Consider the following 56,351-nt stretch of genomic DNA (forward strand, 5'->3'; position numbering starts at 1 on the left):
AACTGGTACGGGTCGAGATATGGCACGGCGGCATAGCCGCGACCATCCACAAACACGCCGGGATAAGAAGACACCGCCGCGCCGCGCGCGCCTTTCGCCTCAACCAGCGCGAAGGTATCTGAGGTATAAGGCGTAAATGTCAGGCCACCGGAATGACCAATGATGGTGCCGGTCGCGCCAAGCGACACGCTGCTGTAGTCATCGCCCACGCTGTAGCCGCCACTGACTGACGCCACCTGACTGCGGTAGTCGGCGTTGAAGGAGCCGCTGGTGCCTTGCCCCTGATCGCCGTTCATCGCGGTAACGCTGTAGTTCATCTGGTTATAGTCGCCAAGCGAACCGGAAACGCCGACCTGCTGACCGTCATGGCCGTTACTGTCGCGCGTTAAATCGATATGCGCGTGGGGCGTGTGCTGCTCAAAGTTCCCGCCCAGCGGGAAGCTCATCGTCAGCAAATAGTTCGTCTGCCCTTCGTTCTGTTCGCTATAGGTACGGCTCACCGTCAGGCCGTATGTCAGGCTTTTATAGCTGTTGTTGTAGCCAACCTGGAACTGCTTGTCAGAGCCTGATTTGTTCCAGTAATCCTGCAACGAGCCGCTGAGGTAAAACTGCCCCCAGCCGTCATCCAGCCCCTGGCTCACCGTCGCCACGAACTGGTTTTTCATTCGCAGGATGCTGTCCGGCGACTCGCCGCGATCGACCGCGTCGCGCGTCAGCATGGCAGTCTGAAAATCCATGTACTGGCTGGTGGCGAAGCGATACGCCGCCAGCGAAATGTTGCTGCGGGTCTCCGTGATATCTTTGCTGAAGCTGAGTTTATAGCTCTGCCCGCTCAGGCTGTCGGCGCGTTGCTGGCCCAGAAATGACTTATCATTTGCCAGATGCGTACGCGCCTGGGTGACGTCCAGCGCCAGCGAGCCGATGGGCGTGCCAAAGGCCATCCCGACCAGCAGCGCGTAATAGCCCTGGCTCACCTGGACGCCGCCATAGCTCGTCAGACGGTTGGAGATCCCGTACTGGTAAGTGGCCTGATACAGCGCCGGTTTGCTACGCAGCGAATCGTTGCGATACTCACCCGCCACCATGGAATAGCGCAGCGCGCCGGGACGCAACTGCTGCGCCACCGAGGCATAAGGTACCTGGAAATGTTGCTCGCTGCCGTCGGCTTCATAGACGGTCACGTCCAGGTTGCCGCCGTAGCCGGTCGGGTAGAGATCGTTAATCGCAAATTCGCCGGGCGCGACGGTGGTTTCATAGATAGTCTGCCCGCTCTGGCGCACCGTAACGCGCGCGTTGGTGCGTGCCACGCCGCGGATATCCGGCGCGTAGCCGCGCTGCGATTCCGGCAGCATGCGCTCGTCGCTCGCGACCTGAACGCCTTTAAAAGGCAACGTATCGAATACCTGGCCCTGGGTACTGGTCTCCCCGACCAGCGCGCGCCCTTTGATAACGGGGATATCACGTTGCAGATAGGTGCTGATACTGCTGTATTGCCGCTCGCCCTCTTCCATATAGCTGTAATAGCCGTTATGACGAAGATACCAGGCACCAACGTTCAGCCCGCCCTCCAGGCTTGAATAAAAGGAATCGAGCGTTTTGCCGTTAGCGTGGCTGGAGTAGCCATTCATGTTATAGCCGAGCATCAGCGCCGGGATACCGCTGTCCCACAGCTCCGGGTTTACGCTACCGCGGGCGTTATGCAGCAGGTAAATTTGCGGGACGGAAATGTCGAGTCGCTGCTCGCTGGTATCAAACGCGATTTCTGAATGCGGTAGCTTCTTTTCCAGATCGAGGCACTGCTCCCCCTGCTGAAAAGGGGTCAGAAAATCCTTCGGCAATTTTTCATAATTAAACGGGATAGTCTTAATCAGGTCGGGCGTCAGGCAGACGCGGCTGGTTTTATCCGGCTGTGACACAACATCGATTTCACTGGTGAGCGTCGCCTGCCCATTAATATAAATTACCGCGCGATAACGACCCGGTAGCGCCGCCGCACCATTAGCGAAACGGCTTAAATCCACCGCATTTTTATTTTCCAGATTCAGGAAAATATTATCGAATTCGACATGCTCTGCGATATCGACCGGTGCTTGTTCAGACTTTCCCGGCAACTCCTGTGCCTTCCCCGGCGTCGCCAGCAGACAAATAATTACAGCCATAATGCCTGGAGAGAACGTCGCAGCCTCTCCCTGGCGAAACCTGTTTTTCATCGCGCTTCTCTTTTACGGTGATAATTGAATAAACAGAGCGACGGCTTATTTCAGCGTCGCCTCGAATTCATTCAGCGCGCCATAATCATTAACAAAGACGCCTGCGAGTTTATTTCCCGGACTGCCAGGCAGTTTTATTGTCATGGTCGATTTCGGCGCAATCATGTCGGCATCGAGGGTTTTTCCGTTCACTGTCAGATTGACCAGGGAAATAAAATAGGGCGTGGGGTTTGCCGCTTCGATAGTCTGTCCATTGGCGCGCCAGGTGACATGCTGTACAGCTTCATTGGCATTGCCTTCAAGCCCTGTAGGGCGAAGGAATAATTTAATGCGCGAGCGAAACGCGACCTGTAAATAGTTATCGCTGACCGTCGCTTTTTTAGCAGGAATTTCAAGAACGTTAAGCCAGTAAACGGATTCCCGATCCGCCGGTAATAATTTTCCGGTAAAAGTAATACGCAGCGTCTGACCTTTCTCCGGCTCCACCCGGTTAATCGGCGGAGTTAAAATAAACGGCACCTGTATCGTTTCCGGCGCGGCATCAGCATTGCCGTTATCGATCCAGCTTTGAATCAATACGGGCGAGGTGCCCTTATTATCAAGCTTTACGCTGACCTCTGGCGCATCGCTCGGATAAATCACGCGGGTACCGGTAATAACGATACTGGCGATGGCCGTCGGGCAGGCAAACCCTATCACCAGTATGAAGAATGCGCTTTTCCAGGAAAGGGTATTCGCCATATGATTCACTCCCTTGAAGAAATACAGGAGGGATTACCCCTCCTGTCGCATTTTTACTTATACATCAGTGAATAAACGACGCTGCTGTTAACCTTACCGGCCGTAGTTGCATCTTCTGCGTAATATTCCACCGCGTAAGGCAGCGTGGCAGTGCCTTCTGTGGCGTCATACGTGACAAAAGTGGTTTTCGTGGACTGGCTGGCGTCGCCCGCTTTAATCACGTCGTAGGAAGTGCTGGAACCATCACGCAGCTGGAGGCTGACGTTTGTGGCATTGTCTGAACCCGTGGCGTTTTTCAGACGGCCCGTGACCGGATCGACAGACGCGCCCGCTTCAAAGTAGGCCGCCACAGTTTTCAGCGTGCCCGCACAGTTAGTCAGATCCATCACAAAATTGGTGCGACCCGCCGTTTTACCGACTCCGTCGAGCTGATTGATCCCCATGGTTGGCAGCGTAATGGTCGCATCAGAACCCTGACCATCAACGTTGACATCGCACGATGTCGCCGTCAGTTCTCCCTCAAAGGTAATAGTGCCGGTAGAAGCAGCCTGCGCGGTCGCAGCAAATCCCATTGCCGCAGCTAAAGAAAGGCCAAGTGCTAACTTTTTCATATATCATCCTGGTTACATTAAAAGTTAAGCTATTCATCAAAATAGCCGGACTATATTCACAGCCTGTGAATATAATTTTCGTCCCGTACGCGTCTCACACATCAGGACAAAACAGTACTCATCCACCGTTAAATTTGCACAAAGTTGCATTATTACGTGTGCGTTTAATGCCAGTACCGTTTGCTACGCAGTTATTTAACAATTTCACCAGCAACAGAGCCTGTCTTAACGGAAAGCGTTATTAACAACGCCGTGATGATGTGCTCATTATAAAAATCGTAATTTCTGTAACAATACACGAACCTGTAACCGCCACCATGAATAACTCTGGAATATCATAAAAAAGCCCTTCAAAAATAAAGGCATGGACAATATATGGACGATTTCCTAAATATCAGAAATGAGTGATTTTTTGTAAACCATAAAATAGTAAAAAATATTGGCACAGAGATAAAAATATTCCCCACAATAAAAAATACAGGGTGAGATGATTGTTATTTATTATTAATTTGAATGAAAACAGATAAGCGGAACCCGGCATGACGGGGATACCAGAAGAGTGATTTACGCGTTCATCTTACAGTGACCATTACCATCAGCGGCGGACTGTTAGCCAGAAAGACTGACTAAAGGGATATGCATATTGCAAAGGAAGGGCGCATTTAGTTTTTCTGACAATGCTATCGATACCGTGAAGTTAGCATCAGAACCCAGTAAGGCAGAACCTGTTGTAGCGCTTCTGTCAGGGTGTGGTATTCCTGTGGGTATAAAAAAACGGCTCGTAAGAGCCGTTTTTTTTCACTGCATCGCGTTGGTCGCGGCCGTGTAAGCCTGGGTGAAGGCCTGATGTTGCGCGGCGAGCGGGCCTATCAGCGCGTTATACTGGCTCGCCTGCTGCGAGGTCGGGAATTGAATGCCGTTGGCCGCAAAGCCCACCTGCGTGCCCTGCTGCGCGATGAAATCGCCGACCTGCACAAGCTGTTGAGTGAACGTCTGCGCGGCCGGGATCAGCGGTTGCAGCGCGTTAGCCGGGCCGGTCACCACTTTTTCATAAGCTTTATCAAACACTGGCTTCAGATCGTCTGCCTGCTTAAGCGACGCATGAGAGCTATCCGCCTGCATTTTCGCGTTCTGCAATTGCTGGCTCATTACGCCCAGCGAACCGTTGGCCTGGCGCAGCGCCTCACGCTGAGTCATGTAATCCTGCGGCACGCGAATGCTATTTACGCTATCCACTACCGGGCGGATGCCGGCGTCCATCGCCTGGTTCACCTGCTGAGAGTAGCTGTAAAGGATGGCATAGTCGGAAACGAACGGACCGAACTGTTTTTTCTGATCGGCGGTCAGCGTCGGCAAACGTTCGCCGCTACGCATCACCGTGTTTTGCAGGAAATCGACGAACGCTTTGCGCTGGTCGCCCTCTTTATCAAAACACCCGCTCAGGCTGACTACCATTAACAACGCCGCCAGCGGCGCGAACCAGCGAGAGCAGGACTTACCTGTCGCCATTTTTTTGCTCCTTTCACTCATCAACGCGCACACCACTGCCAGTGTGCTTCAACGCCCACAAGGATAGTTCAGACGCGTCGCGCAGGATACCCTTTATTGCGCTTCAAAAGCGATTATGCGAAAGGCAGCGCGCCGTGCGTAAAAAAGGGCCGCCAGCCTGCGCTGACGACCCTTAATAAAGACGCTCACAGCCATACCGCTCCGCGGCCTCGCCAGGCCTGAAAAGGCGGGGTTTCCCCCGCCCTCCAGACGCTACTTACCGGATTCGTAAGCCAGAAACGCAGCGGCCTCCCGATATCTGTCCTTATAACGGATTTCGCACAGCGATTTCCGGACAAGGAGCGTGAATATTAATAGTGTGGTACAGACGATTAATACGCACCAGATAAGCGCATTTCGCGGTAGTTTCATCAGCTTCTTTTCCTTGTCTTGCGACGGTTAAGAGGCTAATCTGCATATGTTCAGTATGGAGACAGCCTCGTTGGTTAATGAAAATTGACCTTCGGGGCTTTCTTCTTTCTGCCATCCGCCATTGCGGTAACACTGCCGGTTGCCGGAGGCAAAAAGCCTCAAGCGCCGGGAGTATTCTACGCTGCCTTTTTAAGCTGCCAGAACGCGATTCGGTGCTTTTCAGAAACCACCATGAGCGCTTTCCCATCGCATGCTGGAACCCTGTATATGCGCACCAGAAGAGCGGTTGCACGCGTCCTAAAATGCCGGGCTTTTGGCGGGATCGCTGAGGGGATAAAGGATCGCGCCGTGATCTTTTACAAAACTATACTTTCTTAAGATTAATCCTAATATCAATCAATTAGGACGAGATATTCCACCCCCGAACGGCCGCAGCCGGCGCTCGCCAGTCAACAAGCGCAAAATCTTATACTACCCTGCCCGCAGTTTGGTTTTTTCCGAACTATGATTAAGAAGCTTCTTAGACGTTCACGATCCCGCTGTGTGATTAGGAGTCCAAAATGGAATCTAAAGACCCTATGTTTGAGTTGCTCAGCAGCCTCGAACAAATTGTATTAAAGAAAGATGCCTCTGATACGGTTACCCTGGCGCAGAAACCTAACGTGTTTACAGAATTTGAACTGTTACGCAAAAGAACGGGCCTGAAAACAGATGATTTGGCTCGTGTGATGGGTGTCAGTGTGGCCATGGTTCAGGAGTGGGAATCCCGCCGTGTGAAACCCTCCAGCACCGAACTGAAGCTGATGCGCCTGATTCAGGCGAATCCCATGCTCAGTAAACAACTCATGGAATGAAAGGCAAGCCAGTACACTTTTTTTCGCAAACAAAACGCCCCCGCAGATGCGGGGGCGTTGCTTTTCAGAATACATTTGGGTGCGTGCAGGCTAACCCGCCCTCCTGACCAGTGGGTGGGGGAGCGCTCCCCCATCCAAAGGCTACTTCCCTGGTTCGTAAGCAAGGATTGCCCGTATTTCCCGGCTTCCCTCTTTAATGGTGAATTCACATAAGCGATCACGCATTATTAAGGCGAAACACAGCACTGTAATACAGAGCGCTAATATGCTTAAAAAAGCATATCGGGATTTTATTGGCATAATTGCCTCCTTATAGGGAAGAGGCTACAATCAGGCTGTTGGGTACTGATTGCAGCCTCCCCCGAGGTTAAATGGAATTAACTTAGGGGGGCATTCATCTGACCAGCCTTTGCATCATGCCCAAGCCAGCCAGCCTGAGCACCCGCGCGCTATATTATCCGCAACCGGTTTATTAATAATTACGCGACCACGTAATAACACCGCGCTTTTTGTATTGTGATAAGAAAATAAGAATTCAACGTAGCGAAAACCGCTATAAAAAAACCCGCCAGCGGCGGGTTTTTTTATTATTAACGGAACACGTTACTGGAGCAGGGAAATATCCGCCACTTGCAGGAACAGCGCACGTAATTTTGACAACAGCGTCAGACGATTAATACGCACCTGCGCATCGTCCGCGTTAACCATCACTTTTTCGAAGAACTCATCCACCGGCTCGCGCAGTTGCGCCAGCTCGACCAGCGCTTCCTGGTAGCGGCCTTCAGCGAACAGCGGCTGCAGTTTGTCGCGCATTACAGCGACCTGCAGCGCCAGACGGATTTCCGGATCTTCTTTCAGCACCGAGGCATGAACTTCATCGTTCAGCGGCTCGGTGGCTTTCGCGAGGATATTGGAAACGCGTTTGTTCGCCGCAGCCAGCGCTACTGCTTCATCCAGCGTACGGAAGTGCGATACCGCCTTCATGCGGGCATCGAAATCCGCAGGGCGGGTCGGACGATTCGCCAGCACCGCCTGAATGGTGTCAACGCTGTAGCCTTCATCCTGATACCAGGCACGGAAACGGCCCAGCATAAAGTCCACGACATCATCCACCACTTTCGCGTTGGTTAGCTTGCTGCCATACAGGCGCACCGCTTCTTCCGTCAGGGTTTGCAGATCGAGCGGCAGGTTTTTCTCAACGATGATACGCAGCACGCCAAGGGCAGCGCGGCGCAGCGCGAACGGGTCTTTATCGCCTTTCGGATGCTGACCGATGCCGAAAATCCCGGCCAGGGTATCCATTTTATCGGCAATCGCTACGGCGCAGGCCACCAGGCTTGACGGCAGCGCATCGCCCGCAAAGCGCGGCATGTACTGCTCGTTCAGCGCTACCGCAACGTCTTCAGATTCGCCATCATGACGCGCGTAGTGCATGCCCATGACGCCCTGGGTGTCGGTAAACTCAAACACCATGTTGGTCATCAGATCGCATTTGGAGAGCAAGCCCGCGCGCGTCGCGTGATTCACATCCGCGCCGATCTGGCTCGCAATCCAGCCGGAAAGCGCCTGAATGCGATCGGTTTTGTCGCGCAGCGTGCCGAGCTGCTGCTGGAACAGTACGGTTTCGAGACGCGGCAGATGATCTTCCAGACGTTTTTTGCGGTCGGTGTTAAAGAAGAACTCCGCATCCGCCAGACGCGGGCGCACCACTTTTTCGTTACCAGAGATAATCTGGCGCGGATCTTTGGACTCAATATTCGCTACAAAGATAAAGTTCGGCAGCAGCTTGCCGTCGGTGCCGTAAACCGGGAAATATTTCTGGTCGCCTTTCATGGTGTAGACCAGCGCTTCCGCCGGCACCGCCAGGAATTTCTCTTCGAATTTCGCGGTCAGCACTACCGGCCATTCCACCAGCGAGGTGACTTCTTCGAGCAGGCTGTCGCTCAGATCGGCATTGCCGCCAATTTTCGCAGCTGCTGCTTCGGCGTCCTGCTGAATTTTGGCTTTACGCGCGTTGTAGTCGGCGATGACCTTGCCGCGCTCCAGCAGGATCTGCGGGTACTGATCGGCGTGGTCGATCGTGAATTCCGGCTCGCCCATAAAGCGATGACCACGGATCACGCGGTCGGACTGAATACCAAGAATAGTCGCTGGCAGCACTTCATCGTCCAGCAGCAGCGTTACAGTATGAACCGGGCGTACGAACTGGACGTCAGACGCGCCCCAGCGCATCAGTTTTGGAATCGGCAATTTAGACAGCGCGGTGCTCACCATGTTCGGCAGCAGCGCCTGCGCGCTTTCGCCTTTCACATGGGCGCGATACATCAGCCACTCACCTTTGTCGGTGACCAGACGCTCCGCCTGATCGACAGTGATGCCGCAGCCGCGCGCCCAGCCTTCCGCCGCTTTGCTCGGATTGCCCTCAGCGTCAAACGCCGCGGAGACCGCCGGGCCACGTTTTTCAACTTCGCGATCCGGCTGAGATGCCGCAAGATTCGCCACTTTCAGCGCCAGACGACGCGGCGCCGCAAACCAGCTCACAACGCCGTGGGTCAGGCCCGCGGCGTCCAGTTCAGCAGTAAAGTTCGCAGCGAAGGATTCCGCCAGGCTGCGCAGGGCTTTTGGTGGCAGCTCTTCAGTGCCAATCTCCACCAGAAAAGTTTTCTCAGACATGGCAGCCTCTTATTTATTTCTGTTGCACATCGGGAAGCCCAGCGCCTCGCGGGAGGCGTAGTAGGCTTCGGCCACGGCTTTGGTCAGCGTGCGGATACGCAAAATATAGCGCTGGCGCTCGGTCACCGAGATAGCCTTGCGCGCGTCCAGCAGGTTGAAGCTGTGGGCGGCTTTCAGAATACGTTCATAAGCAGGCAGCGGCAGCGGGTTTTCCAGCGCCAGCAGCTGTTGAGCTTCTTTTTCGTACTGCTCAAAGCAGGTGAACAGGAAATCCACGTCGGCGTATTCGAAGTTATAGGTAGATTGCTCCACTTCGTTCTGATGGAACACGTCGCCGTAGGTGGTTTTGCCAAGCGGGCCGTCGCTCCACACCAGGTCGTAAACGCTGTCCACGCCCTGGATGTACATGGCGAGACGCTCGAGGCCGTAAGTGATTTCACCGGTCACCGGTTTGCACTCCAGGCCACCGACCTGCTGGAAGTAAGTGAACTGCGTCACTTCCATGCCGTTCAGCCACACTTCCCAGCCAAGACCCCAGGCGCCGAGCGTCGGGTTTTCCCAGTTGTCTTCGACGAAGCGAATATCATGAATGGTCGGGTCCATACCCAGCTCTTTAAGCGACCCCAGGTACAGCTCCTGAATATTGTCCGGCGACGGCTTAATGATCACCTGGAACTGGTAGTAGTGCTGTAAACGGTTGGGGTTTTCGCCGTAGCGGCCATCGGTCGGGCGGCGGGAAGGCTGAACATAAGCGGCCGCGATCGGCTCCGGGCCCAGCGCCCGCAGGCAGGTCATCGGGTGGGAGGTGCCGGCGCCGACTTCCATGTCCAGAGGTTGAACGATGGTGCAGCCCTGACGAGCCCAGTAATCCTGTAAGGTCAGGATCAGGCCCTGAAAGGTCCTGGTATCAAACTTTTGCATATGATTTCGCACGCGATACGAGTGGGTTTATTTGGAAGCGGTCAGTATACCCGTTGACCGCCAGATATACAGCCCAATCCACGACCAAAAGCGGGCGGTTGACGCGCGGTTGCGCCATTAGCGCATAGAAAGGTGTAAAAATTGACCGCTCGCGTCGAAAGAGCAGGTAAAGCCCTCTTCACGCGCCGTATAGCCACGCATTTCATAGCTTCCCTGAAACGCCTCGAAACCGTTGACGGTGATTTTCTGCGCGGCGGTATTGTAGCGATGGGCGGCTTTCGCTTTACAAAGCTGTTCCATTTCCAGCGAATGCGGCGCGCTGACGCGACCTTTTTGCGCATGCTGCGGATGCGCGTCCTCGTTACTGCAACCGGCAAGCGCGCCTGCAAACAGCACCAGCCAAAGCGTGCGGGGCAACTGCCTCGTCATAGTCTGTTATCTCCATGTTAAAATGACGACCAAAGCGCGGGTGACCGCAGCGGACAAAGGGCGTGCATTCTGCAAAACCGCCGCCAGGCTGACAACGGGCCGCCCTGAAACTCAGATTGTTCCGTGGAGCAGGATCCAGAATCAGGAAGTCACACTGCTGATAATTAAAGATGGTACAGAGGAACTGATGCAGCAAAAAATTCACTGGATAGACAATCTGCGCGCGATAGCCTGTCTGATGGTCATCATGATCCACACAACGACCTGGTATATTACCAATCCTTCCCTGGTCAGCCCGTTTAACTGGGATTTCGCCAACCTGCTGAACTCTGCGTCGCGCGTCAGCGTACCGCTGTTTTTTATGATTTCAGGGTACCTGTTTTTTGGCGAACGCAGCGCCGGACAGCGGCATTTTCTGCGTATCACGCTCTGCCTGGTTTTTTACAGCGCCGTGGCGCTCGCCTATATCGCGCTACTGACGCCAATTAATGGCGAAATGTCGCTTAAATTGTTGTTACAAAAGCCCGTTTTCTACCATTTATGGTTTTTCTTCGCCATTATCGTTATTTATCTCCTGTCGCCGCTGATTAGCGTGAAGCGCATTGATGGCCGAACGGCGCTGGCGCTTATTGTCCTGCTGGGCGTAGTCGCGAACCCCAATACCGTGGCGCAAAAGTTCGACGGCGTGCAGTGGCTGCCGGTGAATCTCTATATCAATGGCGATACGTTTTATTATGTGTTGTACGGACTAATGGGCCGCGCGATTGGGATGATGGAAACGGAGCAGCGCCCGGTGAGCCTGCTGGCGGGTATCGTGCTGGCGGTCAGTACCGTGTCGATTGCGAGCGGCACCCATCAGGCGCTGGAGAGCCACGGCAACTTCGCCGACACCTTTTATCTTTACTGCGGCCCGCTGGTGCTGATCGCGGCGTTAAGCCTGCTGGTACTGGCGAAAAATACGCTCAACCGCGAGATGGCGCCGCTCGCGTTTATCGCGCGTTATTCGCTGGGGATTTACGGCTTCCATGCGCTCATCATTCACTTTCTGCGCACGCGGCATATTGAATTTACGGCATGGCCGGTGCTGGATATCGCCTGGATTTTTAGTATGACGCTGGCGGGTAGCCTGGCGCTGGCCGCGCTGTTACAGCGCCTCGACCGCCGTCGTCTCGTCAGTTAGCGGCACGCGAGCGGGCGCGCTGAAACTGCCGGGCGGATGAAAACCCGGTAGCCACCGCGGCCTGCTCCGCGCCCTGCCCCTGCAATAAACACTGGCTGGCAAGCGCCACGCGTAACTGTTCCAGATAATCACGAACGCTGATCCCCAGATGCTCCTTAAACAGTCGCGTGAGATGGCGCGGACTGACGTGTACACGTCCGGCAATCTCCGTCAGGCTCCATGCCGCCTGCGGATTCGCTGCCAGTAAATCCTGCGCGCGATGCACGGCGGGATGTAAGTGATTACGGTAACGCAGCCATGGCGAGAGCTGCGGATCGTCGCCGGAGCGGCGAAACCAGACCACCATTTCGCGCGCCACGTCGAGCGCCGCGCGCGGCCCGCACAGGCGATGGATCAGGTGCAGGCTTAAATCGATGCCGGACGTAATACCCGCGCTGGTCCAGATGCCGCGATCTTCCACAAAAATACGGTTATCGCGCACCTGCGCGCCGGGGGTGGCCGCTTTCAGGCGCGCCAGCACGTCATGGTGCGTGGTGCACTCAACGCCATGCAGCAGACCGGCTTTCGCCGCCAGCAGAGAGCCTGAGCAGACACAGATAAGCGTAAGCTGCTGACTGTGGATCAGCGGCTGAAGCCGCATCAGCCAGTTGCGGGCGGCCAGCGCTTCTGGCGTAGAAAACCAGCGGCTGGAATCCGCGACACCCGGCAGAACGAGCAGGCTGCCTGGCGGCAGTGTTTCCGGCAGCGGCGCGATACCCGCTACCTGTAAGCCGGTCGACATCACGACTCGCTCTTCAGGCCCGATGTAATTAAGGCTAAAAGCATCGCCCGCGAGCGCGAATGTCTCCGCCGGGCCTGTTAAATCGAGCGCCATGACGCCAGGCAACACCACAAACCAGACAGGAATGGTCATCCCAAAGACTCCAGACATTGCGCCACGCTGCTAATCGTCGCAAAACGCCCCGCCAGCACCGTTTCGGTACGGTGGCGTAATGCGTCCACGTCCAGCGTCACACCTTTCCAGGTCATCGGAAACGTCAGCGTCGCTTCGCTGACAAACGTCACCCGATAACCCAGATCAGAGGCGACCCGCGTTGTGGTTTCGCAGCACTGTTCGGTACGGATACCGCAGATAATCAGGTGGTTAATATCTCTTTGGCGCAGCCATAAATCCAGCCCGGTGTCGGTAAATGCGTTATGGACATGCTTATGGAATGTCACGGCGGCGTTATGGCGCAGGAAAGGCATCGGCGTTACAAAGCCCGATTCAAGCGTAAACAGTTCGTCCTCATCGACATGAAAGATATCGACAACCGGGATATTGCGCGCTTCACAGCCCGCAATAAGCGTGTTGATAGCCTCGCAAAACGCTGGAAAATCGTCTTCACGCCAGTAGCTGCGGTGAAAGAAGGACTGTTGAGTATCGATATTGATCAGTGCGGTACGCGTCATTTCAGGACACCTGTTCGAGTGGGGTTGACCCAATTCTTACAGGCATGAGTGACGCCGGGCAGACCAGAAAAGGACAAAAAACGGGTGTTTCAGGACGGCTTTCTGAACACCCGTTTTTGGTTATGACATCAACGGCAGTAGCTGCTGGTAGAGCTTACGGAAGGTTTCACGCTGCTCGCCATAACGCTGATGGCGCACCGCATCCGGCTGATGCTGCTGTTCCAGCGCAAGCGGTGGAAGTAGATCGGTTAGCGCACGCTGCGGTGAGAGCGCAATCTGCGCAAGCCTTGCCGCGCCAAGCGCCGGGCCGACGTCGCCGCCGGTGCGGTAATCCAGTGGCACGCCGCTGATATCCGCCAGCATTTGCCGCCAGTACGCGCTGCGCGCGCCGCCACCAATCAGCGTAACGCTTTGTGGTGTCACCCCGCACGCATGCACAACATCCATGCCGTCTGCCAGCGCATAACCCACCCCTTCCAGCACCCCGCGCGCCAGTTCGGCAGGCCCATGCTCGTGCGTCAGCCCAAAAAACACCCCCTTCGCCAGCGGATTGTTGTGGGGCGTGCGCTCACCGGAGAGATACGGCAGGAACCAGACAGCGCCTGCGTCTTCACGCGCGCTTTGCGCCGCGGTAAGCAGCGCCGGTACGCTTCCCGCACCGGTAAGCTGTGCCGCCCAGTCGAGACACGACGCGGCGCTCAGCATCACTGACATCAAATGCCAGCGCGCCGGTAAGGCATGGCAGAAACTGTGCACCGCGCTTTCAGGGTTTGCCCGAAAGCCGTCGCTGACCGCAAAGTAAACGCCGGATGTGCCAAGCGACAGCATCGCCTGGCCCGGTTCGGCAAGACCAACGCCCACCGCACCCGCGGCGTTATCGCCGCCGCCTGCCACCACCGGCACCGCATTCATGCCCCACGCCCGGGCAACGTCATCTTTCAGCTCGCCCGTAATTTCACTGCCTTCAAACAGCGCTGGCATATGCTCGCGTTGCAGATGGCACGCCGCCAGCATGGCATCGCTCCAGTCGCGCTGCGCCACGTTCAGCCACATCGTGCCGGCCGCATCGGACATGTCGCTCGCGAATATACCGGTCATACGCAGCCGCAGGTAATCTTTAGGGAGCAGCACTTTGTCGGTTTGCCTGAAAATGTCCGGCTCGTGACGCGCCACCCACAGCAGTTTTGGCGCGGTGAAGCCGGGCATCATGAGATTGCCGGTAATTTCACGCGAATCGGGGACGTTTTCTTCAAGGATGGCGCACTCCTGCGCGCTTCGCCCGTCATTCCAGAGGATTGCCGGGCGCAAAATCCGCTGATGTTTATCAAGCAGCGTCGCGCCATGCATCTGTCCGCTCAAGCCAATCGCTTTCACGTCTCGCAGGCTGTGCTGCGCGCCCAGCGCTTGCATAGCCCGGTCAGTCGCCTGCCACCAGCTTTCGGGATCTTGCTCCGACCACAACGGATGCGGACGAGCGACCTGCAACGCTTCGCTGTGCGAAGCGACAAGTGCTCCCTGCTCATCCAGCAGAATAACTTTTACCCCTGAAGTCCCAAGGTCGATCCCAATATACATCGCCGCCGCTCCTGTGAAGAACGCCGCCCGAAGGCGGCGCAATGCGTTTACTTATCAAACAGATAATAATTGACCAAGTTTTCCAGCTGTTCCTGATGTCCGCTCTGATGCTGCGGTGCCAGATTATGCTGCTCCGCGTACTGCGCCAGTTCAGCCAGTGTCATCTGGCCTTTGAGGATCTGCTGGCCAAGCTCGCCGTTCCAGCCGGCATAACGGCGGGCGACGCGTTTATCCAGCTCGCCCTCTTCGAGCATTTTCGCTGCGACTTTCAGCGACAGCGCCATCGTGTCCATCGCGCCGATATGACCATAGAACAGGTCATATTTATCGGTGCTCTGACGGCGCACTTTGGCGTCAAAGTTCAGCCCGCCGGTCGTGAAACCACCTGCTTTGAGGATTTCATACATCACCAGGGCGTTCTCTTCGACGCTGTTCGGGAACTGATCGGTATCCCAGCCGAGCTGCGGGTCGCCGCGGTTTGCATCCACCGAACCGAACAGACCGAGCGCAATGGCGCTGGCAATTTCATGGTGGAAAGAGTGGCCTGCAAGGGTAGCGTGGTTCGCCTCAATGTTAAGCTTAATCTCTTTCTCAAGGCCGAACTGTTTCAGGAAGCCATACACGGTCGCCGCGTCGTAGTCATACTGATGTTTGGTCGGTTCCTGCGGTTTCGGCTCAATGAGCAGCGTACCGCGAAAACCGGTTTTATGTTTATGCTCGACCACCATCTGCATAAAGCGGCCAAGCTGTTCACGCTCCTGGCGCAGATCGGTATTGAGCAGCGTTTCGTAGCCTTCACGCCCGCCCCACAGCACATAGTTTTCACCGCCCAGCTGATGCGTCGCGTTCATGGCGGTGACCACCTGCGTGGCTGCCCAGGAGAAGACTTCCGGGTCTGGGTTGGTGGCGGCGCCTGCGCCGTAGCGCGGATGGGTAAAGCAGTTGGCGGTGCCCCACAGCAGCTTCACGCCGCTCTCCTGTTGCTTCTGCGCCAGCACTTCGACCATCTGGGCAAAGTTATTCAGGTACTCCTTCAGCGACGCGCCTTCCGGCGATACGTCAACATCATGGAAGCAGTAGTAAGGCACGTTGAGCTTATGGAAAAACTCAAAGGCCACGTCGGCTTTGCGTTTCGCGAGGCTCAGCGCGTCGCCTGCTTGCTGCCACGGGCGTTCAAACGCGCCAACACCAAACATATCCGAGCCGTTCCAGCAGAACGTGTGCCAGTAGCAGGCAGCGAAACGCAGATGGTCTTCCATACGCTTGCCGGCAACCAACTCATCGGGATTGTAATGGCGAAATGCCAGGGGATTCGTGGTTTTCGGGCCTTCATAACGCACACGTTCAAGTTGGTCGAAATAAGTCGGCATAATTAACTCCGTAATCAGGGCTGTTCCAGCGAGAATAAATTAATCCTGGAATTTCCTTTCCCTTTGCTCAATTACGTTATTTCACACTGCGATTAAGAGAATGCGCAAATGTGCGCTGGCTCGCAAAAAACAGGTTAGCTCTGCTCAATATTACATTGCGCGATAAATTCCATTTTATTTGTGAAAGCTTTGGATTTAGCATTAGAAATCCGATCGGCGTCATAAAATCAGAAATAAACAAAAAAACATAACCCGAAGATTAAAATCTGTAATTGATCGCCAGCCTTTCCGCGCTAAAAATTCCTGCGTCCGTAAGTATGAATGTCCGTTTCGTCCCCGATGAATTAAGCCCATTCGTAACACTGGAACAGGTATAAAAATCATGAAAATAAAGCAGCTTATTCTTACCCTGTGCGCGTCGCTGGTGTTGACCAGCTTCAGCGGCATCGCAAAAGACGTCAAAATTGGCATGGCGATTGACGACCTGCGCCTTGAGCGCTGGCAGAAAGACCGCGACATTTTCGTCAGTAAAGCAGAATCACTGGGCGCTAAAGTGTTTGTGCAGTCGGCGAACGGCAATGAAGAAACCCAAATGTCGCAGATTGAAAACATGATCAACCGCGGCGTGGATGTCCTGGTCATTATTCCCTACAACGGGCAGGTATTAAGTAATGTTGTCGCCGAGGCAAAACGCGAAGGAATTAAAGTGCTGGCGTATGATCGTATGATCAATAACGCCGATATTGACTTCTATATTTCTTTCGACAATGAAAAAGTAGGCGAACTCCAGGCGCAAAGCCTGGTCGACAAAGTGCCGCAAGGGAATTATTTTCTGATGGGCGGGTCGCCGGTCGATAATAATGCGCGCCTGTTCCGTGATGGCCAGATGAAAGTTCTTAAGCCGTTTATTGATAGTGGGAAAATAAAAGTCGTCGGCGATCAGTGGGTGGATGGCTGGTTACCAGAAAATGCGCTGAAAATAATGGAAAACGCGCTGACCGCGAACAATAACAAAATCGATGCTGTGGTGGCCTCTAATGACGCGACCGCAGGCGGTGCTATTCAGGCGCTGAGCGCGCAAGGGCTTGCCGGGAAAGTCGCTATCTCTGGTCAGGATGCCGACCTTGCCGGGATCAAACGCATCATCGCTGGCACACAAACCATGACGGTCTATAAACCGATCACGCAGCTTGCCAATACGGCCGCAGAAGTCGCGGTGGAGCTTGGCAACGACAAGCAGCCTAAATCTGACGCCACACTTAATAACGGGCTGAAAGAAGTCCCCGCGCGCCTGTTAACCCCCATCAAGGTGGATAAATCCAATATTGAATCCACCGTCATTAAAGACGGCTTCCATAAGAAGAGCGAACTGTAATCCCACGGCGTTTGCGGTTCGCCGTAAACGCCAGTAACGCCCTCCGACAGTGCAGGCGGACTTGTTATGCCTTATTTACTCGAAATGAAAAATATCACCAAAGCCTTCGGTGCCGTTAAAGCGGTCGATAACGTATCGCTCGCGCTGGCCCCAGGCGAGGTGATGTCGCTGTGCGGTGAAAATGGCTCTGGCAAATCAACGCTGATGAAAGTGCTGTGCGGGATCTACCCCTGGGGCAGCTATGAAGGCGAAATCACGTTTGCCGGTGAGCCACTCAAGCCAGCCCATATCCGTGATACCGAGCGCAAAGGGATAGCGATTATTCACCAGGAACTGGCGCTGGTAAAAAATCTGACAGTGCTGGAGAACATCTTCCTGGGCGCGGAAATCACGCGCCACGGCGTGCTGGATTACGACGCCATGACGGTGCGCTGCGAAAAACTGCTGGCGCAGGTGAGCCTGTTTGTCTCTCCGCATACCCGAACGGGCGATCTCGGCCTTGGGCAGCAGCAACTGGTGGAGATCGCGAAAGCGCTGAACAAACAGGTGCGTCTGCTGGTATTGGATGAACCCACGGCGTCACTCACCGAGCAGGAGACCGCGCTGTTGCTGGATATCATTCGGGATCTTCAGCAACACGATATCGCCTGTATTTACATCTCCCACAAGCTGAATGAAGTAAAAGCGATATCCGACACCATTTGCGTCATCAGGGATGGCAAACCGGTCGGCACACGCCCGGCTGCGCAAATGAGTGAAGAGGAGATCATCGCTATGATGGTAGGCCGCGAACTGACGGCCCTCTACCCGAGCGAGCCTCATACGCCTGGTGATGAAATCCTGCGTGTGGAGAACCTGACGGCATGGCACCCGGTGAACCGCCACATCAGGCGCGTCAGCGAGCTCTCGTTTTCGCTGCGCCGTGGTGAAATTCTCGGCATCGCGGGGCTGGTCGGTGCCGGGCGCACCGAAGCGATGCAGTGTCTGTTCGGCGTCTGGCCAGGGCGCTGGCAGGGCGACATTTTTATCGACGGCAAGCCGGTATCGCTTCGCAACTGCCAACAGGCCATCGCCCACGGGATCGCGATGGTGCCGGAGGATCGCAAAAAAGACGGCATTGTGCCGGTGATGGCGGTTGGCCAGAACATTACGCTCGCCGCGCTCGATGAGTTCAGCGGACCGCTCAGCGCGCTGGATGCGGCGGCGGAACAACAGTGCATTCTTGATTCGCTACAGCGCCTGAAAGTGAAAACCGCGTCGCCAATGCTGGCTATAGGCCGTCTGAGCGGCGGCAATCAGCAAAAAGCAATTCTCGCGCGCTGCCTGCTACTAAACCCTCGCATTCTTATTCTGGATGAACCCACGCGCGGCATAGATATCGGTGCCAAATATGAAATCTACAAACTGATTCATCAACTGGTGCAGCAGGGTATCGCCGTCATTGTTATCTCATCGGAACTGCCGGAAGTGCTCGGTCTCAGCGACCGGGTGCTGGTGATGCATGAAGGCCGACTCAAAGCCAATCTAATCAACCGCCATCTGACACAGGAACAGGTGATGGAAGCCGCCCTTAGGAGCGATCGCCATGTCGAAAAGCAATCCGTCTGAAATCAAGCTGGCCACGCCGTCGGCCTCTTCGCCGGTCTCATTCCGCGCGCTGAATAAAATCAACGTTCAGGTCTTTGTGATGATCGCGGCCATTGTGGCCATCATGCTGTTTTTTACTTTCATGACCGATGGCGCGTACCTGAGCGCCCGTAATATCTCAAACCTGCTGCGCCAGACCGCGATTACCGGCATTCTGGCCGTCGGGATGGTCTTCGTTATTATTTCCGCGGAGATCGATCTTTCTGTCGGCTCAATGATGGGCTTGCTGGGCGGGGCCGCAGCGATTTTTGACGTCTGGCTGGGCTGGCCGTTGCCGCTGACGATTGTCGTCACGCTGCTGCTCGGCCTGCTGCTGGGCGCATGGAACGGCTGGTGGGTCGCTTACCGCAAAGTCCCGTCGTTTATTGTCACGCTTGCGGGGATGCTCGCATTTCGCGGGGTGCTGATAGGCATCACCAACGGCACGACGGTGTCGCCCACAAGCCCTGCGATGTCTCAGATAGGCCAGAGCTACCTGCCGGGCGGCGTCGGCTTTGCCATCGGCGCGCTCGGGCTGACGCTGTTTATTTTCTGGCAATGGCGGGGGCGAATGCGTCGCCAGGCGCTCGGGCTGACTTCAACGCCTTCCAGTGCCGTTGTCAGCAAGCAAGCGCTGACGGCGGTGATCGTGCTCGGTGCCATTTGGCTGCTGAACGATTATCGCGGCGTACCTACACCTGTACTCATCCTCACTTTCCTTCTGCTGGCAGGCATGTTTATGGCGCTGCATACTGCATTTGGACGCCGTATATACGCCATCGGCGGCAACATCGACGCCGCACGGCTTTCCGGCATTAACGTAGAGCGCACTAAACTCGCGGTGTTTGCGATAAACGGTGTGATGGTCGCGATTGCCGGGTTAATTTTAAGCTCGCGCCTCGGGGCCGGATCACCCTCGGCCGGGAATATCGCCGAACTGGACGCCATCGCCGCCTGCGTTATCGGTGGCACCAGCCTTGCGGGCGGCGTCGGGAGCGTGGCGGGGGCGGTGATGGGCGCCTTTATTATGGCGTCGCTTGATAACGGCATGAGCATGATGGACGTGCCCACATTCTGGCAATACATCGTCAAAGGGGCCATTTTGCTGCTGGCGGTCTGGATGGATTCCGCGACCCGCCGACGCGCATAAACATAACCTGCAATGGATCACATTGCAGGTGCGCGGTTATCCCGCCTCGCGGGATATGTGTTATTCAAACAACAGGTTCAAGGCCGGATACTGACACTATGTTTGAAAAGCGTCATCGCATTACGCTGCTGTTTAATGCCAACAAAGCTTATGACCGTCAGGTGGTTGAAGGCGTTGGTGAGTACCTGCAGGCTTCACAATCAGAGTGGGACATCTTCATGGAAGAGGATTTCCGCACCCGGATTGAAAATATCAAAGAGTGGCTTGGCGATGGGGTGATCGCCGATTTTGACGACCCGGAAATCGAGAAGTTGCTTAAAGATGTCGAGGTGCCGATCGTCGGCGTCGGCGGCTCTTATCATCGGCCCGAGCACTATCCGCCAGTGCATTACATCGCGACAGACAACTACGCGCTGGTCGAAAGCGCGTTTTTGCATCTGAAAGAGAAAGGCGTACACCGTTTCGCCTTCTACGGGCTCCCTTCTTCCAGCGGCAAACGCTGGGCCGCCGAGCGTGAGCACGCCTTTAGCGAACTGGTCGCGCGCGAAAAGTACCGCGGCGTGATTTATCAGGGGCTTGAAACCGCGCCGGAGAACTGGCAACACGCCCAGAACCGGCTCTCTGACTGGCTCCAGACGCTGCCGCCGCAGACCGGCATTATCGCCGTGACGGATGCGCGGGCGCGCCATCTGCTCCAGGTGTGCGAGCATTTACATATTCCGGTGCCGGAGAAACTGTGCGTTATCGGCATTGATAACGAAGAGCTGACGCGTTATCTCTCCCGCGTCGCGCTCTCGTCAGTGGCGCAGGGCACGCGCCAGATGGGTTATCAGGCTGCAAAATTACTGCATCGCCTGCTGGATAATGAAAACCTGCCGCTCCAGCGTGTGCTGGTGCCGCCTGCCCGTGTAGTGGAGCGGCGTTCAACCGATTACCGCTCGCTGCACGATCCCGCCGTCATCCAGGCGATGCACTACATCCGCAATCATGCCTGCAAAGGCATTAAAGTTGAGCAGGTGCTGGATGCGGTGGGGATTTCCCGTTCTAACCTGGAGAAGCGCTTTAAAGAAGAAGTCGGCGAAACTATTCACGCCGTGATCCATGCGGAGAAGCTGGAAAAGGCGCGCAGCCTGCTGATTTCTACTTCGTTGAGCATTAACGAAATTTCCCAGATGTGCGGCTATCCGTCGCTACAATATTTCTATTCGGTATTCAGGAAAGAGTACGACACCACGCCGAAGGATTATCGCGACAGATTCAGCGAAGTGATGATATAGCGTGCGCAGCAGTTTAACTTAAAAAAGTTAAGCGGCGCTTATGCTGGCTGCCGTTAATAGTGCCTTTATACGACGCCGCGAAAACAATAAAAAACGTCTTCCGAAGAAGACGTTTTTTATGCACGAACCATGAGAGCCGCTAATTAATTGGTTGCCAGCAGGTGCTGATTATCCTGATACATGGCAAACAGATAATTGTTATAGCTTTTCCCTTTGGTGGAATAGCCTTTCAGCTTATGAATCATATTACTGGCCGTCACTTCCTGATCCGCTTTACGCAGTTGCAGACGCGATTTGCGGAAAGAAGCATAAGCCGGATGCGTATTCAGATTCACCGCATACGCATTAACGGACTCTTTAACAGAGTTAAAGTGAGAATATCCTTTCACTTTGCCTGGTTCGTTATTACAACGCTTGCTGGCGCATTTCATACCAAACAAGTTGTTGTTATTACGGGCAAGTTTCGAGGTTCCCCAGCCGCTTTCCGCCGCCGCCATGGTCGCAACCATGCTGGCAGGAATAATATCGACACGTTCAAACAGCGTATTCCACGGTACGCGGCGCGTGTTGCCGTTCCATTTTACCTTATAACGCTTCGCGATATCTTTCAGGCGCGCGCGTTCAGCAGGCGACCACTGGGCGTCATACTGCTTTGAAATAAGCCAGTTACGCTCAGCCGAAATAGCCGCATTCTGGCTGGTAATGTAAGGCATTACGGTCCGGAGAAACGCTTTTTTCCGTGGTGTTCCGGAAGGGTATTTTCGCAAATCAGGCAGTGAACCACTTATTACACTATTGCGAGAATACTCTTTTTTACTGCTTGCCAGTTTTTTACCGCTTGTCTTTGTAACGTGTACTGTGTGGCTCTTTTTCGTTGTGTGCTGCGTTGCCAGCACTTCACCCGAAAATGCCAGGGTGGCTAACATACACAGAGCCGCCCCTAATCGTCGAATTGAAGTCGATATCATCAGGTCTCCTGGTCGGATTTAAGCATTCCAACACCTTATTATTTAATTGGATTTAAGAAAGTAATCTTAAATCTTATCAAAAATACCGCTTTGGATCATCTAAAGAAATAAGTCGATTCTGAATTCGCGGCGCTTAAAGGCAGTTTAACTCGCTGAAAATAAACGTTAAAAAATGGCATTTTTAGCATTTCATGCTGGCGTTGAAAGGGCACGGCTCATCCTCCCGTTTCCTCCCCTTTCGCTGCCGCTTAAGGATGAGGAATTCCTTATCTCGCCATGCGACACTGAACAAAAATCGCACAGGATGCATATAATGAACCTCTCCCCTCTCGCACTGCTACTGCTGCCGGGCATCGCGCTCGCACAGTGGTCCGCTCCCGACCTGCCTGCGTTTCAGGAAAAAACCCCCGGCGTATTTACAAGCCAGGGGCCGCTGGCGAAAGGCGCGCAGCCGCTGCGCCTGACGATGGATAATGCGTGCTGGCAACCCGCCGGGCCTGTCAAACTCAACCAGATGCTCTCACTGACGCCATGCGTTGACCCGGCCCCCGAGTGGCGGCGTTTTCGCGACGGCAATTATAAGGTGCAGATAGACACGCGATCCGGCACGCCGACCCTGATGTTAAGCGTCGAGCAGGAAGCGCAAAAGGCGGTCGCGGAAGTGACACGCCAATGCCCGAAATGGGACGGCAAACCGCTCACAGTCTCCGTAAAAGAGACGTTCCCGGAAGGCAGCGTGGTGCGGGACTTCTACAGCGGCAATACCGCCACGGTCACGCAGGGGCAAATTACGCTGACACCTGCGCCCGGCAGCAACGGGCTTCTGCTGCTGGAGCGCGCAGAAGCTTCTTCGCAGGCCGCGTTCAACTGGCATAACGCCACCGTCTATTTCGTCCTGACCGATCGCTTTGTGAACGGCGACCCGACCAATGACAACAGCTATGGCCGCCATAAAGATGGCATGCAGGAGATCGGCACGTTTCACGGCGGCGATCTCAAAGGGCTGACCAGCAAACTGGATTATCTGCAAACGCTCGGCGTCAATGCATTATGGATAAGCTCGCCGCTGGAGCAGATCCACGGCTGGGTCGGCGGCGGCACTAAAGGCGATTTCCCACATTACGCCTACCACGGCTACTACCCGCAGGACTGGACGAAACTGGATGCCAACATGGGCACGCCGGACGATTTACGCCAGCTGGTCGATGAAGCGCACCGGCGCGGCATTCGTGTCTTATTCGATGTGGTGATGAACCACACGGGCTACGCCACGCTCGCCGATATGCAGCAATTCCAGTTCGGCGCGCTTTACCTGAAAGGCGACGAGCTGAAAAAGACGCTGGGTGAAAACTGGACCGACTGGCGCCCGGGACAAGGCCAGAACTGGCACAGCTTCAATGACTATATTAATTTCAGCGATAAAGCCGCCTGGGAAAAATGGTGGGGTAAAAAGTGGATCCGCACGGATATCGGTGACTACGACAGCCCCGGCTTTGACGATCTCACGCTGTCGCTCACCTTTTTACCGGACCTGAAAACGGAATCGACGCAGCCCTCCGGCCTGCCAAACTTTTACCAGCACAAGCCGGATACCGCGGCGCAGCTTATCGACGGCGCCACGCCGCGCGATTACCTGACACGCTGGCTCAGCCAGTGGGTGCGCGATTACGGTATCGACGGTTTCCGCGTGGATACGGCAAAACATGTTGAGCTGGCCGCCTGGCAGCAGCTGAAAAACGAGGCCAGCGCAGCGCTCGTTGAATGGAAAGCGAAAAATCCGGATAAAAAGCCCGATGACGCGCCGTTCTGGATGACCGGCGAGGCCTGGGGTCACGGCGTAATGCAGAGCGATTACTACCGCCACGGCTTCGATGCGATGATTAACTTCGATTACCAGGAGCAGGCCGCGAAAGCCGCCGACTGCTTCGCGAATATCGATATGGTCTGGCAGCAGATGGCGGAAAAACTCCAGGGGTTCAATGCGCTGAGCTATCTCTCTTCTCACGATACACGATTGTTCCGCGAAGGCGGGCCGCGGGCGGCAGAACTGCTTTTGCTCACGCCCGGCGCGGTGGAGATTTTTTACGGCGACGAAAGTGAGCGGCCTTTCGGCCCAACCGGCTCCGATCCGCTCCAGGGTACGCGATCCGATATGAACTGGCAGGATCTCAATGGCAAAAGCGCGGCGACGCTCGCGCACTGGCAAAAACTCGGGCAGTTCCGCGCGCGTCACCCGGCCATTGGCGGCGGTAAGCAGACCACGCTTTCGCTGAAACAGGGCTATGGGTTTATCCGCCAGCAGGGTGACGATACCGTCATGGTCGTCTGGGCCGGCCAGCAGTAATCACCAGACGGCGTGTCTTCGGGCGCGCCGCCTCGTTATCCAGCATTTAATGCTGCATGCTGTCAGCATCGAAACATTTTGCATCAGAAAAGCACCCGCCCGCCGATTTGCACCCGCCATCCTGTAGCGCTATGGTTAGCCTCTTTTTAAAAGAATGCGACAGACAACCCGCTATGACGTTTTCACTTTTCGGCGACAAATTTACCCGCCATGCAGGCATTACGCGCCTCATGGAAGATCTCAACGACGGGTTACGCACCCCCGGCGCTATCATGCTGGGCGGCGGAAACCCGGCGCAAATCCCGGCGATGAACCACTATTTCCAGGAATTGCTGGCCTCAATGCTCGAAAGCGGCAAAGTGACTGATGCGCTTTGCAATTATGACGGTCCGCGCGGAAAAAGTGAGCTGCTGGAAGCCCTGGCGGGCATGTTGCGAAAAGAGTTTGGCTGGGATGTCGAACCACAGAATATTGCTCTGACAAATGGCAGTCAGAGCGCATTTTTCTACTTGTTTAACCTATTTGCTGGCCGTCAGGCGGACGGGACGTCGAAAAAAGTGCTGTTCCCTCTGGCACCTGAATACATCGGCTACGCGGATTCCGGGCTCGAGGACGACCTGTTCGTCTCTGCGCGCCCGAATATCGAACTGCTGCCGGAAGGCCAGTTTAAATATCATGTGGATTTCGAGCATCTGCATATCGGCCCGGAAACCGGCATGATCTGCGTATCGCGCCCAACCAACCCGACCGGCAACGTGATCACCGACGACGAGCTGATTAAGCTCGACGCGCTGGCGAATCAGCACAATATTCCGCTGGTGATTGATAACGCCTACGGTCTGCCGTTCCCGGGCATTATCTTTAGCGAAGCGCGCCCGCTCTGGAACCCGAATATCATTCTGTGCATGAGCCTCTCCAAGCTCGGCCTGCCGGGTAGCCGCTGCGGCATTATCATCGGCAATGAAAAAGTCATCTCAGCCATCAGCAACATGAACGGGATCATCAGCCTGGCACCGGGCGGCATCGGCCCTGCGATGGCCTGCGAGATGATTAAGCGCAACGATCTGCTGCGTCTGTCTCAGGAAGTAATAAAACCCTTCTACCAGCAGCGCGTTCAGGACACGATCGCCATCATTCGCCGTTATCTGTCGCCGGAGCGCTGCCTCATTCACAAACCGGAAGGCGCGATTTTCCTGTGGCTGTGGTTTAAAGATTTGCCGATCACTACCGAACTGCTCTACCAGCGCCTGAAAAAGCGTGGCGTCCTGATGGTGCCGGGCGATTTCTTCTTTCCGGGGCTGGATAAACCGTGGCCGCATACGCACCAGTGCATGCGCATGAACTACGTGCCGGAGCCGGAGAAAATCGAGGCGGGCGTGAAAATCCTGGCGGCAGAGATTGAGCGCGCCTGGCAGGAAGCGGGGCAGTAATCTCTCGGCCTCAGAGAAAACGCCGCCTCCTGGCGGCGTTTTTGTTCCTCAGAGCGTGAGGATAAGCGCTCGCGCCTCACGCTCCGGCGTCAACACAACACCCCATTCGCTGCCCGTAATACTTGCGCCGTCAACGCTTGCCACTTGCTGAATGTTACGCAGGCAGAGTGTCCAGCCAACGGCGTGACCGCGCCCTTCCACCATCAACCGCTTGCCCTCGCGCTTCACGCACAGCGTAAACACCGTCTCGCCATTCGCGGCAGGCACTTCGCAGCGCGCTTCAGCGCCATCCGCCAGGTTAAACAACTGGAACGCCGTGCCCTCATGCCACGCGTAGTCGGGCTTCTGTTCGTTATTACCGAGCGCCAGTAGCGTATTGTCGCGCACATACACCGGCAGGCTCAGAAAATCGTGACGCTGCTTATGCCAGCGGCCGCCGTCCAGCTCATCGTTATGCCACAGGTGCGTCCAGCGCCCTGGCGGCAGATAAAACGCCACGTCGCCCGCCTCGCTGAAAACCGGCGCGACCAGCACGCTGTCGCCGAGCATATACTGGCGGTCGAGGTAGTCGCAGGCCGGATCGTCCGGAAACTCCAGCATCATGGCGCGCATGACTGGCGTGCCGCACTCGCGCGCTGACACCGACTGGCGATACAGATAAGGCATCAGGCGGCATTTCAGCTGTGTAAAGTGGCGCACCACGTCACAGGCTTCGTCGTCATACGCCCACGGCACACGGTACGATTTACTGCCATGCAGGCGGCTGTGGCTGGAGAGCAGCCCAAACGCGCACCAGCGTTTGTAGACATGCGCGGGCGCGGTGTTTTCAAAGCCGCCGATATCATGGCTCCAGAAGCCGAAGCCGGAAAGGCCAATGGAGAGGCCGCCGCGCAGGCTTTCCGCCATCGATTCATAGTTGGCGTAACAGTCGCCGCCCCAGTGCACCGGGAACTGCTGCGCGCCAACGGACGCCGAGCGGGCAAACAGCACCGCTTCTTCTTCACCCACAGTCTCTTTCAGCACGTTCCAGACCAGTTCGTTATAAATGAACGCATAATGGTTGTGCATTTTTTGCGGATCAGCGCCGTTATGCCACACCACATCGGTGGGAATGCGCTCGCCGAAATCGGTTTTAAAGCAGTCAACGCCCATCCCGACCAGGCGTTTCAGGTGGCCTGCGTACCAGGCACACGCCGCCGGGTTGGTGAAATCAACAATCCCCTGCCCTGGCTGCCATTTATCCCACTGCCACACCACGCCGTTCGGACGTTTCAGCAGATAGCCCTTTTCCATACCTTCGCGGAACAGCGGTGATTTCTGGCCGATGTAAGGATTAATCCAGACGCAGATTTTCAGGCCGCGCGCCTTCAGGCGCTTAAGCATGCCTTCTGGGTCCGGGAAGGTCGCCGGGTCCCACTCGAAATCGCACCACTGGAAAGCTTTCATCCAGAAGCAGTCGAAGTGAAAGACATGCAGCGGCAGTTCGCGCTCCGCCATGCCGTCGATAAACCGGTTCACGGTCTCTTCGTCATAGTTGGTGGTAAACGAGGTGGTGAGCCATAGCCCGAACGACCAGGCGGGCGGCAGCGCCGGACGCCCCGTAAAGCGGGTATAACGATCCAGCACCGCTTTTGGCGTTGGCCCATCGATAACGAAATATTCCAGATATTCACCCGCCACGCTGAACTGCACTTTCGAGACTTTCTCCGAGGCGACTTCAAAAGAGACGCACTCCGGGTGATTCACCAGCACGCCATAGCCGCGGTTGGTCAGATAAAAAGGAATATTTTTATAGGCCTGCTCCGTGCTGGTGCCGCCGTCACGGTTCCAGGTCTCCACCGTCTGGCCGTTTTTCACCAGTGCGGTAAACCGCTCGCCGAGGCCGTAGACCGTTTCGCCAACGCCGAGATCCAGCCGCTCGAACATGTAGCTGCCGCGGTGTTGTTATTCTGCACATAGCCGTTGTTTTTCAACTGGCTGCCGGTAATACGCTCGCCGTCGCGCAGAAAATCGAGCGCCCAGTTTTCGCCTTTGGTAACCCGCACGCTGAGCGCGCCGCTTTTCAGCTCGGCGTAGCGGTCCGTGTCGCGCAGCTCAACCTGAACATGCGCTTCTGTATTGAGCGGATAATGCGGGCCGTGATCCGGCACGCCCTGAAAATGTTCGATACGCACGCCGATGATTCCCTCCTGCGGGGAGAAAAAACGCAGGGTGAAAAGCGGTGTATCGAGCTGTCCGGCGCGTTCGCGCACGTCGCGCGGCGCGGCATAAACCACCATTTCGCCGTCGCGCTGCTCAACATCGAATACCTGAACGGGATGCAGCAGGCTTAAACCCGGCTGAATCAGCCAGTTTCCGTCACTGATTTTCATGGCTTACCCCTTCGATTTCTGGAATGTCTTACTGACCGGTAATGTTTCAAATTCCCGCTGGTTATGACGCGCGCTCTTCGCCAGCTCCGCCAGAATGTTTTTCAAAAACGGTGTTTTCAGCGTGTAGTAACGCTTCGCGATGATGGCGCTTAGCACGTAGCAGATGCCCGGCGCGAGCGTGAAGAGCGAAACGATGATGGTGAGCGTGGTGCTGTTCTGGGTTTTCGCGGCGGCGTCATAGCCGCCACCTGCCAGCATCCAGCCAATTAGCGCGCCGCCCAGCGCCAGACCGAGCTTCAACACAAACAGCGTGCCCGCGAAGCTAATCCCGGTGAGACGTTTACCGTTGCGCCATTCGCCGTAATCGACCGTATCGGACATCATGACCCACTGAATGGGCGTCACCAGCTGGTGCAGGACGCCAATAACGAAGATGAAAACGAACATAACGACGGTGGCGCTCATCGGCACGAAGAACATGGCGACACTCAGCACGGCCAGCGCGGCGTTGGTCCACCAGAAAACACTGACCTTGCACTTCCAGTCCGTCAGCGGTTTGGCAAGCGCGCTGCCAAAAAGATTGCCGACGCAGTAAAGGCCGAGGAACCAGGAGAAGAGCGCGGCATCGCCCATAATCCAGGTGACGTAATACATCATCGCCCCGCCGCGCACGCAGACGGCGAGAATGTTGAGAATGGTCAGCACGCCTACGACGCGCCACTGATCGTTTTGCAGGATGTCGCGCAGGTCTTCACGCATGGTGGAAGTGTTCGGCGGCGCCTTGACGCGTTCTTTTGTCGTGAAGAAGCAAAATGCGAGCATCAGAAACGCCACGACGGCCAGCACCCCGATACCCGCCTGAAAGCCGAACGCCTTATCCTCGCCGCCGAAAAAATTCACCAGCGGCATCATCAGTACCGTCGAGAGCATGCCGCCCGCCGTCGCCAGCACAAAGCGCCAGGATTGCAGCGAAATGCGCTGCTGCGGATCGCTGGTAATCACCCCGCCCAGCGCGCAGTAAGGAATGTTCACGACTGTATACATCAGCGTGAGCAGCGTATAGGTGACGGCGGCATAAATCATTTTGCCGCTAAGGCTGAGCTCTGGCGTGCTGTAGGCGAACACGCACACTACACCAAATGGGAGTGCGCCAAAGAGCACCCACGGGCGGAATTTACCCCAACGGCTGCGGGTGCGGTCGGCGATAAGCCCCATTGCCGGGTCAGAGATGGCGTCAAGGGCGCGGGCCAGCAGAAACATCGTGCCGACAAACCCTGCGGGAATGCCAAAGATATCGGTGTAGAAAAACATCATGTAAAGCATGACGTTATCAAAGACGATATGGCTTGCGGCATCTCCCATGCCGTAGCCAATCTTCTCCTTCACGGAAAGCGCTTGCTCACTCATTCGGTGGTCCTCCGGCGATACGCGAAATTTCACTTAAGTTTTTTAGCGCCGTTCGGAACCGCCAGATATTCTGTTTTCTGGTTATTTATTTATGATTCTTGTTTTCTGTGATCGCGATAACCTGCTGATGCAACGAATGAATAATTCATGTGGCCCGTAACAACGGAAAAACACTTAAGCAAAATCGTACAACGGGGATTTGAGGGGCGAAAAAAGAGTGTGGCGGGGGTATTGGTAAGCGTCTGAAACGCGCCTATAATGCGCCGGCCTCCATGTAGCAATGCAGGCGCGGAAGATCGTCGTCTCCGGTGAGGCGGCTGGACTTCAAATCCAGTTGGGGCCGCCAGCGGTCCCGGGCAGGTTCGACTCCTGTGATCTTCCGCCAAAGTTCCTTCCCGCTTTGTGATTAGTCGCTTCTGAACTTCCTTCTGATGGCTTGTCTTTTATTCATTATTTTATCCGCCACAGCGATAAGCGCAGCTGAAATAATTAACGCCATAACCGTTGTGGAGCCGACAAAAAACAATCCCTCTAAAAGATCGATCTGACTTTCAATTTCGGTAAACCTTTTCGCGGAAGAATAATGGCTTACAAGATACCAGGCCAGGTACCCAGAGTAATATCCAACATCAGAAAAAATAATGATAACCAGAAAACAAAAATAATAAACGCTTCCTTTAATAATTTTATACCATGACCAGGTTTTCATTAGCCTGATGATTAAACCCCACAAGAAAATATTAAAGAAAAGCAGTGAAACCATTGCAAAGAGCGGCGGTAGTCCACCACCATAGGTTCCTGTTTCCATAAAAATTATATTTATTAGGGGAATAAACATTAATATTAAAAATTGCAATCCATTTTTTAATGGATCTTTCATCTCGGGCAACATATGGCTTCCTTGCTTAATTCCGTCATAATTATAACTTACGACCTGACAATACATCTTAATTTCAAAAGAACATTGGCAACATTTACTTAATATGATTATGCTTTCATAATCCTTCCTTCTTCTTTATTGCACCCAGTAATTGAGAAAATATAAAAGCTGCAACTCCTGATATTACCGTATTGCCAATAAGAAATAGAACGCTCATGAGCAAATCCCGTACTGCAATAGTTTGTCCTTCTACCGGCGGTTCAACATGAGCTTGGCTCACATGAAAATCATCCATGAATAACAAGTGTTCAACAATATCTTTCAAATCTATCACCATATCTGACATTGTAAAAAAAACAAAACCCACCTGCCAGGCCATAATAAAAGCAACGCCCCAATAAAAATTGCCAGGTAAATGCAGCTTTCTTAATAAATAAATATAAAAAAACACCAAAATAAAACCAGCCACAGCGGAATCTACGAATGCAATTAAGACCAAATCAATGAAGCTTCGGTAGTAGCCAGTGTAAGCATAATCGCTAAAGCTTAAGTGAAATACAGCCATCAATGCTATAATAACAAAGCCAAGCGGCGCCAGAAGAACAGGAATTAATTTACCGAGGAAATTTTGCATAAGGCATACCCGTTACAGTTAATTCACCATAAGCTTTTAAAGCTTCGCATGTTGTATAGAGCTTCGTTGTATTCAAAAGTGCGTGCCGCAAGCGATAAAAATCCGCTTCTTTATAAAAAGTAACGCAGCCATCAGAGACTCCTGTTCCATCAGGGCGAAGGGGATGCATCCTGAATCCGCCTCTTGTAATACCATTTATAACAAGTGAATCGTCCAGCGTGGCGTCCTGTGGGTATAAAGCAAACCATTCCCAATATTTATTCCCTGTCCTTACCCATTTCTCAATTGTCTTTGCGCTACTATATAAACCTCCCCAACTCCTTTGCACAATTAAATATTTCCCCAATGGAATAGGCCCGTTACGTCTTCCAGAAAATTCAAGCACATTTTTGTAACTGCCAAGCCCAGAAAACACAGGAAAAACGCCGACACCAGCGCAACGCAATAAGAGTTTGCCGTCTGCGGTTTTCTCATTGTAGTTAAGTTCACAATTGATCATAGCGCTATCCTAAACATACATCTGGCTGTTCCAGGCATCCGTATATTGGATATTTCCGTTCAGGTATTTCCAGGTTATTTTGTTGTATATCAACCCTACGGACTCCACCGGCGTGGAAAGCAACCCTTCCGGGTGTTTAAAGTTTTGCATATTGGGATGGATACCAGTAATTCTTACATCTTCCAGTATCATCTGGAAAAATTCTTCTTCCATACCCGCGTGGTTAATTCGATACCAGCGAATGATAGCTCGCTGTAGTTTTTCACTGGTAGCGACTGCGCGATAAAGATAAGGCGATGATTTATCGAATTCCTTTTCTATGTTCATCAGGTTATGAACGCGTGTTGCTGTTAGTTTGCCGGTATTCCCGTCGTAAGGTACAGACAAACCATGACCAAAGCTCTGAACTTCTATACTCCCCTCGCGGCCCACCACCTCTGAACCACCGCAAATTAACGCGCCCGAGGCGTCATAAAGCCATAAATGTGCCGGGACAGCCATAATGAACTCCTTTATTAAGTCATACCGATGACATCACGCTTTTCATTGCTTCATTGAATAGAGCACGACAGCAATAAAGGTTATTTATCGTTATATGACACAAGAAGTAAAAAGGAGTTGGGATTTAATTAACTTATCTTTGATAAAGATTAAAAAATGCAGTAGATATTCATAGTTTTGATATCAACCATCAATTAATACACTTTCATAATTAATGATTCATGTCATCCCTTCAAATAATCCCCCAGCAGCCGGGATAAATGCGCCTGAAATTGATCGGTATAGTCGTGCGGAATAAACCCTTCGAGAAACGCCCTGGTCGGCCCGGTAATGACGCCCAGCGCCATATGGGCGGTGAATACCGGGTCGGGAAAGGTATTATCCGGCGCGGTAATAAGCGTTTGCGCAATATCGTTCACCATTCGCTCATACATCACGCCCATCAGTCGCGCGCCGTCGCGCTCTGCCGCCACGCCATACAGCGCTTTTGATTCATCAGGATTCGCTAATTTCAGGCTCAGAAAAGCCTGCACCATCGCACATGCCATTTCCCGAACGGGTTTGCCACGCACGGAAATACACGCGGCCTGGAGCGCGTCGGCAATTTTGGTTAAGTGTAATTCCAGCACGCCGGAAAGCAGCGCGTCGCGGTTAGGGTAATACTGATAAAGACTCCCGACCGACATTCCGGCGCGGCTGGCGACGCGCGTAGTGGTACAGCGGCTGAGTCCTTCGGTCACTAAAACCTGAATGGTCGCCGTATGAAGCGCCTCCACCGTCGCTACGGAACGGCGCTGGATCGGGGTTTTACGCGGGCTGAGCGGTGCTGCGATGGTCTTCATGGAATGCGAATTCTTAAACTGAAGGATGCTTCATATACTAATACTTCCTTCACACCGATACAGCAAGCAGGTCGTCATGAACACTATTGAAAAAAGCGGTACGTATAAACTCGGCAGCCGTGAAGTCAGACGGTTTGGATATGGCGCGATGCAGCTCGCAGGCCCAGGCGTATTTGGCCCGCCGAAAGATAAAAACGCGGCCCTCAGCGTATTACGCGCGGCCGTTGAGGCGGGCGTTAATCATATTGATACCAGCGATTTTTACGGGCCGCACATTACGAATCAACTGATTTGCGAAGCGTTATATCCTTACCGCGACGACCTGACCATTGTGACTAAAGTCGGCGCGACACGCGGGAATGATGCCTCGTGGAACCCGGCATTTTCGGCTGAAGAATTAACCCAGGCCGTGCACGATAATTTGCGCAACCTGAAACTCGACGCGCTGGATGTCGTCAATTTTCGCGTGATGTTTGATGTTCATGGCCCGGCGGAAGGATCTATCGAAGCGCCACTCGCAGCCCTGGTGAAATTAAAAGAGCAGGGGCTGATTAAACATATCGGTTTAAGTAACGTTACGCAGAAACAGGTTGAGCAGGCGCGGCAGATAACGCCGATAAGCTGCGTGCAGAATATGTATAACATCGTTCACCGTGGCGATGAGGCGTTAATTGATGAACTGGCCGCCGCCGGGATTGCCTATGTGCCGTTTTTCCCGTTAGGCGGATTCTCACCGTTGCAGTCCTCAACGCTTGAGACTATCGCAACGCAATTATCAGCGACACCAATGCAGGTGGCGCTCGCCTGGCTGTTAAACCGCGCGGAGAATATTTTATTAATTCCGGGTACGTCGTCAGTCGCGCATTTCCATGAAAATAGCAAGGCCACGGAATTAACGCTCTCGCAGGAAACCCTCGACGCGTTAAATAAACTGGCCGCGTAAGCGCGAAACGCCGTCAGATTTTACGTATTTCACCGGCGAGTTCGTAAAATCTGTACGGCGTTATTTTTTATCGTGTTCAGCCGCCGCTAAATCCGCCGGCACGTCAATGTCCTGCACGATGCCCGCGTCGCTTAACGCAAGCGTTAATACGTCTGCGCGCGCCCTTGCCGCCTGCACAACCGCTTTTGCGCCCTCATCGCCGGTCAGCCGGGCAAGAGAATCAAAATACTCCCGCCGGAAGCCGACCGGGTGACCATGACGCTGCTGGTAGTGCGGCACCACCACGGGCTTTTCATTCAGCGCCTGCGCCACCCGTTGCAGCGACGCGGCCGTTATGAGCGGCAAATCGCCCGGCAGCATGAGCCAGCCTGCGGCGTCTGGCGTGGCTTTCACACCGAGCGCGATGGACTCGCCCATGCCGTCAGTGCCATCTTCCGGCCTGACCAGATGCCACGGCAGGCCAGAAGCTTGCGCCGCCGCCAGCACGTGTTGCAGCACCGGTTTGCCCGCCAGCAGCGCCTCCAGCTTGTGCGTGGTTCCGCCGCCTGCGCGAAAGCGCTCGCCCTTTCCGGCGGCGAGAATAATGATGACCGGCTGTGCTTCGGGCATCAGCCTGCGGCCTCCCGGTTGAGTCGCGCCGCCGCAACATCAGCAACAATCGACAGCGCCAGCGACTGCGCGTCGCGGGCTTTCGGGAAGATCCCAATCGGCGCTTTAATGCGGGCGATATCCTGCTCGCTAAAGCCCCGCTCGCGCAGCGCCGCGGTGCGTGCGGCATGGGTACGCTGGCTGCCGAGCGCGCCGATGTAAAACGGCGCGTCAGAAAGCGCCGCCTCAAGTACCGGTAACTCGCGATCAAGATCGTGAAAAAGCACGATGACGGCGGTATCGGCATCCATCTGCGCACAGGCAGTCTGCGGATTGACGCCGTCATTCACCAGCACGTCGTAACCTGCCGCCTGCGCGATAGTGGCGGTGGCCTCAGCCTCCACGGAGCGGCCGAAAATAATGACCTGCGTGCAGGGCGTGTAGCGCACGTCAAAAGCGTCGTCGCGCCAGCCGGTCTTTTGTACCGGGAGCACGCTTTGCAGCGTCTGGGTGGAAGGGTGATAACGCAGCCCGGCCGCTTTGCGCTGCGAAAGAGCATTCAGCACCGCCAGCAGCGGCGTCGCCTCACGTAGCGGGTGAATCGCGAGCGTAATGCCGCCGCCGCACGGCAGCACAATATCGAAATAGGGCGAGCCTTCGCCATATTTCACCATGCGGTCCTCGCCGCAGGCTATCGCCTCCAGCGCCTCGAAAGCGGCGGCCGCCTCCACGCAGCCGCCGGAGACAAATCCGCAATAGGCGCCGTCGTCGCGCACGGCCATCTGCGCGCCGAGCGCACGTGACGAGCCGCCGCGGATCTCCACCAGCGTCACCAGCGCTGCGGCCATGCCAGCGCGCAGCGCCTGCGCCGCAAAGCGCAAAATCGCGGTGCTGTCGTCGGTCAGAAACGCCGCCTCAGGCCGCGCCTGTTCTGTCAGCAGGGGTTGTTGCAGCACCTTTTTTCATCCTTCTGTTAAACGGCGATCGGGTGCGGCTGGCGACGCGCGGCCGCCAGCCGTCACGTCCTTATGCCATCTCTGGCAGCCCTTCCAGCAGCTTATCGAGCGTGAGGGGGTAGTCGCGCACGCGCACGCCGGTGGCGTTGTAAATGGCGTTCGCGATGGCGGCGCTGACGCCGCACAGGCCGAGTTCGCCCACGCCTTTGGCTTTCATCGGCGACGACACCGGGTCGGTGTCTTCCAGGAAAATCACCTCCTGCGTCGGGATATCGGCGTGAACCGGCACTTCATAGAGCGCCATATCGTGATTAACGAAAAAGCCGCGCCGCGTATCGACGAACAGCTCTTCCATCAGCGCCCCGCCAAGCCCCATCGTCATCGCGCCGATCACCTGGCTGCGCGCAGTTTTCGGGTTGAGAATGCGCCCGGCGGCGCAGACCGCCAGCATCCGCCGCACGCGCACTTCGCCAGTGTTCGCCTCGACGGCCACCTCCACAAAATGCCCGGCAAACGTGGACTGCTGGAACTGTTTATCGAGATCGCCATATTCCATGGTGTCTTCAACCGTCAGCGTGCCGTCAGCGGCAGCATCCGCGAGTGCCGCGATGCGCCCGTCGCCCTGCACATTGCCATCGAAGAATTCAGCGCGGTTCGGGTCAAAACCGAGCTTGTTGGCTACCGCTTCGCGCAGTTTGACGCACGCCGCGTACACGCCCGCCGTAGAGCTGTTCGCGCCCCACTGCCCGCCCGAGCCGGAAGAGATGGGGTAATCGGAATCGCCCAGCCGCACCGTCACTTGCTCCAGCGGCACGCCCATCATTTCAGCGGCGGTTTGCGCGATGATGGTATAGCTGCCGGTACCGATATCCGTCATGTCCGTTTCCACGGTGACGTGGCCCTGCGCGTCCAGATGCACGCGTGCGCCCGATTTGGTCACCAGGTTATTACGAAAACCCGCCGCCATACCGAGCCCAATCAGCCAGTCGCCTTCGCGCACCTGCGCCGGTTGTGGGTTGCGCTGATGCCAGCCGAAGTGCGCCGCCCCGGTACGCAGACACTCCACCAACTGACGGCGCGAGAAAAAGCGCTCCGGGTGCGCCGGGTCGACTTGCGTGTCGTTGATAATGCGAAACTCCACGGGATCGATGCCGAGTTTTTCGGCCATTTCATCCATGGCGATTTCCAGCACCATCATGCCCGGCGCTTCGCCAGGCGCGCGCATGGAGTTGCCCTCGGGCAGATCCAGCTCCGCCAGCCGCAGCCCGGTGTGGCGGTTCGCGCCCGCGTAGAGCAGCTCCGTCTGGTTGGTCGCCGTCTCCGTCGGGCCGCCAGGCAGGTTGCCGGACCAGCTTTCATGGGCGATGGCCGTGATGCGCCCGTCGTTGTGCGCGCCGATGCGCACCCGCTGGATCGTGGCCGGGCGGTGGGTGGTGTTATTGGGAATAAAGGGGCGCGGCAGCATCACTTTCACAGGGCGTTGCGTTGCGCGAGCGCCGAGCGCTGCCAGCACCGCGTCGCTGCGCAGAAAGAGTTTGCTGCCAAAGCCGCCGCCGATAAACGGCGAACGCACACGGATATTTTCAAGGGGAATATCGAGCGTTTTGGCGAGATCGCCGCGCCACCAGTTAATCATCTGGCTCGACGTCCAGAGCGTGAGTTTATCGCCCTCCCACGCGGCCATGGACGCGTGCGGCTCCATCGCCATATGGCTTTGATCGGGCGTGGTGTATGTGGCATCGAGCTGCACGGCGGCGCTTTCAAAAGCGCTGTTAAAATCGCCAACGATTTTATCGGGCGTATCCTCCGGCGGCGTGGTCACCGACGGTTTTTCCTGCGCCAGATCGTAATGCCCCGGCGCTTCTTCATATTCCACGGCGATAAGCCCGGCGGCCGCGCGCGCCTGTTCGAACGTTTCCGCCACCACCAGTGCGATAGCCTGATGATAATGCTCGATTTCCGGGCCGCCCAGCAGTGTTGCGGCGTTCATATCGCCCTTACCCGGCAGGGCGGCGTTTTCCGCCGTCACCACGGCCAGCACGCCGGGCGCCTGTTGCGCCGCCTGGATATCCATCGCGACGATGCGCCCTTTGGCGATGGCGGAGCCTACCACGTGGCCATAGGCTGCGTTCGGCGCTTCATCGTGCCACTCATAGGCGTAAGTGGCCTGGCCTGAGGTTTTCAGCGGGCCGTCGATACGATCGCGTGGCCGCCCGACCACTTTCTGCTGGTCGATCGGGTTTTCTGTTGCCGGTTTTTCAAATTTCATCAGCCTGCCCTCGCTTGCGTCAGTACCGAGGCGATGGTGCGTTTCGCCAGCACCAGCTTGAATGCGTTTTCCGCGGTCGGCTGCGCGTCGGCGAACAGCGCGTCATACACCGCCTGCGCGCCGTGAGGCACCTGCGCATCCGCGGCATCAAGCCGCCAGGGTTTATGCGCCACGCCGCCCACCGCCACGCGCCCGGTGCCGTCCGGCTGCACAATCGCGGCCACCGACACCAGCGCGAACGCGTAAGAGGCGCGGTCGCGCACTTTGCGATAGATATGCGTTCCGCCCACCGGCGGCGGCAGGGTGACGGCCGTGATGAATTCGCCAGGCTCCAGCACCGTTTCCAGATGCGGCGTATCGCCAGGCGCGCGGTAAAACTCCGCAACCGGAATGCGGCGCACCTGGCCGTTCGGGTTGATGGTTTCCACCACCGCGTCCAGCAGGCGCATGGCGACCGCCATATCGCTCGGGTGCGTGGCGATACAGGCGTCGCTCGCGCCCACCACGGCTAACTGGCGGCTGTAACCCTGCATGGCGGCGCAGCCGCTACCGGGCTTACGTTTATTGCACGCCTGGTTGGTATCGTAGAAATAGGGACAACGGGTGCGCTGCAACAGGTTTCCGGCGGTCGTCGCCCGGTTGCGTAACTGCCCGGACGCCCCGGCCAGCAGCGCGCGTGAAAGCACGGCGTAGTCGCGGCGCACGCGTTCATCTGCCGCCAGATCGGTGTTGCGCACCAGCGCGCCAATCCGCAAACCGCCGTTTTCTGTCGGCTCAATTGTGTCGAGTGCGAGACCGTTAACGTCAATCAGATGTACCGGCGTTTCTATCTCCAGTTTCATCAGATCGAGCAAATTCGTGCCACCCGCGATGAATTTTGCGCCCGGCGTGCGCTGCGCGCTGGCCGCCGCCTCTGCAGGCGTCTCGGCGCGTTCGTAAGTGAAAGCTTTCATGAGGATTCACTCCCGGCGACATTTTCGATCGCAGCAAGAATGTTGGCATACGCGCCGCAGCGGCAGATATTGCCGCTCATGCGCTCGCGGATCTCGTCGGCGGTCATTTCCGGCGGTGAAACTAAATCGTGCGTCACATGGCTTGGAATGCCCGCTTCGATTTCCTTGAGCATCGCGACCGAGGAACAGATCTGCCCCGGCGTGCAGTAGCCGCACTGAAAACCGTCATGCTCCACAAACGCCGCCTGCATCGGGTGCAGGTTCTCCGGCGTGCCGAGCCCCTCAATGGTGGTGACGTCGGCATCCTGGTGCATTACCGCCAGCGTCAGGCACGAATTCACGCGCCGTCCGTCGATGATGACCGTACACGCGCCGCACTGGCCGTGATCGCAGCCTTTCTTGGTGCCCGTCAGCGCCAGGTGTTCGCGCAGCGCATCCAGAAGCGTCGTGCGGGTGTCCACCTCCAGCTGCCGGGTTTCGCCATTCACCGTCAGCCTCAGCGGGACATATTGCGGCGGCGGGCCGCCTGCATCGCGCTGATGCCCGTGGTGTGTTTCATCGCCGTGGTTGCTCATGCCAGGCCTCCAGTATTGTCAAAGTGAAAAGAGTGTTGCCGCTACGATGCCGCGCGGCTTTTTTTATAACGGAGAGTTAATAATAGACGGCGCTGACGCGCTGGCAGGCGCCGCTAAAAAATTGCCGCCCGCCGCCGATACCTCTGGTATCGTGAATTTCCCCAAAGCCGCCTGAACCTGACGCTATGATTTCCATCTGCATGATCGTGAAAAACGAGGCAAAGCATCTTGCCGATACGCTCGCCTCCGTCGCCGCGCATTTCGACGATATTGTGATTGTCGATACCGGCTCTCAGGACGACACCAGAGCCGTCGCGCAACGCTTTACAGATAAGGTGTATGACTTCGCGTGGGTGGATGATTTCGCGGCGGCGCGCAACGCCTCGCTGGAGTACGCTCGTCACGAGTGGGTGCTGGTGATTGATGCCGATGAATCCATAACGGCGGTGGATATCCCGGCGCTACAGGCGCTTATCCATGCGCACCCGGAGGGCGTCGGGCGCGTGGAGCGAATTAACTATATTGACGAAGGCGACGGCGTCACCACCCTGCGCGAGCGCGTGTCGCGCCTGTTTCCGAAGGCGCGTTATCACTACCAGGGCGTGATCCACGAGCAGGTGACGCCGCGCGAGAGCCACACGCCGGGCGACATGTTCCCGGTTCCCGTGACGCTCGATCACGTCGGCTACAAAAAAGCGGTGTTGCAGGAGACGGATAAAATTACCCGCAACATCCGCCTGCTGGAGCGGGCGTTGCAGACGCAGCCGGACGACCCGTATCTCTGGTTTCAGCTAGGCAAGAGCCATTTTCTCAAACGCGACTACAGGCAAGCGTCAGAGGCGTTTCGCAAGGCGCTGAGTTATGAACCGAACGTGGCGCTGGAATATGTCGAAGAGCTGGTCGAAACGCTGGGCTATGCGCTGATTAATCAGGGCGACTACGCAGCAGCCATGAGCATTCTTGATTACGAGCGCTGGTATACCTCCGCCGATTTCATGTTTCTTAAGGCGCTGATTCTGATGAATAACGGCCAGCTACAGGCGGCAGTGGACACCTTTTTACACTGCACCCGCATGCCGCAGAGCAGCAAAGCGGGCGTGACCAGCTTTAAGGCCTGGTACAACATCGGGGTGATCCTGGAATTCTCCGGCATGACGACAGACGCGCAGGCCTGTTATACGCAGTGCGGCGATTACCCACCCGCGCAGGCAGGCCTGACTCGGCTGAACGCCTGACGCACGCCTTTACCTTTTCCGGTTGCCGGTCATTTTCAGGGCTTCGACCACCAGCGAAAAGGCAGGAGATGGCTGCTTTCTGCTGGGATAATAAAGGTAATACCCAGGAAATGGTGCGCACCACGCTTCAAGCACACGCACCAGATTTCCGTCTTTAAAATGATCGTCAAACTCCCCTTCCGGCAGGAACGCGATGCCGAGTCCGTCCAGCGCGGCGTGAACGATATGCGCAGCCGTATTGAAAATAAGCTGGCCCTCAACGCGCACATTCACCGGCCCGTCCTGCCCATCAAATTCCCAGACATACAGTCCGCCTCCGCTGGTCATACGCAGATTAATACAGTTGTGAGCCACCAAATCGTGCGGCGTCTCCGGCATCGGATGCGCCGCGAAGTAATCCGGCGAGGCGGCGGCAGCCATCCGCATCGGCGGGCTGATCGGCACGGCAATCATGTCTTTATCGATCGTACCGCCAAGCCGAACGCCTGCATCAAAGCGATCCGCGACGATATTGCGAAACCCATGGTTGGCATCAAATTCCATCTCAATATCCGGGTAATCGCGTAAGATCGGCGTCAGTTTTGGTAATAAGAGCGCATGCAGAATGTGCGGATCGCAGGTAATACGCACCTTACCTGCAGGCTTATCACGCAGCGCGCTCAGCATGTCGAGTTCTGCTTCGATTTCATCAAAACGGTTGCCGATCGCCTCCAGCAGACGCTCGCCTGCGGCCGTGAGCGAAATGCTGCGCGTCGTGCGCGTCAGCAGGCGCAGCTTTAGCCGGTTTTCCAGCCCGGCAATCGCCTGGCTTAGCGCCGACTGCGTCACGCCAAGCTGCGCCGCAGCGCGGGTAAAACTGCCCTCACGCGCAACGGTCACAAAAGAAAACAGATCGTTCAGGTTACGTTTCATCGCCCGTCTTCTTGCCTCAATTTATTAGCAAAACTAATAACAGTGTTCAGTATTCATTAGCTAGTCACCCTGACACACCCGTGTAAAACTTTCATCAACAATCCGTTCTGCTCTCGCGGCGCAGGTTTACGCACCGCCGCTTTTAACGGAGCCAGAAACGCCGAACGCCCGTTCCGGCTCGTTTCCCGGCACCCGATAACACCAGGGTTTTCAGCCATGTGCCGCATTTTTACGGCGCCTGCGCTGGCGTGCGCGCTATGCAGCGCGTCGGACCACCCTCTATCACGCTACAGGGCCTGTTGAAGATGACAACGACAACACATGATGACACCCACCCGCGCGCGTACTGGAGCGGCGTGCTGGCCATGACGCTCTGCGCCTTTGCGCTGGTAGCCTCGGAATTTATGCCGGTGAGCCTGCTGACGCCGGTATCACAGGATTTAGGCATCAGCGAAGGACTGGCGGGCCAGGGCATCGCGATTTCCGGCGCGCTGGCGGTACTGACCAGCCTGTTTCTGTCGCAGCTCGCAGGCACTCTCAACCGCAAGACCTTGCTGCTGGGACTGACGCTGCTGATGGCGCTGTCCGGCGGCGTCATCGCGCTCGCGCCCGATTACCTCACCTATATGGCGGGCCGCGCGCTGATTGGCGTGGCGATCGGCGGGTTCTGGTCGCTCAGCACGGCAACGGCGATTCGGCTGGTGCCGCGTCATCAGGTGCCACGCGCGCTGGCGATTTTCAACGGCGGTAATGCGCTGGCCACGGTTATCGCCGCCCCGCTCGGCAGCTGGCTCGGCGTGGTGATAGGCTGGCGCGGCGCGTTCTTCTGCCTCGCACCGATCGCGCTGTGCGCCTTTATCTGGCAATGGCAAAGCCTGCCTGCGATGCCTGCGCAGGGGCACAACGGGCGCGCTAGCGGCGCGCTGCGCCAGCCGCTGGTGATCGCGGGCATGGCGGCCTGCGGGATTTTCTTCATGGGTCAGTTCGCGCTCTTTACCTATGTGCGTCCGTTTCTGGAAACCGTCACCCGCGTCAGTGTCCCTACGCTGTCGCTCATTCTGCTTGGCATTGGCACCGCCGGGTTTACCGGCACGCTGCTGATTAGTGGCGCGCTGCGCTCAGGCTTCTACCGGACGCTGATTGCCATCCCTTTTTTAATGGCGACAATTGCCGGCGCGCTGACCGTAGTGGGCCACAGCGTATCGCTGGTCGCGGTACTGCTGTGTGGCTGGGGGCTTATCGCCACCGCCGCGCCCGTGGGCTGGTGGACATGGGTCGCCCGGACGCTGCCCGATAACGCCGAGGCGGGCGGCGGCCTGATGGTGGCGGTCGTTCAGCTTTCCATCGCGCTCGGCTCCACGCTCGGCGGGTTCGCTTTTGACCACAGCGGCTGGCGCAGCACGTTCTTTCTGAGCGCCGGGCTGTTACTGCTGGCGGCGCTACTGACAACCATCACGTCAAAACAGGATTTACATCCTGACATCTGAGCCGCAAGCCGGCTGAACATTGAGGAGTTTCGCTATGCACATTAAGGCTATTGGCGCGCTTTCCGCCACTCAACCGCTTGAACCGATGACGATTAACCGCCGCGAACCCGGCGAGCACGATGTGCAAATCGCCATCGCGTATTGCGGCGTTTGCCACTCGGATATTCATCAGGCTCGCGCCGAATGGGCAGGCACGTTATTTCCCTGCGTGCCGGGGCATGAAATCGTCGGTCGCGTCACTGCAATCGGCACGAAAGTGACCGGCTTTACGCCCGGCGATCTGGTGGGCGTCGGCTGCATCGTCGACAGCTGTAAACATTGCGAAGAGTGCGATGACGGTCTTGAGAACTACTGCGATCACATGATCGGCACCTATAACTTCCCGACGCCGGATGCGCCGGGCCATACGCTTGGCGGTTATTCACAGCAGATTGTCGTGCATGAGCGCTATGTGCTGCGCATCCGTCATCCGGAATCCCAGCTCGCCGCCGTCGCACCGTTACTGTGTGCAGGTATTACGACCTATTCGCCGCTGCGTCACTGGCAAGTTGGGCCCGGTAAAAAAGTGGGCATCGTCGGCATCGGCGGGCTTGGGCATATGGGTATCAAACTGGCGCACGCGATGGGCGCGCAGGTCGTGGCGTTTACCACATCAGAATCCAAACGCGACGCAGCGAAAGCGCTGGGTGCCGATGAAGTGGTGGTATCGCGTAACGCCAGTGAAATGCAGGCGCACGCCAAAAGCTTCGATTTCATCCTGAACACCGTGGCCGCGCCGCATAACCTGGATGCCTTCACTGCGCTTTTAAAACGCGACGGCACAATGACGCTGGTGGGCGCGCCCGCGTCGCCGCATCCGTCGCCGGAAGTCTTTAACCTGATTTTCAAACGCCGGGCTATCGCGGGCTCGATGATTGGCGGCATCCCGGAAACGCAGGAGATGCTCGATTTTTGCGCCGAGCACCGTATCGTCGCCGACATTGAACTTATCCGCGCCGATGAGATTAACGAGGCGTGGGAGCGCATGATCAAAGGCGATGTGAAATATCGCTTTGTCATCGACACCGCGACGCTGGCGTGAAAGACGCCCTGTTCTCATGACTGAGGAGTTAAATTATGACGGATATTTATTATTGTGGTTCCCAGGCCTCTTACGCTGGCCCGAAAGACTGGTTTACCGGTACGGTGCGTGTCGATCCGCTTTTCCCGGCGAATGCCCCGGCGCGCGCTGGTGGTAATAGCGTCACATTTGAACCGGGTGCGCGAACGGCCTGGCATACGCATCCACTGGGCCAGACGCTGATCGTGACCGCAGGTTTCGGCTATGTGCAGACCTGGGGCGAGCCTGCTCGTGAAATTCGCCCCGGCGATGTGGTCTGGATCCCGCCGTATGAAAAACACTGGCATGGTGCCAGCCCGACTACGCCGCTGACCCATATCGCTATCCAGGAAGCGCAGGACGGCAGCGTTGTAGAGTGGCTTGAACATGTTTCCGACGAGCAGTACGGGGAGCGCGGGTAAGCCATCACAAAGGCCTGGGCCAAAAACGCAGGCCTGTACAAAAAAGCTTATCGGCGGGGAAAGGCCAGGTATAATCCGCGGCAGCGGGAATGGCCCGCCCTCCTTTCCTTAGCCACAAGGACGTCACGATGAACGCGCCCGCCGACCGACTTCAACATACCCTGCTCTGTATTACCGTCGGGCTGGCCTGGTTTATGCTGCCGATGGTGGTATCGATGCTGCCGGGCTATATGAGCATTTACCGTGCCGGGTTCGCCACGCCGTTGCTCTACTTCGTGTTCTGGCTGCCGTTCGCGCTGTTTTGCTGGCAGCGCTACCAGAAGCGCTTCGGTCTGCTGCCTGTGGGCGGGCTGAGCGTGCAGTCGCTGGTATTGCCGGGGCTGGCGCTGCTGGCGCTCTCCATCATTCATGGGCTGTTCGGCAGGCAGGAGCCCTGGAGCGCGACGCTTTCGCAGATGTCATCCCTGAACCTTGCGCTCACGGCGGTCTGCATCTGTCTGCTGGCGCCGGTGGTGGAAGAAGTTATCTGCCGCGGCTTTTTGCTGAATGCGGGCATCGGCTGGGGGAAAATGGGCCAGACGGTCGCGATGGTCGGCACATCGCTGTTTTTCGCCATCGGCCACGCGCAGTACCAGATGCCCACGACTTTCGTCTGGCTGTTTGTTTTCTCGATAATTCTCTGCCAGGTGCGTATTCACACCGGCAGCCTGCTGGCGCCCATTGTGCTGCATTCGGCGACCAATATTATCGGTATGATGGCGGCGCTGAAGCTCTCCTGATCAGTCCGCCGGGAATCGCAGACGAAAGCGGTTCCATCCCGCTTCATGGTCTACCGCCGTTTCGCCGCCGTGCAGACGTGCAATGGCCTCTGTAAGCGCCAGCCCAAGCCCGGTGCCGGGCGTGTGGCGTGCGTTATCCCCGCGCCAGAAACGCTGAAATAGCTTTTCCGCCTCCGCTATCGGCGCGCCCTGGTTGGCGACGCTGAGCACGGTTTCTCCCGCCTCCTGAACGGCCGTAATCCGCACCTCGCTGCCTGCGGGCGCGTGGCGCAGCGCGTTCGTCAGAAGGTTAGTGAGTGCTCGCTGGAGGAGCAGTCGATCGGCGAAAATTTCACCCTGAGCCTGCACGTTAAACGTTATCTCCTGCTCTTCCGCCAGCGGCTCCAGAAAATCGGTCAGTTGATGGATAAACGGCTCAAGCGCCAGTCTTTCGCGCTTCAGCGCGATGTTTTGATGATCGGCGCGGGCGAGAAACAGAATGTTTTCAATCAGCCGGGTCATCTGCTCCAGCTCTTCGATATTCCCGGCAAGCAGGCTCTGATACTCCTGCACGCTACGCGGGCGTTGCAGCGCGACCTGATTTTGCCCCAGCAAAATGTTAACCGGCGTGCGCAGTTCGTGGGCGAGATCGTCAGCAAAGCGCGTCAGCCGCGCAAAATCCTCCGCCAGACGGTGACGCATCGTATTGAGCGCCTCGCCGAGCGGCAGCAGCTCGCGCGGCAGGGTTTCCAGGCTGAGCGGCTGTTGCAGCGTCTCACTGCCGGTGCGCGCGGTGGCCTCGCTGAGACGGGCGATGGCGCGCAGGCCGCGGCGGATAAGCCACGGGCTAAGCAGCGCGGCGGCGAGCGTCGCCAGCAGGCACACCATCAGGCTCTCCCGGCGGTACTGCGCCAGCATCTGCGCGCGCTCCTGCGCCACGCGCGCCACGGTGATGATGAGCGGGCCGCGCGCATCGCTCGCCGTCAGCGCCAGCGCGCTCACATAGACGCCGTCGGGCCGCTGCCAGCGGTATAGCGCCTGCTCGTTCACGCCGCGCCCCGGCGGCACCGGCGCAAGCGTCGGCAGCGCGACGCCCGCCTGGTTGATATTCACCAGCGTCTCGCCCTCCGTGCGCTTTATCAGCAGCAGATCCTGGCGGGTATCCAGCATCCGGTTGAAATAGAGCGGCAGCTGGCGCGGCTCGGCCCCGTCCGTCAGTAGCTGGCGCAACTGGGAGGCGCGGTTCAGCAGCGTCTGGTCGTCGCGCCAGAGAAGCTCGGCGCTTAACGAACGGTAGAGCGATATACCTGTGACGCCGCAGGCAAATGCCACCAGCAACGTGAAGATGAGCGTCAGGCGCAGCGTTAAGGAGGGGCTACGCATCGCTCTGCTCCGGCGCATTGAGGCGATAACCCATGCCGCGCACGGTTTCTATCAGCTTGAGCGGGAACGGATCGTCGATTTTCTTGCGCAGGCGACGGATGGCGACATCCACCACGTTGGTTTCGCTGTCAAAGTTAATTCCCCAGACTTCGCTGGCGATCAGCGTGCGCGGCAAAATTTCCCCGACGCGGCTTGCCAGCAGCCACAGCAGCGTAAATTCCTGGCGGGTCAGCGCGATCCGCTCGCCGCCACGGCTGGCGGCGTGGCGCGCGGTATCAAGCGTCAGATCCGCCACCTGTAGCGTCGCGGCGGCAGGCGCATGGCGGCGCAGTTGCGCCCGCACGCGCGCCAGCAGTTCGGCGAAAGAAAAGGGCTTCACCAGATAGTCATCGGCCCCCAGCTCCAGCCCTTTCACGCGATCGCTTACCGCATCTCTGGCCGTCAGGCAGAGCACCGGCGTGGCTTTGGCGGTGCGCAGCGCGCGCAACACCTGCCAGCCGTCGAGGCCCGGCAGCATGATATCGAGGATAATCAGCGCGTAGTCTTGCTCCAGCGCCAGGTGCAGGCCATCGCGCCCGTCGGCGACGGCGTCCACTACCAGCCCCGCCTCCCGCAGCCCTTTTTCGAGCCACGCGCGGGTTTTGTCGTTGTCTTCAATCAGCAGCAGTTTCATGGCAACAGTCTCGCAAAGAACGCGGGCGCTGCCCAGCAGCGATGCGCAGGATGACAAAACTGTCATCTTCGCGTCAGGCGTTTTCGCCCGCGCGGGTGGCAGGATAAGCACACAAACACTTAAGGAGGAATGATGATGAACCGTTTTCAAACGCTTGCCGCCGCTGCCCTTTTCGCCCTGCCGGGCCTCGCGCTTGCCGCGCCGGCGAATTTACTGAGCGTGCATGTACTGAACGAACAGACCGGTAAACCCGCGCCGGGCGTGGTGGTGAAGCTGGAGAAAAAACAGGGCAATGCATGGGAGCCGCTGAACCAGGCGACGACCGATAAAGATGGCCGCATTAAGGCGCTCTGGCCGGACGCGCCCGCTGCCGCAGGCGACTACCGCGTGATTTTTGAAACCGGCGATTACTTTGCCTCGCACAAGCAGTCCAGCTTCTTCCCGGAAGTGCCGGTGGTGTTCCATATCGATAACACCGACGAGCACTACCATGTGCCGCTGCTGCTGAGCCAGTACGGCTACTCCACCTATCGCGGCAGCTGAAACCCAGGCGGCGGGCAGCAGAGAATATTGCCGAGAAAGACGAGCAGCGGCGAGGATTCGGTCTCGCCGTAGTAGTCCACATCGGGCAGCGCGTACAGGAAGCGGATCTCGCTGACGCCGCGCTCGCACAGCTGTTCCCCCGCCGCGCGGGTTAAAAACGCGAAGTGCGGGTCGAGCGCCGGGTTATGCGGGTGTATCGACCCTTTTTCGCCAGGCGTCGCGCCGTACCAGAGCGCGATCGCGTCGTCGGCGTACCCCTGCGCGAAGCCGAAATCCTGCAAAAAATGGCGCTCGCAGCCGGGCCCGGGCAGCGCCTCCCGCAGCGCCTGTACGTCGTCAGTCGTGGAATACCAGACCGCAAAATGCATCGTCGCCATAATGGCCTCCGCGTCGTGTTGCCTCAGAGTTTACCCAACAGCCGGAACCAGCCGTAATCGAGCGGCAACAGGAAAAGAAAGGTGACTACCGCCAACGCCAGGCAGAGCTTCATGCCCGCGCGCGCCGGAACGTTGCCGAGCGCCATCGCCACCACGATGGGCGACGCCTGGTATGGCAACAGCGGCGTGGAATATCCCAGCACCTGAATCATGATGGCCGAGAGCAGCGGGAAACCGGTACTGCGCGAAAAGCTCTCCGCAAGCGTGGTATAGAGCGCCGGAACGCCGTTGGCCGTCATGATGAAGTTAAGCGCCGTCGTGATGCCGGTAAGCGCGGCAAAACTGGTAAAGGGGCGCGCCGGATCGAGCGGCATGACCTGCATCAGCGCCGCGCCGACCGCGTTGCCGATGCCCGTGTGGGTCACGGTGGTCGCAAGCCCCAGAATGCCCGCCACGTAGATGCAGGTGCGCATGTTGACGCCGCTTGCGAACTCATCGCCAGTGATAAACCCGACGCGCGGCAGAAGCGTGATAACCGCCGCCGCAAGCCCTGTCCATGCCGGGCCGATGCCGTGCCAGCTCTCGGTGACCCACAGCGCCAGCACCACCAGCAGCAGCCAGCCGAGGCGCTTTTCCGCGCGGCTCATCGGCGTCGCGGCAGGCAGCTCGCGCGGCGGCTGTGGCTTGCCGGGGAAGAACCAGCAGATAAGCGCAATCAGCACCGCGCCCTTAAGCAGCCCCAGCACTGGCGTGTGCAGCAGCAGATACGGCAGATAGTTGAGATGAATGCCGAAGGAGCCTTCCGCCGCGCCGCTCATCACCAGATTCGGCACGTTGGCGGGCAAAATGGTGGCGGAGAGCTGGAACGTGCCAAAGCCCACCGCCAGCGCCAGGCCGTACCAGCCGCGGGTGTTTTCTTCGATACCGGCGCGTTTCGCCATCGCCGCCACGACGGGCATTAAAAGCGCGATGCGCCCCATGTTCGACGGCATCACGAACGCCAGCGCATAGCTGAGCAGCACCACGCTCGCTACCATTTGCCACCAGGAATCGGTCAGCCGCGCTGACAGCGCCCGCGCTGCCCGATCCGCAAGCCCCGTTTTACGGATCGCCACGCCCAGCACGAAACCGCTGAACACCAGCCAGAACGCCGACGATGCAAAACCGCCGAACAGGACTTCCGGCGGCGCGATTTTGGCTATCATCGCCACCGCGAAAAAGAGCAGCGCCGTGATGAATTCCGGCAGCAGGGACGTCGCCCAGAGCACGATGGTCAGCAGAATAATGAGTGAAGGTAAGAGCAGCGGGTGTGCAAGCCAGACGGACATACCTGTCTCCTGATGAATTTTTCAGCAAGTCTACGGCGCGTCTGGCGTTAAGTAAATGTTATAGCGTGCCTTCGTTAAGCAGCGCGCAGTCGTGGTCCTGAAGCTCCTCGCTGTGCGCCAGATTGAATTGCAATAACTGACGTTGCGTGGCGAGCAGGACAAACGAGCCATCCTTGAGCGGTGCCAGCGCCAGCGAGTAGCGCCCCATGTGCTCACGCGCTTGCGGCACCTCTTCCGCCAGCATCATGAACGGCGAGCGGCGTGACAGCTCTTCGCCGGAAACACGGCGCGCTAAATAATCGTGACCGCGCAGACTGCCCGGAAACGGCTGCCAGCGGCTGCCGATGGCGTTCATCGCGGCATCAAGCTGTGCGCGTACATCCGGGCGCAGGCAGGAAATATGGATGTGAAAATGATTCTGGGAGCGGCCCATCCTGGAGTTGATGGTCAGTGAAACGGCGCTGTCGGGCACCGGACTACCGCGTTTTTCGCTCATCCAGCGACGCGCCTGCCATGCCTGCCAGAAAAAGTTGGGCGTTTTATCGGAAAGCAGGAGCGGGCTTTCGACGCCATTGATTTTCCAGGTCGGCATCAGCAGATATTGCAGCGGACCGTTGATGTCTTTGAAGACGACATAACCCGCCGGGAGATTGACCTGGGCGCAAGGGGCCGGATCCTGACGCTCGCGCTCGCCGGGCAGACACTGCTGCATAACGATGTGTCTTAACGCGTCCGGATCGTGTGGAAAGAGATATCGCCACGCCACCAGCGTGGTTAATGCCAGTACTGCGATAAGCGCAACGGTGATAAATAGCGCTCGTTTCATGCTTCTCCCCTGTTAAGACTGAAAAGGCAAAGGGTAGCGTAAAACGGAACGAAGCGGGGAGTTTATTACGCGGGAAAGCTGGCCACATCCTTGTGGCCGGGGTATTTAACGCTGGCTTATCTGATCGAACGTGCCGCCGTTGGCAAAGTGCGTCTGCTGCGCTTTGGTCCAACCGCCGAACACGTCATCAATGGTGAACAGTTTTAGTTTCGGGAAAGTGCTTTCATATTTCGCCGCGACTTGCGCATCGCGCGGGCGGTAGAAGTTTTTCGCGGCAATCTCCTGGCCTTCCGGCGAGTAGAGGTATTTCAGGTAGGCTTCCGCCACCGCCTGGGTGCCTTTCTCCTGCGCCACTTTATCGACGACCGAAACAGTCGGCTCCGCGAGGATGGATTCACTCGGCGTCACGATTTCAAATTTGTCTTTGCCAAGCTCGTTGGCGGCCAGCAGCGCCTCGTTTTCCCAGGCGATCAGCACATCGCCGATGCCGCGCTCAACAAAGGTATTGGTCGCGCCGCGCGCGCCGGAATCGAGCACTTCGACGTTTTTATACAGCGCTTTGACGAACTCCTGCGCTTTAGCCTGATCGCCATTGTTGTGATGCAGCGCGTAGCCCCAGGCCGCCAGGTAGTTCCAGCGCGCGCCGCCGGAGCTTTTCGGGTTCGGCGTGATGACCGACACGCCCGGCTTCACCAGATCGTTCCAGTCTTTAATTTGCTTCGGGTTACCTTTGCGAACGAGGAACACGATGGTGGAGGTGTACGGCGCGGAGTTGTCCGGCAGGCGTTTGATCCAGTTTTTATCGATACGGCCGCGCTCGGCGATCGCGTCAACGTCATAGGCCAGCGCCAGCGTCACGACATCCGCCTTGATACCGTTAATGACCGAAGTCGCCTGCTTGCCGGAGCCACCATGCGACTGGCGGACCACGACATTATCGCCAGTCTCTTTTTTCCAGTGCGCGCTAAATGCTTTGTTGTACTGCTCATAGAATTCACGCGTCGGATCGTAAGAGACGTTTAACAACTGCACGTCTTTCGCCAGTACGCTTGCCGAAGCCAACAGTAAAGTAATGCCCACGCCCCACTTGTTCATCGCATGCTCTCTTTTAAATTTTCAGATGTGAATTTCGATAAAAGCAGCGTGCCAGAAAGCGCGGCGCGGACTAAAGAATAAAAAAAAATTGGCTATAACTTTGGGGAATAACGCAGAGTAAAACAACGCCCGGCCGCGTTAGCGTACCGGGCATGTAACGAGAGGCTTAGTAGAGCTTTTTCGCGCAGTCCAGCCAGTCGCCTTTGAACGGACGCTTCATGTTTTCGATAGCGTCGATGATGTCGTGATGCACCATTTTTTCGTTCTGGATGCCAACGCAGCGGCCGCCGTGGCCCTGCAGCAGCAGTTCGATGGCGTAAGCGCCCATGCGGGATGCCAGAATACGGTCATAAGGCACCGGCGAGCCGCCGCGCTGGATATGGCCGAGAACGGTCGCGCGGGTTTCGCGTTTGGTTTCGGTTTCGATGTATTTCGCCAGCTCGTCGATGTCGCAGATGTGCTCGGTGATCGCAACGATAGCGTGTTTCTTGCCTTTGGCGATGCCCGCTTTGATTTCTGCCACCAGATCTTCGCGGTTGAATTCCACTTCCGGCAGAACAATAAATTCGCAACCGCCTGCGATGGCTGCCGCCAGGGTCAGGTCGCCGCAGTAACGGCCCATCACTTCCACAATGGAAATACGCTGGTGCGAAGAAGAGGTGTCGCGCAGACGGTCAATCGCCTCAACCACGGTGTGCAGCGCGGTGAAGTAACCGATGGTGTAATCGGTGCCCGCCACGTCGTTATCGATGGTGCCCGGCAGGCCGATGCACGGGAAGCCCATTTCAGTCAGGCGTTTAGCACCCATGTAGGAGCCGTCGCCGCCGATGACCACCAGCGCGTCGATACCGCGTTTCTTCATGTTCTCGATAGCCACGGCGCGGATATGCTCTTCGCGGAATTCCGGGAAGCGCGCGGAACCGAGGAAGGTGCCGCCGCGGTTGATCATGTCGGAAACGCTGTAGCGGTCGAGCTGGATCATGCGGTCTTCATACAGGCCAAGATAGCCGTCGTAAACGCCGAATACTTCCAGACCTTCCGTCAACGCCGCGCGGACAACACCGCGGATGGCGGCGTTCATGCCTGGCGCATCACCGCCACTCGTCAACACACCGATTTTCTTAATCATGACTACCTCTGAACGTAGAATGCAAAAGGAATACTTTCGCCGGAAACCGCCTGCGCAAGCGCGACAGGTGATCGACTATTGCTGCAAATAGTATATCAACAGCTTCCTGCTGAATTGATTCAGGTCAGCCCGCGTGGGGGTGATGTAAACAAAAAATGCCTGACCGAACCACGCCTTTACAACGAATGCTTAGTGCTCAAATTGCCCCTGCTGAAAGCGCGGAACGACTGAGCATGGGTCCTGATGAATAATGACGTCCGACCCCGGAAACCGGGACAGGATCGCCTGTTCCACCTGTTCGGCGATAAGATGCGCCTGAACCAGCGGCAGGTTGTCTTCCATTTCGAGATGAAGCTGGATAAAGCGGGTCGGCCCTGACTGCCGCGTACATAGATCGTGCGCGCCCTGAACACCAGGCCAGGCGGCGACAATGTCCACGATCGCCTGGCGCTCGTCATCGGGCAGGGCGCGGTCGAGCAGCGACTGCACCGCTTCATAACCCATCCGTAACGCACTGTATAAAATCCAGACGCCAATCCCGAGCGCGAACAGCGCGTCGGCGCGGTGCAGGCCATACCATGAGAGGGCCAGCGCCACCAGAATAGCGCCGTTCATCATAACATCAGACTGATAATGAAGCATATCCGCCCGCACCGCCTGGCTGCGGGTTTTACGCACCACCCAGCGCTGAAATGTGACTAGCATCAGCGTGGTAACCAGCGCGGCCACCGTCACGACAATGCCGACCAGCGGCGCGCGCATCGGCTCAGGCGTAATCAGATGCTGAATGCCGGTCAGGAAAAGAAACAGCGCCGAGCCGGAAATAAACATGCTTTGCGCGAGCGCCGCCAGCGATTCCGCCTTTCCGTGACCAAACGTATGTTCTTCATCGGCAGGCTGAAGCGAATAGCGCACCACTAAAAGATTGGTCAGCGACGCGGCGATATCTACCAGCGAGTCTACCAGGGCTGCGAGAATACTGACCGACCCGGTATACCACCAGGCGAAAATTTTGATTATCAGCAGTAAGGTTGCCACAAGCGTTGCGGCCAGCGCCGCCCGGCTCACCAGACGGCCATAGTCATGATTCATAACGACTCCTGCAAAGGCATGTTGCCAGTATAACTAACCGTTCGCAGGAGTTTGATGAAATTCGTCTGACGCATGAAGGCAGTGAACGTTACAGCACCGTGAAAAAAGGGCAAAAAAAACCCCCACATCATGTGGGGGAAGACAGGGATGGTGTCTATGGCAAGGAAAACAGGGTTTTACTGGTTACTACGGGTACTGCTACTAAAGAGCGGCAGCGCAGACTGGCGCTGCATTTGCGCAACCTCACGGAACTGTTCCATGCGTTGCTGATGTTTCTTGTTCAAAACCGCTTGCTGCTCGGGCGTTAACAGGCGATACATCTGGTTTCTCACCTTCGCCATTTCGACCTGGCGAGCCACTTGCTCCTGGGCCATTTTTTCCGCCTGAGCACGCACAGCGTTTTCATCAAAATTTTCTGCGGTGACCAGCCTGTGCATGGCCTCCATTTCGCTAACATTAACAGGGGGCTGCTCATGCCGCGCTCGCTGCATCAAATCGCGCATTTGCTGGCGCTGATGCTCTGTTAAGTTAATGCCGTCAAACATATGGCTTTGCACACTGTTGCGCTGCGTCAGCATGTCCGCCGGATGCCAGCTTTCGTCCGTCGGGACCGATGCTGCCTGGCTGGTTAACGCACCGACAGCCAGCGTTGAGGCCATGACGGCGGCGGTAACTTTGCGCATCACTGACTCCTGGAAACTTATGTGCTGCGGTTCAACGAAATCCAGTCTACGATTCGGGCTGCAAACATGCGTCAGGGGGTGTAAAACAACGTAAAGTCATGGATTAGCGCGCCTTGATGACGTAATTTCTGCCTCGGAGGTACTGAAAATGAATAAAATCCTGTTAGTTGATGATGACCGCGAGCTGACGTCCCTGTTAAAGGAATTGCTCGACATGGAAGGGTTTAACGTCTTCGTAGCCCACGATGGCGAACAGGCGCTTGACCTCCTGGATGACAGCATCGACCTGCTTTTGCTCGACGTGATGATGCCGAAGAAAAACGGCATTGATACTTTGAAAGAGCTTCGCCAGACACACCAGACACCCGTTATTATGTTGACCGCGCGCGGCAGCGAGCTGGATCGCGTGCTCGGCCTCGAACTGGGCGCGGATGACTACCTGCCGAAACCGTTTAACGATCGCGAACTCGTGGCCCGTATTCGCGCGATTTTGCGCCGCTCGCACTGGAGCGAACAGCAGCAGAACAGCGACAGCGGTTCGCCGACGCTGGAAGTGGACGCGCTGAGCTTAAACCCTGGCCGCCAGGAAGCGAGCTTCGATGGCCAGACGCTGGAACTCACCGGTACCGAATTCACCCTGCTCTATTTGCTGGCGCAGCATTTAGGCCAGGTGGTATCGCGCGAACATTTAAGCCAGGAAGTGCTCGGCAAGCGCCTCACGCCGTTCGATCGCGCGATCGATATGCACATATCTAACCTGCGTCGTAAATTGCCGGAGCGCAAAGACGGTCATCCATGGTTTAAAACCCTGCGCGGTCGCGGCTATCTGATGGTTTCCGCTTCATGATAGGCAGCCTTACCGCCCGCATCTTCGCCATTTTCTGGCTGACGCTGGCGCTGGTTTTAATGCTGGTACTGATGCTGCCTAAGCTCGACAGCCGTCAGATGACGGAGTTGCTGGAGAGCGAACAGCGTCAGGGCACGATGATTGAGCAGCACGTCGAGGCTGAGCTGGCGGGCGACCCGCCCAACGATCTGATGTGGTGGCGGCGGCTGTTCCGCGCTATCGACAAGTGGGCGCCGCCGGGACAGCGGCTGCTGCTGGTCACCAGCGAAGGGCGCGTCATCGGCGCTGAACGCAATGAAATGCAGATCATTCGCAATTTTATCGGCCAGTCTGATAACTCCGATCATCCGCAGAAGAAAAAATATGGCCGCGTGGAGCTGGTCGGGCCGTTTTCCGTGCGCGACGGTGAAGATAATTACCAGCTGTACCTGATCCGCCCAGCGAGCAATTCGCAGTCCGATTTTATTAACCTGCTGTTCGACCGCCCTCTGCTACTGCTGATCGTCACGATGCTGGTCAGCTCGCCGCTGCTGCTGTGGCTGGCATGGAGCCTGGCGCGTCCGGCGCGTAAGCTTAAAAACGCCGCCGATGAAGTGGCCCAGGGCAACCTGCGCCAGCACCCGGAACTGGAAGCCGGGCCGCAGGAGTTTATCGCCGCAGGCGCGAGCTTTAACCAGATGGTGACGGCGCTTGAGCGGATGATGACGACCCAGCAACGGCTGCTCTCTGATATCTCGCATGAACTGCGCACGCCGCTTACGCGTCTGCAGCTGGGCACCGCGCTACTGCGCCGCCGCAGCGGAGAGAGCAAAGAGCTGGAACGCATCGAAACCGAGGCGCACCGGCTCGACAGCATGATTAACGATCTGCTGGTGATGTCACGTAATCAGCAGAAAAACGCGCTGGTGAGCGAGACCATGAAAGCGAACCAGATCTG

Annotated in this window: 52 protein-coding genes, 1 tRNA gene and 2 pseudogenes (2 of these 55 cut by a window edge); 18 read left to right on the plus strand and 37 right to left on the minus strand. The window is 56.8% G+C overall.

The genetic code is table 11. From position 1 onward, the window contains the following. The 6 genes and pseudogenes from AFK66_RS18465 to AFK66_RS23200 all read right to left on the minus strand — a co-directional run. A protein-coding gene (locus tag AFK66_RS18465; RefSeq protein ID WP_023899653.1) for a fimbria/pilus outer membrane usher protein crosses the window boundary here: on the minus strand, nt 1-2,210 show its 5' portion. The gene continues 460 nt to the left of window position 1, outside the view; 2,210 of the gene's 2,670 nt are visible here — the first part of the coding sequence; it begins with the start codon at nt 2,208-2,210; its stop codon lies off the left edge, out of view. Between the two features lie 45 nt (nt 2,211-2,255). Next, the gene (locus tag AFK66_RS18470; protein WP_007779310.1) at nt 2,256-2,951 is read right to left on the minus strand and encodes a fimbrial biogenesis chaperone; all 696 of its coding nucleotides are present in this window, start codon (nt 2,949-2,951) and stop codon (nt 2,256-2,258) included. Between the two features lie 53 nt (nt 2,952-3,004). After that, nucleotides 3,005-3,562, minus strand: coding sequence for a fimbrial protein (locus AFK66_RS18475; protein ID WP_007779312.1), 558 nt, complete (start codon nt 3,560-3,562; stop codon nt 3,005-3,007). Between the two features lie 798 nt (nt 3,563-4,360). Then, nucleotides 4,361-5,071 carry a DUF3053 domain-containing protein gene (locus AFK66_RS18480; protein ID WP_007779318.1) on the minus strand — a complete coding sequence of 237 codons (711 nt, stop codon included), beginning with the start codon at nt 5,069-5,071 and terminating at the stop codon, nt 4,361-4,363. A gap of 252 nt (nt 5,072-5,323) precedes the next feature. Continuing rightward, complete coding sequence (locus AFK66_RS21810) at nt 5,324-5,482, minus strand: type I toxin-antitoxin system Hok/Gef family toxin (protein ID WP_032983250.1); 159 nt, start codon at nt 5,480-5,482, stop codon at nt 5,324-5,326. Further along, nucleotides 5,439-5,729, minus strand: a pseudogene (locus tag AFK66_RS23200) (DUF5431 family protein); the annotation flags it as partial. The gene AFK66_RS21810 and the pseudogene AFK66_RS23200, both read right to left, overlap by 44 nt. Before the next feature lie 313 nt (nt 5,730-6,042). Here AFK66_RS23200 and AFK66_RS18485 point away from each other — a divergent pair. Further along, entirely contained in the window at nt 6,043-6,336 is a 294-nt protein-coding gene (locus AFK66_RS18485; protein WP_032968497.1) for an HTH-type transcriptional regulator, read from the plus strand. Between the two features lie 141 nt (nt 6,337-6,477). Here AFK66_RS18485 and AFK66_RS21820 read toward each other — a convergent pair whose 3' ends face one another. The 4 genes from AFK66_RS21820 to AFK66_RS18500 form a co-directional block, all read right to left on the minus strand. Further along, complete coding sequence (locus AFK66_RS21820; RefSeq protein WP_015387147.1) at nt 6,478-6,636, minus strand: Hok/Gef family protein; 159 nt, start codon at nt 6,634-6,636, stop codon at nt 6,478-6,480. A gap of 303 nt (nt 6,637-6,939) precedes the next feature. Next, nucleotides 6,940-9,009, minus strand: a complete 2,070-nt coding sequence (glyS, locus tag AFK66_RS18490) for a glycine--tRNA ligase subunit beta (protein ID WP_007779329.1) — start codon at nt 9,007-9,009, stop codon at nt 6,940-6,942. Nucleotides 9,010-9,018: 9 nt separating this feature from the next. Further along, nucleotides 9,019-9,930 carry a glycine--tRNA ligase subunit alpha gene (glyQ, locus tag AFK66_RS18495; protein WP_004387598.1) on the minus strand — a complete coding sequence of 304 codons (912 nt, stop codon included), beginning with the start codon at nt 9,928-9,930 and terminating at the stop codon, nt 9,019-9,021. A 117-nt stretch (nt 9,931-10,047) separates the two neighbouring features. Further along, nucleotides 10,048-10,359: a YsaB family lipoprotein gene (locus AFK66_RS18500; protein WP_007779333.1), complete on the minus strand. Its 312-nt coding sequence runs from the start codon at nt 10,357-10,359 to the stop codon at nt 10,048-10,050. 187 nt (nt 10,360-10,546) lie between these two features. Between AFK66_RS18500 and AFK66_RS18505 the strand changes: the two genes are divergently transcribed. Then, a complete protein-coding gene (locus AFK66_RS18505) occupies nt 10,547-11,539 on the plus strand; it encodes an acyltransferase (RefSeq protein WP_032969072.1) in 993 nt (330 codons plus the stop codon). Here the strand turns inward: AFK66_RS18505 and AFK66_RS18510 are convergent. The 4 genes from AFK66_RS18510 to xylA all read right to left on the minus strand — a co-directional run bounded on the left by AFK66_RS18510 (nt 11,532) and on the right by xylA (nt 15,936). Next, complete coding sequence (locus AFK66_RS18510) at nt 11,532-12,452, minus strand: GlxA family transcriptional regulator (protein WP_023899658.1); 921 nt, start codon at nt 12,450-12,452, stop codon at nt 11,532-11,534. The two genes, AFK66_RS18505 and AFK66_RS18510, sit on opposite strands and share 8 nt — an antisense overlap. Continuing rightward, nucleotides 12,449-12,991: an isochorismatase family protein gene (locus AFK66_RS18515; RefSeq protein ID WP_007779341.1), complete on the minus strand. Its 543-nt coding sequence runs from the start codon at nt 12,989-12,991 to the stop codon at nt 12,449-12,451. Before AFK66_RS18515 ends, AFK66_RS18510 begins: the two co-directional genes overlap by 4 nt. Nucleotides 12,992-13,111: 120 nt before the next feature. Next, on the minus strand, nt 13,112-14,566 hold the full coding sequence (xylB, locus tag AFK66_RS18520) for a xylulokinase (RefSeq protein ID WP_023899659.1): 1,455 nt from the start codon (nt 14,564-14,566) through the stop codon (nt 13,112-13,114). Between the two features lie 47 nt (nt 14,567-14,613). Further along, entirely contained in the window at nt 14,614-15,936 is a 1,323-nt protein-coding gene (xylA, locus tag AFK66_RS18525) for a xylose isomerase (protein WP_007797416.1), read from the minus strand. Between the two features lie 382 nt (nt 15,937-16,318). Here xylA and xylF point away from each other — a divergent pair, with 382 nt between their 5' ends. From xylF to xylR, 4 genes are all read left to right on the plus strand, one after another. Beyond that, nucleotides 16,319-17,311 (plus strand): D-xylose ABC transporter substrate-binding protein, encoded by a 993-nt coding sequence (gene xylF / locus AFK66_RS18530; RefSeq protein WP_004387592.1) that lies wholly within the window; start codon nt 16,319-16,321, stop codon nt 17,309-17,311. A 66-nt stretch (nt 17,312-17,377) separates the two neighbouring features. After that, a complete protein-coding gene (locus AFK66_RS18535; protein WP_007779348.1) occupies nt 17,378-18,919 on the plus strand; it encodes a xylose ABC transporter ATP-binding protein in 1,542 nt (513 codons plus the stop codon). Beyond that, on the plus strand, nt 18,897-20,087 hold the full coding sequence (gene xylH, locus AFK66_RS18540; protein ID WP_023899661.1) for a xylose ABC transporter permease XylH: 1,191 nt from the start codon (nt 18,897-18,899) through the stop codon (nt 20,085-20,087). The genes AFK66_RS18535 and xylH overlap by 23 nt, the downstream gene beginning before the upstream one ends. 98 nt (nt 20,088-20,185) lie before the next feature. After that, complete coding sequence (xylR, locus tag AFK66_RS18545) at nt 20,186-21,364, plus strand: D-xylose utilization transcriptional activator XylR (protein WP_007779350.1); 1,179 nt, start codon at nt 20,186-20,188, stop codon at nt 21,362-21,364. Between the two features lie 143 nt (nt 21,365-21,507). Here the strand turns inward: xylR and AFK66_RS18550 are convergent, their stop codons facing one another. Further along, entirely contained in the window at nt 21,508-22,332 is an 825-nt protein-coding gene (locus AFK66_RS18550; RefSeq protein ID WP_071601437.1) for a protein bax, read from the minus strand. Nucleotides 22,333-22,645: 313 nt separating this feature from the next. On the opposite strand from AFK66_RS18550, the gene AFK66_RS18555 reads away from it, so the two are divergent. Then, nucleotides 22,646-24,676 (plus strand): alpha-amylase, encoded by a 2,031-nt coding sequence (locus AFK66_RS18555; RefSeq protein ID WP_007779355.1) that lies wholly within the window; start codon nt 22,646-22,648, stop codon nt 24,674-24,676. A gap of 173 nt (nt 24,677-24,849) precedes the next feature. Continuing rightward, the gene (gene avtA, locus AFK66_RS18560; RefSeq protein WP_023899662.1) at nt 24,850-26,106 is read left to right on the plus strand and encodes a valine--pyruvate transaminase; all 1,257 of its coding nucleotides are present in this window, start codon (nt 24,850-24,852) and stop codon (nt 26,104-26,106) included. A 48-nt stretch (nt 26,107-26,154) separates the two neighbouring features. Here avtA and yicI read toward each other — a convergent pair. Both yicI and AFK66_RS18570 read right to left on the minus strand, forming a co-directional pair. Continuing rightward, a pseudogene (yicI, locus tag AFK66_RS18565) lies at nt 26,155-28,478 on the minus strand (alpha-xylosidase). A gap of 3 nt (nt 28,479-28,481) precedes the next feature. Next, the gene (locus AFK66_RS18570; protein ID WP_007779365.1) at nt 28,482-29,885 is read right to left on the minus strand and encodes a glycoside-pentoside-hexuronide family transporter; all 1,404 of its coding nucleotides are present in this window, start codon (nt 29,883-29,885) and stop codon (nt 28,482-28,484) included. A gap of 290 nt (nt 29,886-30,175) precedes the next feature. On the opposite strand from AFK66_RS18570, the gene AFK66_RS18575 reads away from it, so the two are divergent. Further along, nucleotides 30,176-30,270, plus strand: a tRNA-Sec gene (locus tag AFK66_RS18575). Between the two features lie 21 nt (nt 30,271-30,291). Here AFK66_RS18575 and AFK66_RS18580 read toward each other — a convergent pair. From AFK66_RS18580 to AFK66_RS18595, 5 genes are all read right to left on the minus strand, one after another. Beyond that, nucleotides 30,292-30,777: a hypothetical protein gene (locus AFK66_RS18580; protein WP_007779369.1), complete on the minus strand. Its 486-nt coding sequence runs from the start codon at nt 30,775-30,777 to the stop codon at nt 30,292-30,294. A gap of 103 nt (nt 30,778-30,880) precedes the next feature. Next, nucleotides 30,881-31,399: a hypothetical protein gene (locus AFK66_RS18585; RefSeq protein ID WP_032968502.1), complete on the minus strand. Its 519-nt coding sequence runs from the start codon at nt 31,397-31,399 to the stop codon at nt 30,881-30,883. After that, nucleotides 31,380-31,898, minus strand: coding sequence for a DUF2778 domain-containing protein (locus tag AFK66_RS21825; RefSeq protein WP_071602973.1), 519 nt, complete (start codon nt 31,896-31,898; stop codon nt 31,380-31,382). Before AFK66_RS21825 ends, AFK66_RS18585 begins: the two co-directional genes overlap by 20 nt. Before the next feature lie 9 nt (nt 31,899-31,907). After that, nucleotides 31,908-32,399: an Hcp family type VI secretion system effector gene (locus AFK66_RS18590; RefSeq protein WP_007779372.1), complete on the minus strand. Its 492-nt coding sequence runs from the start codon at nt 32,397-32,399 to the stop codon at nt 31,908-31,910. 224 nt (nt 32,400-32,623) lie between these two features. Continuing rightward, nucleotides 32,624-33,241 carry a TetR/AcrR family transcriptional regulator gene (locus AFK66_RS18595; RefSeq protein ID WP_007779374.1) on the minus strand — a complete coding sequence of 206 codons (618 nt, stop codon included), beginning with the start codon at nt 33,239-33,241 and terminating at the stop codon, nt 32,624-32,626. Nucleotides 33,242-33,317: 76 nt separating this feature from the next. Between AFK66_RS18595 and AFK66_RS18600 the strand changes: the two genes are divergently transcribed. Beyond that, nucleotides 33,318-34,184 carry an aldo/keto reductase family oxidoreductase gene (locus tag AFK66_RS18600; protein ID WP_007779377.1) on the plus strand — a complete coding sequence of 289 codons (867 nt, stop codon included), beginning with the start codon at nt 33,318-33,320 and terminating at the stop codon, nt 34,182-34,184. Nucleotides 34,185-34,244: 60 nt separating this feature from the next. Here the strand turns inward: AFK66_RS18600 and AFK66_RS18605 are convergent, their stop codons facing one another. The 5 genes from AFK66_RS18605 to paoA all read right to left on the minus strand — a co-directional run bounded on the left by AFK66_RS18605 (nt 34,245) and on the right by paoA (nt 39,525). Further along, a complete protein-coding gene (locus AFK66_RS18605) occupies nt 34,245-34,793 on the minus strand; it encodes a nucleotidyltransferase family protein (RefSeq protein WP_007779380.1) in 549 nt (182 codons plus the stop codon). Then, nucleotides 34,793-35,728, minus strand: coding sequence for an XdhC family protein (locus AFK66_RS18610; protein ID WP_007779381.1), 936 nt, complete (start codon nt 35,726-35,728; stop codon nt 34,793-34,795). Before AFK66_RS18610 ends, AFK66_RS18605 begins: the two co-directional genes overlap by 1 nt. 70 nt (nt 35,729-35,798) lie before the next feature. Then, on the minus strand, nt 35,799-37,997 hold the full coding sequence (gene paoC, locus AFK66_RS18615) for an aldehyde oxidoreductase molybdenum-binding subunit PaoC (protein WP_007779384.1): 2,199 nt from the start codon (nt 37,995-37,997) through the stop codon (nt 35,799-35,801). After that, nucleotides 37,997-38,950: an FAD binding domain-containing protein gene (locus tag AFK66_RS18620; protein WP_007779386.1), complete on the minus strand. Its 954-nt coding sequence runs from the start codon at nt 38,948-38,950 to the stop codon at nt 37,997-37,999. Before AFK66_RS18620 ends, paoC begins: the two co-directional genes overlap by 1 nt. Next, complete coding sequence (gene paoA / locus AFK66_RS18625; RefSeq protein ID WP_023899666.1) at nt 38,947-39,525, minus strand: aldehyde dehydrogenase iron-sulfur subunit PaoA; 579 nt, start codon at nt 39,523-39,525, stop codon at nt 38,947-38,949. Before paoA ends, AFK66_RS18620 begins: the two co-directional genes overlap by 4 nt. A 185-nt stretch (nt 39,526-39,710) precedes the next feature. Here paoA and AFK66_RS18630 point away from each other — a divergent pair, with 185 nt between their 5' ends. After that, nucleotides 39,711-40,760, plus strand: a complete 1,050-nt coding sequence (locus AFK66_RS18630; protein ID WP_007779392.1) for a glycosyltransferase family 2 protein — start codon at nt 39,711-39,713, stop codon at nt 40,758-40,760. 9 nt (nt 40,761-40,769) lie between these two features. Here the strand turns inward: AFK66_RS18630 and AFK66_RS18635 are convergent, their stop codons facing one another. Next, a complete protein-coding gene (locus tag AFK66_RS18635) occupies nt 40,770-41,672 on the minus strand; it encodes a LysR family transcriptional regulator (protein WP_023899669.1) in 903 nt (300 codons plus the stop codon). A gap of 218 nt (nt 41,673-41,890) precedes the next feature. Here AFK66_RS18635 and AFK66_RS18640 point away from each other — a divergent pair, with 218 nt between their 5' ends. The 4 genes from AFK66_RS18640 (at nt 41,891) to AFK66_RS18655 (ending at nt 45,459) form a co-directional block, all read left to right on the plus strand. After that, entirely contained in the window at nt 41,891-43,159 is a 1,269-nt protein-coding gene (locus AFK66_RS18640) for an MFS transporter (RefSeq protein WP_007779399.1), read from the plus strand. A gap of 34 nt (nt 43,160-43,193) precedes the next feature. Further along, the gene (locus AFK66_RS18645) at nt 43,194-44,240 is read left to right on the plus strand and encodes an NAD(P)-dependent alcohol dehydrogenase (protein WP_023899670.1); all 1,047 of its coding nucleotides are present in this window, start codon (nt 43,194-43,196) and stop codon (nt 44,238-44,240) included. A gap of 35 nt (nt 44,241-44,275) precedes the next feature. Then, a complete protein-coding gene (locus tag AFK66_RS18650; RefSeq protein WP_007779405.1) occupies nt 44,276-44,680 on the plus strand; it encodes a (R)-mandelonitrile lyase in 405 nt (134 codons plus the stop codon). 128 nt (nt 44,681-44,808) lie between these two features. Continuing rightward, nucleotides 44,809-45,459, plus strand: coding sequence for a CPBP family intramembrane glutamic endopeptidase (locus AFK66_RS18655; protein ID WP_007779407.1), 651 nt, complete (start codon nt 44,809-44,811; stop codon nt 45,457-45,459). Here the strand turns inward: AFK66_RS18655 and AFK66_RS18660 are convergent, their stop codons facing one another. Together AFK66_RS18660 and hprR are read right to left on the minus strand one after the other, a co-directional pair. Next, a complete protein-coding gene (locus AFK66_RS18660) occupies nt 45,460-46,821 on the minus strand; it encodes a heavy metal sensor histidine kinase (RefSeq protein ID WP_007779409.1) in 1,362 nt (453 codons plus the stop codon). It lies immediately after the preceding gene. Then, nucleotides 46,814-47,494, minus strand: coding sequence for a response regulator transcription factor HprR (gene hprR, locus AFK66_RS18665; protein ID WP_032970957.1), 681 nt, complete (start codon nt 47,492-47,494; stop codon nt 46,814-46,816). The genes AFK66_RS18660 and hprR overlap by 8 nt, the downstream gene beginning before the upstream one ends. A 132-nt stretch (nt 47,495-47,626) precedes the next feature. On the opposite strand from hprR, the gene uraH reads away from it, so the two are divergent. After that, a complete protein-coding gene (gene uraH, locus AFK66_RS18670) occupies nt 47,627-48,037 on the plus strand; it encodes a hydroxyisourate hydrolase (RefSeq protein ID WP_007779416.1) in 411 nt (136 codons plus the stop codon). On the opposite strand, the gene AFK66_RS18675 is transcribed toward uraH, so the two are convergent. The 7 genes from AFK66_RS18675 to cpxP all read right to left on the minus strand — a co-directional run bounded on the left by AFK66_RS18675 (nt 48,022) and on the right by cpxP (nt 54,567). After that, nucleotides 48,022-48,414 (minus strand): hypothetical protein, encoded by a 393-nt coding sequence (locus AFK66_RS18675; protein ID WP_007779418.1) that lies wholly within the window; start codon nt 48,412-48,414, stop codon nt 48,022-48,024. The two genes, uraH and AFK66_RS18675, sit on opposite strands and share 16 nt — an antisense overlap. Before the next feature lie 23 nt (nt 48,415-48,437). Continuing rightward, nucleotides 48,438-49,742, minus strand: coding sequence for an SLC13 family permease (locus AFK66_RS18680; protein WP_007779421.1), 1,305 nt, complete (start codon nt 49,740-49,742; stop codon nt 48,438-48,440). Between the two features lie 58 nt (nt 49,743-49,800). Then, nucleotides 49,801-50,568 carry a CDP-diacylglycerol diphosphatase gene (locus AFK66_RS18685; RefSeq protein ID WP_007779425.1) on the minus strand — a complete coding sequence of 256 codons (768 nt, stop codon included), beginning with the start codon at nt 50,566-50,568 and terminating at the stop codon, nt 49,801-49,803. 105 nt (nt 50,569-50,673) lie between these two features. Further along, nucleotides 50,674-51,663, minus strand: coding sequence for a sulfate ABC transporter substrate-binding protein (locus tag AFK66_RS18690; protein ID WP_012126261.1), 990 nt, complete (start codon nt 51,661-51,663; stop codon nt 50,674-50,676). A 166-nt stretch (nt 51,664-51,829) separates the two neighbouring features. After that, the gene (pfkA, locus tag AFK66_RS18695; protein ID WP_007779432.1) at nt 51,830-52,792 is read right to left on the minus strand and encodes a 6-phosphofructokinase; all 963 of its coding nucleotides are present in this window, start codon (nt 52,790-52,792) and stop codon (nt 51,830-51,832) included. A gap of 189 nt (nt 52,793-52,981) precedes the next feature. Next, nucleotides 52,982-53,884, minus strand: a complete 903-nt coding sequence (gene fieF / locus AFK66_RS18700) for a CDF family cation-efflux transporter FieF (protein WP_007779435.1) — start codon at nt 53,882-53,884, stop codon at nt 52,982-52,984. Nucleotides 53,885-54,060: 176 nt separating this feature from the next. Then, on the minus strand, nt 54,061-54,567 hold the full coding sequence (gene cpxP / locus AFK66_RS18705) for a cell-envelope stress modulator CpxP (protein ID WP_007779437.1): 507 nt from the start codon (nt 54,565-54,567) through the stop codon (nt 54,061-54,063). A 148-nt stretch (nt 54,568-54,715) separates the two neighbouring features. On the opposite strand from cpxP, the gene cpxR reads away from it, so the two are divergent. Both cpxR and cpxA read left to right on the plus strand, forming a co-directional pair. After that, a complete protein-coding gene (gene cpxR, locus AFK66_RS18710) occupies nt 54,716-55,414 on the plus strand; it encodes an envelope stress response regulator transcription factor CpxR (RefSeq protein WP_023899673.1) in 699 nt (232 codons plus the stop codon). Next, nucleotides 55,411-56,351: the 5' portion of an envelope stress sensor histidine kinase CpxA gene (cpxA, locus tag AFK66_RS18715; RefSeq protein WP_007779448.1), read on the plus strand. It continues 433 nt past the right edge of the window; only the first 941 of its 1,374 coding nucleotides appear in the window; its start codon is at nt 55,411-55,413; its stop codon lies beyond the right edge, outside the window. The genes cpxR and cpxA overlap by 4 nt, the downstream gene beginning before the upstream one ends.

Source organism: Cronobacter malonaticus LMG 23826, assembly GCF_001277215.2.
In the GTDB taxonomy this organism is placed as follows: Bacteria; Pseudomonadota; Gammaproteobacteria; order Enterobacterales; family Enterobacteriaceae; genus Cronobacter; species Cronobacter malonaticus.

What these genes read in the sequence shown, in the direction of transcription:
- AFK66_RS18690 (WP_012126261.1), bottom strand. Translation starts at nt 51,663, where the DNA reads ATGAACAAGTGGGGCGTGGGCATTACTTTACTGTTGGCTTCGGCAAGC.
- xylR (WP_007779350.1), top strand. Translation starts at nt 20,186, where the DNA reads ATGTTTGAAAAGCGTCATCGCATTACGCTGCTGTTTAATGCCAACAAA.
- xylB (WP_023899659.1), bottom strand. Translation starts at nt 14,566, where the DNA reads ATGTATATTGGGATCGACCTTGGGACTTCAGGGGTAAAAGTTATTCTG.
- AFK66_RS18680 (WP_007779421.1), bottom strand. Translation starts at nt 49,742, where the DNA reads ATGTCCGTCTGGCTTGCACACCCGCTGCTCTTACCTTCACTCATTATT.
- AFK66_RS18475 (WP_007779312.1), bottom strand. Translation starts at nt 3,562, where the DNA reads ATGAAAAAGTTAGCACTTGGCCTTTCTTTAGCTGCGGCAATGGGATTT.
- AFK66_RS18510 (WP_023899658.1), bottom strand. Translation starts at nt 12,452, where the DNA reads ATGACCATTCCTGTCTGGTTTGTGGTGTTGCCTGGCGTCATGGCGCTC.
- uraH (WP_007779416.1), top strand. Translation starts at nt 47,627, where the DNA reads ATGATGAACCGTTTTCAAACGCTTGCCGCCGCTGCCCTTTTCGCCCTG.
- paoC (WP_007779384.1), bottom strand. Translation starts at nt 37,997, where the DNA reads ATGAAATTTGAAAAACCGGCAACAGAAAACCCGATCGACCAGCAGAAA.
- xylH (WP_023899661.1), top strand. Translation starts at nt 18,897, where the DNA reads ATGTCGAAAAGCAATCCGTCTGAAATCAAGCTGGCCACGCCGTCGGCC.
- AFK66_RS18620 (WP_007779386.1), bottom strand. Translation starts at nt 38,950, where the DNA reads ATGAAAGCTTTCACTTACGAACGCGCCGAGACGCCTGCAGAGGCGGCG.
- glyS (WP_007779329.1), bottom strand. Translation starts at nt 9,009, where the DNA reads ATGTCTGAGAAAACTTTTCTGGTGGAGATTGGCACTGAAGAGCTGCCA.
- AFK66_RS18595 (WP_007779374.1), bottom strand. Translation starts at nt 33,241, where the DNA reads ATGAAGACCATCGCAGCACCGCTCAGCCCGCGTAAAACCCCGATCCAG.
- xylF (WP_004387592.1), top strand. Translation starts at nt 16,319, where the DNA reads ATGAAAATAAAGCAGCTTATTCTTACCCTGTGCGCGTCGCTGGTGTTG.
- AFK66_RS18635 (WP_023899669.1), bottom strand. Translation starts at nt 41,672, where the DNA reads ATGAAACGTAACCTGAACGATCTGTTTTCTTTTGTGACCGTTGCGCGT.
- AFK66_RS21810 (WP_032983250.1), bottom strand. Translation starts at nt 5,482, where the DNA reads ATGAAACTACCGCGAAATGCGCTTATCTGGTGCGTATTAATCGTCTGT.
- paoA (WP_023899666.1), bottom strand. Translation starts at nt 39,525, where the DNA reads ATGAGCAACCACGGCGATGAAACACACCACGGGCATCAGCGCGATGCA.
- xylA (WP_007797416.1), bottom strand. Translation starts at nt 15,936, where the DNA reads ATGCCGACTTATTTCGACCAACTTGAACGTGTGCGTTATGAAGGCCCG.
- AFK66_RS18480 (WP_007779318.1), bottom strand. Translation starts at nt 5,071, where the DNA reads ATGGCGACAGGTAAGTCCTGCTCTCGCTGGTTCGCGCCGCTGGCGGCG.
- AFK66_RS18505 (WP_032969072.1), top strand. Translation starts at nt 10,547, where the DNA reads ATGCAGCAAAAAATTCACTGGATAGACAATCTGCGCGCGATAGCCTGT.
- fieF (WP_007779435.1), bottom strand. Translation starts at nt 53,884, where the DNA reads ATGAATCATGACTATGGCCGTCTGGTGAGCCGGGCGGCGCTGGCCGCA.
- AFK66_RS18585 (WP_032968502.1), bottom strand. Translation starts at nt 31,399, where the DNA reads ATGCAAAATTTCCTCGGTAAATTAATTCCTGTTCTTCTGGCGCCGCTT.
- AFK66_RS18605 (WP_007779380.1), bottom strand. Translation starts at nt 34,793, where the DNA reads ATGCCCGAAGCACAGCCGGTCATCATTATTCTCGCCGCCGGAAAGGGC.
- cpxP (WP_007779437.1), bottom strand. Translation starts at nt 54,567, where the DNA reads ATGCGCAAAGTTACCGCCGCCGTCATGGCCTCAACGCTGGCTGTCGGT.
- AFK66_RS18660 (WP_007779409.1), bottom strand. Translation starts at nt 46,821, where the DNA reads ATGCGTAGCCCCTCCTTAACGCTGCGCCTGACGCTCATCTTCACGTTG.
- avtA (WP_023899662.1), top strand. Translation starts at nt 24,850, where the DNA reads ATGACGTTTTCACTTTTCGGCGACAAATTTACCCGCCATGCAGGCATT.
- AFK66_RS18485 (WP_032968497.1), top strand. Translation starts at nt 6,043, where the DNA reads ATGGAATCTAAAGACCCTATGTTTGAGTTGCTCAGCAGCCTCGAACAA.
- AFK66_RS18570 (WP_007779365.1), bottom strand. Translation starts at nt 29,885, where the DNA reads ATGAGTGAGCAAGCGCTTTCCGTGAAGGAGAAGATTGGCTACGGCATG.
- AFK66_RS18675 (WP_007779418.1), bottom strand. Translation starts at nt 48,414, where the DNA reads ATGGCGACGATGCATTTTGCGGTCTGGTATTCCACGACTGACGACGTA.
- AFK66_RS18685 (WP_007779425.1), bottom strand. Translation starts at nt 50,568, where the DNA reads ATGAAACGAGCGCTATTTATCACCGTTGCGCTTATCGCAGTACTGGCA.
- AFK66_RS18555 (WP_007779355.1), top strand. Translation starts at nt 22,646, where the DNA reads ATGAACCTCTCCCCTCTCGCACTGCTACTGCTGCCGGGCATCGCGCTC.
- AFK66_RS18580 (WP_007779369.1), bottom strand. Translation starts at nt 30,777, where the DNA reads ATGTTGCCCGAGATGAAAGATCCATTAAAAAATGGATTGCAATTTTTA.
- AFK66_RS18550 (WP_071601437.1), bottom strand. Translation starts at nt 22,332, where the DNA reads ATGATATCGACTTCAATTCGACGATTAGGGGCGGCTCTGTGTATGTTA.
- AFK66_RS18470 (WP_007779310.1), bottom strand. Translation starts at nt 2,951, where the DNA reads ATGGCGAATACCCTTTCCTGGAAAAGCGCATTCTTCATACTGGTGATA.
- AFK66_RS18645 (WP_023899670.1), top strand. Translation starts at nt 43,194, where the DNA reads ATGCACATTAAGGCTATTGGCGCGCTTTCCGCCACTCAACCGCTTGAA.
- cpxR (WP_023899673.1), top strand. Translation starts at nt 54,716, where the DNA reads ATGAATAAAATCCTGTTAGTTGATGATGACCGCGAGCTGACGTCCCTG.
- AFK66_RS18515 (WP_007779341.1), bottom strand. Translation starts at nt 12,991, where the DNA reads ATGACGCGTACCGCACTGATCAATATCGATACTCAACAGTCCTTCTTT.
- hprR (WP_032970957.1), bottom strand. Translation starts at nt 47,494, where the DNA reads ATGAAACTGCTGCTGATTGAAGACAACGACAAAACCCGCGCGTGGCTC.
- AFK66_RS21825 (WP_071602973.1), bottom strand. Translation starts at nt 31,898, where the DNA reads ATGATCAATTGTGAACTTAACTACAATGAGAAAACCGCAGACGGCAAA.
- glyQ (WP_004387598.1), bottom strand. Translation starts at nt 9,930, where the DNA reads ATGCAAAAGTTTGATACCAGGACCTTTCAGGGCCTGATCCTGACCTTA.
- AFK66_RS18590 (WP_007779372.1), bottom strand. Translation starts at nt 32,399, where the DNA reads ATGGCTGTCCCGGCACATTTATGGCTTTATGACGCCTCGGGCGCGTTA.
- AFK66_RS18535 (WP_007779348.1), top strand. Translation starts at nt 17,378, where the DNA reads ATGCCTTATTTACTCGAAATGAAAAATATCACCAAAGCCTTCGGTGCC.
- AFK66_RS18655 (WP_007779407.1), top strand. Translation starts at nt 44,809, where the DNA reads ATGAACGCGCCCGCCGACCGACTTCAACATACCCTGCTCTGTATTACC.
- AFK66_RS18500 (WP_007779333.1), bottom strand. Translation starts at nt 10,359, where the DNA reads ATGACGAGGCAGTTGCCCCGCACGCTTTGGCTGGTGCTGTTTGCAGGC.
- AFK66_RS18650 (WP_007779405.1), top strand. Translation starts at nt 44,276, where the DNA reads ATGACGGATATTTATTATTGTGGTTCCCAGGCCTCTTACGCTGGCCCG.
- pfkA (WP_007779432.1), bottom strand. Translation starts at nt 52,792, where the DNA reads ATGATTAAGAAAATCGGTGTGTTGACGAGTGGCGGTGATGCGCCAGGC.
- AFK66_RS21820 (WP_015387147.1), bottom strand. Translation starts at nt 6,636, where the DNA reads ATGCCAATAAAATCCCGATATGCTTTTTTAAGCATATTAGCGCTCTGT.
- AFK66_RS18630 (WP_007779392.1), top strand. Translation starts at nt 39,711, where the DNA reads ATGATTTCCATCTGCATGATCGTGAAAAACGAGGCAAAGCATCTTGCC.
- AFK66_RS18600 (WP_007779377.1), top strand. Translation starts at nt 33,318, where the DNA reads ATGAACACTATTGAAAAAAGCGGTACGTATAAACTCGGCAGCCGTGAA.